51 protein-coding genes are annotated in these 53,195 nt (G+C 71.6%); 30 read left to right on the forward strand and 21 right to left on the reverse strand.

Annotated features, from left to right (window positions below):
* The first annotated feature begins 110 nt into the window (after positions 1–110).
* Complete coding sequence (locus ACWGO0_RS16505) at positions 111–806, forward strand: glycoside hydrolase family 75 protein (RefSeq protein WP_453534437.1); 696 nt, start codon at positions 111–113, stop codon at positions 804–806.
* 16 nt (positions 807–822) lie between these two features.
* Here the strand turns inward: ACWGO0_RS16505 and map are convergent, their stop codons facing one another.
* A complete protein-coding gene (gene map / locus ACWGO0_RS16510; RefSeq protein WP_453534440.1) occupies positions 823–1,590 on the reverse strand; it encodes a type I methionyl aminopeptidase in 768 nt (255 codons plus the stop codon).
* Between the two features lie 41 nt (positions 1,591–1,631).
* On the opposite strand from map, the gene ACWGO0_RS16515 reads away from it, so the two are divergent.
* The 5 genes from ACWGO0_RS16515 to ACWGO0_RS16535 all read left to right on the forward strand — a co-directional run bounded on the left by ACWGO0_RS16515 (position 1,632) and on the right by ACWGO0_RS16535 (position 5,260).
* Positions 1,632–1,913: a helix-turn-helix domain-containing protein gene (locus ACWGO0_RS16515; protein WP_453534443.1), complete on the forward strand. Its 282-nt coding sequence runs from the start codon at positions 1,632–1,634 to the stop codon at positions 1,911–1,913.
* 25 nt (positions 1,914–1,938) lie between these two features.
* Positions 1,939–2,319 (forward strand): PPOX class F420-dependent oxidoreductase, encoded by a 381-nt coding sequence (locus tag ACWGO0_RS16520; protein ID WP_453534446.1) that lies wholly within the window; start codon positions 1,939–1,941, stop codon positions 2,317–2,319.
* Positions 2,320–2,462: 143 nt separating this feature from the next.
* Positions 2,463–3,809, forward strand: a complete 1,347-nt coding sequence (locus ACWGO0_RS16525; protein ID WP_453534448.1) for a hypothetical protein — start codon at positions 2,463–2,465, stop codon at positions 3,807–3,809.
* A gap of 90 nt (positions 3,810–3,899) precedes the next feature.
* Positions 3,900–4,592: a helix-turn-helix domain-containing protein gene (locus ACWGO0_RS16530; RefSeq protein WP_453534765.1), complete on the forward strand. Its 693-nt coding sequence runs from the start codon at positions 3,900–3,902 to the stop codon at positions 4,590–4,592.
* Between the two features lie 113 nt (positions 4,593–4,705).
* Positions 4,706–5,260, forward strand: a complete 555-nt coding sequence (locus ACWGO0_RS16535; protein WP_453534451.1) for a dihydrofolate reductase family protein — start codon at positions 4,706–4,708, stop codon at positions 5,258–5,260.
* 19 nt (positions 5,261–5,279) lie between these two features.
* On the opposite strand, the gene ACWGO0_RS16540 is transcribed toward ACWGO0_RS16535, so the two are convergent.
* A complete protein-coding gene (locus ACWGO0_RS16540) occupies positions 5,280–6,326 on the reverse strand; it encodes an aldo/keto reductase (protein ID WP_453534454.1) in 1,047 nt (348 codons plus the stop codon).
* A 221-nt stretch (positions 6,327–6,547) separates the two neighbouring features.
* Between ACWGO0_RS16540 and ACWGO0_RS16545 the strand changes: the two genes are divergently transcribed.
* The 5 genes from ACWGO0_RS16545 (at position 6,548) to ACWGO0_RS16565 (ending at position 13,096) form a co-directional block, all read left to right on the forward strand.
* A complete protein-coding gene (locus ACWGO0_RS16545) occupies positions 6,548–7,390 on the forward strand; it encodes a nitrilase-related carbon-nitrogen hydrolase (protein ID WP_453534456.1) in 843 nt (280 codons plus the stop codon).
* A complete protein-coding gene (locus ACWGO0_RS16550; protein ID WP_453534459.1) occupies positions 7,387–8,670 on the forward strand; it encodes an aspartate aminotransferase family protein in 1,284 nt (427 codons plus the stop codon). The genes ACWGO0_RS16545 and ACWGO0_RS16550 overlap by 4 nt, the downstream gene beginning before the upstream one ends.
* Before the next feature lie 114 nt (positions 8,671–8,784).
* Entirely contained in the window at positions 8,785–9,243 is a 459-nt protein-coding gene (locus ACWGO0_RS16555; protein ID WP_453534462.1) for a nuclear transport factor 2 family protein, read from the forward strand.
* A gap of 107 nt (positions 9,244–9,350) precedes the next feature.
* The gene (locus ACWGO0_RS16560) at positions 9,351–11,393 is read left to right on the forward strand and encodes a hydantoinase/oxoprolinase family protein (RefSeq protein WP_453534465.1); all 2,043 of its coding nucleotides are present in this window, start codon (positions 9,351–9,353) and stop codon (positions 11,391–11,393) included.
* Positions 11,390–13,096 (forward strand): hydantoinase B/oxoprolinase family protein, encoded by a 1,707-nt coding sequence (locus ACWGO0_RS16565; RefSeq protein ID WP_453534468.1) that lies wholly within the window; start codon positions 11,390–11,392, stop codon positions 13,094–13,096. The genes ACWGO0_RS16560 and ACWGO0_RS16565 overlap by 4 nt, the downstream gene beginning before the upstream one ends.
* Before the next feature lie 61 nt (positions 13,097–13,157).
* Here ACWGO0_RS16565 and ACWGO0_RS16570 read toward each other — a convergent pair whose 3' ends face one another.
* The 4 genes from ACWGO0_RS16570 to ACWGO0_RS16585 all read right to left on the reverse strand — a co-directional run bounded on the left by ACWGO0_RS16570 (position 13,158) and on the right by ACWGO0_RS16585 (position 18,562).
* Complete coding sequence (locus tag ACWGO0_RS16570; protein ID WP_453534470.1) at positions 13,158–14,705, reverse strand: helix-turn-helix domain-containing protein; 1,548 nt, start codon at positions 14,703–14,705, stop codon at positions 13,158–13,160.
* Entirely contained in the window at positions 14,699–15,832 is a 1,134-nt protein-coding gene (locus tag ACWGO0_RS16575; RefSeq protein WP_453534473.1) for a DUF917 domain-containing protein, read from the reverse strand. The genes ACWGO0_RS16570 and ACWGO0_RS16575 overlap by 7 nt, the downstream gene beginning before the upstream one ends.
* The gene (locus tag ACWGO0_RS16580; protein ID WP_453534476.1) at positions 15,829–17,127 is read right to left on the reverse strand and encodes a hydantoinase/oxoprolinase N-terminal domain-containing protein; all 1,299 of its coding nucleotides are present in this window, start codon (positions 17,125–17,127) and stop codon (positions 15,829–15,831) included. The genes ACWGO0_RS16575 and ACWGO0_RS16580 overlap by 4 nt, the downstream gene beginning before the upstream one ends.
* Before the next feature lie 70 nt (positions 17,128–17,197).
* Positions 17,198–18,562: an MFS transporter gene (locus ACWGO0_RS16585; protein WP_453534479.1), complete on the reverse strand. Its 1,365-nt coding sequence runs from the start codon at positions 18,560–18,562 to the stop codon at positions 17,198–17,200.
* 233 nt (positions 18,563–18,795) lie between these two features.
* Here ACWGO0_RS16585 and ACWGO0_RS16590 point away from each other — a divergent pair, with 233 nt between their 5' ends.
* Positions 18,796–19,704, forward strand: a complete 909-nt coding sequence (locus tag ACWGO0_RS16590) for a LysR family transcriptional regulator (protein ID WP_453534482.1) — start codon at positions 18,796–18,798, stop codon at positions 19,702–19,704.
* 20 nt (positions 19,705–19,724) lie between these two features.
* Here ACWGO0_RS16590 and ACWGO0_RS16595 read toward each other — a convergent pair whose 3' ends face one another.
* Positions 19,725–20,672 carry a hypothetical protein gene (locus ACWGO0_RS16595; RefSeq protein WP_453534485.1) on the reverse strand — a complete coding sequence of 316 codons (948 nt, stop codon included), beginning with the start codon at positions 20,670–20,672 and terminating at the stop codon, positions 19,725–19,727.
* Between the two features lie 265 nt (positions 20,673–20,937).
* Between ACWGO0_RS16595 and ACWGO0_RS16600 the strand changes: the two genes are divergently transcribed.
* The 4 genes from ACWGO0_RS16600 to ACWGO0_RS16615 all read left to right on the forward strand — a co-directional run bounded on the left by ACWGO0_RS16600 (position 20,938) and on the right by ACWGO0_RS16615 (position 26,703).
* Complete coding sequence (locus ACWGO0_RS16600; RefSeq protein WP_453534488.1) at positions 20,938–22,641, forward strand: thiamine pyrophosphate-dependent enzyme; 1,704 nt, start codon at positions 20,938–20,940, stop codon at positions 22,639–22,641.
* A 32-nt stretch (positions 22,642–22,673) separates the two neighbouring features.
* Complete coding sequence (locus ACWGO0_RS16605; RefSeq protein ID WP_453534491.1) at positions 22,674–24,047, forward strand: NAD-dependent succinate-semialdehyde dehydrogenase; 1,374 nt, start codon at positions 22,674–22,676, stop codon at positions 24,045–24,047.
* A gap of 239 nt (positions 24,048–24,286) precedes the next feature.
* Positions 24,287–25,687 carry a dihydropyrimidinase gene (gene hydA / locus ACWGO0_RS16610; RefSeq protein ID WP_453534494.1) on the forward strand — a complete coding sequence of 467 codons (1,401 nt, stop codon included), beginning with the start codon at positions 24,287–24,289 and terminating at the stop codon, positions 25,685–25,687.
* Positions 25,688–25,698: 11 nt separating this feature from the next.
* Positions 25,699–26,703, forward strand: a complete 1,005-nt coding sequence (locus tag ACWGO0_RS16615) for a TIGR03842 family LLM class F420-dependent oxidoreductase (protein WP_453534497.1) — start codon at positions 25,699–25,701, stop codon at positions 26,701–26,703.
* A gap of 19 nt (positions 26,704–26,722) precedes the next feature.
* Here ACWGO0_RS16615 and ACWGO0_RS16620 read toward each other — a convergent pair whose 3' ends face one another.
* Entirely contained in the window at positions 26,723–28,621 is a 1,899-nt protein-coding gene (locus tag ACWGO0_RS16620) for an exo-alpha-sialidase (RefSeq protein ID WP_453534500.1), read from the reverse strand.
* Between the two features lie 279 nt (positions 28,622–28,900).
* Between ACWGO0_RS16620 and ACWGO0_RS16625 the strand changes: the two genes are divergently transcribed.
* Complete coding sequence (locus tag ACWGO0_RS16625; RefSeq protein WP_453534503.1) at positions 28,901–31,672, forward strand: family 20 glycosylhydrolase; 2,772 nt, start codon at positions 28,901–28,903, stop codon at positions 31,670–31,672.
* Positions 31,673–31,701: 29 nt separating this feature from the next.
* On the opposite strand, the gene ACWGO0_RS16630 is transcribed toward ACWGO0_RS16625, so the two are convergent.
* Positions 31,702–32,466, reverse strand: coding sequence for a hypothetical protein (locus ACWGO0_RS16630; RefSeq protein ID WP_453534506.1), 765 nt, complete (start codon positions 32,464–32,466; stop codon positions 31,702–31,704).
* A 178-nt stretch (positions 32,467–32,644) separates the two neighbouring features.
* Between ACWGO0_RS16630 and ACWGO0_RS16635 the strand changes: the two genes are divergently transcribed.
* On the forward strand, positions 32,645–33,121 hold the full coding sequence (locus tag ACWGO0_RS16635) for a hemerythrin domain-containing protein (protein ID WP_453534509.1): 477 nt from the start codon (positions 32,645–32,647) through the stop codon (positions 33,119–33,121).
* Positions 33,122–33,251: 130 nt separating this feature from the next.
* Positions 33,252–33,671: a MarR family winged helix-turn-helix transcriptional regulator gene (locus tag ACWGO0_RS16640; RefSeq protein WP_453534768.1), complete on the forward strand. Its 420-nt coding sequence runs from the start codon at positions 33,252–33,254 to the stop codon at positions 33,669–33,671.
* On the opposite strand, the gene cofC is transcribed toward ACWGO0_RS16640, so the two are convergent.
* Both cofC and ACWGO0_RS16650 read right to left on the reverse strand, forming a co-directional pair.
* Positions 33,641–34,306 (reverse strand): 2-phospho-L-lactate guanylyltransferase, encoded by a 666-nt coding sequence (gene cofC, locus ACWGO0_RS16645; protein WP_453534512.1) that lies wholly within the window; start codon positions 34,304–34,306, stop codon positions 33,641–33,643. The two genes, ACWGO0_RS16640 and cofC, sit on opposite strands and share 31 nt — an antisense overlap.
* Before the next feature lie 14 nt (positions 34,307–34,320).
* Positions 34,321–34,779 carry a nuclear transport factor 2 family protein gene (locus tag ACWGO0_RS16650; RefSeq protein WP_453534515.1) on the reverse strand — a complete coding sequence of 153 codons (459 nt, stop codon included), beginning with the start codon at positions 34,777–34,779 and terminating at the stop codon, positions 34,321–34,323.
* A 137-nt stretch (positions 34,780–34,916) separates the two neighbouring features.
* Between ACWGO0_RS16650 and ACWGO0_RS16655 the strand changes: the two genes are divergently transcribed.
* The gene (locus ACWGO0_RS16655; RefSeq protein WP_453534518.1) at positions 34,917–35,171 is read left to right on the forward strand and encodes an acyl carrier protein; all 255 of its coding nucleotides are present in this window, start codon (positions 34,917–34,919) and stop codon (positions 35,169–35,171) included.
* Here the strand turns inward: ACWGO0_RS16655 and ACWGO0_RS16660 are convergent.
* Positions 35,153–36,193 carry an acyltransferase domain-containing protein gene (locus ACWGO0_RS16660; RefSeq protein ID WP_453534521.1) on the reverse strand — a complete coding sequence of 347 codons (1,041 nt, stop codon included), beginning with the start codon at positions 36,191–36,193 and terminating at the stop codon, positions 35,153–35,155. The genes ACWGO0_RS16655 and ACWGO0_RS16660 overlap by 19 nt on opposite strands.
* 174 nt (positions 36,194–36,367) lie before the next feature.
* Here ACWGO0_RS16660 and ACWGO0_RS16665 point away from each other — a divergent pair, with 174 nt between their 5' ends.
* The 7 genes from ACWGO0_RS16665 to ACWGO0_RS16695 all read left to right on the forward strand — a co-directional run bounded on the left by ACWGO0_RS16665 (position 36,368) and on the right by ACWGO0_RS16695 (position 42,753).
* Positions 36,368–37,633, forward strand: a complete 1,266-nt coding sequence (locus tag ACWGO0_RS16665; protein WP_453534524.1) for a beta-ketoacyl-[acyl-carrier-protein] synthase family protein — start codon at positions 36,368–36,370, stop codon at positions 37,631–37,633.
* Complete coding sequence (locus tag ACWGO0_RS16670) at positions 37,630–38,919, forward strand: ketosynthase chain-length factor (protein WP_453534527.1); 1,290 nt, start codon at positions 37,630–37,632, stop codon at positions 38,917–38,919. Before ACWGO0_RS16665 ends, ACWGO0_RS16670 begins: the two co-directional genes overlap by 4 nt.
* A 72-nt stretch (positions 38,920–38,991) precedes the next feature.
* Complete coding sequence (locus ACWGO0_RS16675; protein ID WP_453534530.1) at positions 38,992–39,249, forward strand: acyl carrier protein; 258 nt, start codon at positions 38,992–38,994, stop codon at positions 39,247–39,249.
* Positions 39,250–39,265: 16 nt separating this feature from the next.
* A complete protein-coding gene (locus ACWGO0_RS16680) occupies positions 39,266–40,060 on the forward strand; it encodes an SDR family NAD(P)-dependent oxidoreductase (RefSeq protein WP_453534533.1) in 795 nt (264 codons plus the stop codon).
* A 50-nt stretch (positions 40,061–40,110) separates the two neighbouring features.
* Positions 40,111–41,100, forward strand: coding sequence for an aromatase/cyclase (locus tag ACWGO0_RS16685; RefSeq protein WP_453534536.1), 990 nt, complete (start codon positions 40,111–40,113; stop codon positions 41,098–41,100).
* Complete coding sequence (locus ACWGO0_RS16690) at positions 41,097–42,047, forward strand: MBL fold metallo-hydrolase (RefSeq protein WP_453534539.1); 951 nt, start codon at positions 41,097–41,099, stop codon at positions 42,045–42,047. Before ACWGO0_RS16685 ends, ACWGO0_RS16690 begins: the two co-directional genes overlap by 4 nt.
* Positions 42,040–42,753, forward strand: a complete 714-nt coding sequence (locus tag ACWGO0_RS16695) for a 4'-phosphopantetheinyl transferase family protein (RefSeq protein ID WP_453534542.1) — start codon at positions 42,040–42,042, stop codon at positions 42,751–42,753. The genes ACWGO0_RS16690 and ACWGO0_RS16695 overlap by 8 nt, the downstream gene beginning before the upstream one ends.
* On the opposite strand, the gene ACWGO0_RS16700 is transcribed toward ACWGO0_RS16695, so the two are convergent.
* Positions 42,696–43,844 (reverse strand): hydrolase, encoded by a 1,149-nt coding sequence (locus ACWGO0_RS16700; protein WP_453534545.1) that lies wholly within the window; start codon positions 43,842–43,844, stop codon positions 42,696–42,698. The two genes, ACWGO0_RS16695 and ACWGO0_RS16700, sit on opposite strands and share 58 nt — an antisense overlap.
* Positions 43,845–43,966: 122 nt before the next feature.
* Positions 43,967–44,551 (reverse strand): TetR/AcrR family transcriptional regulator, encoded by a 585-nt coding sequence (locus tag ACWGO0_RS16705; RefSeq protein ID WP_453534548.1) that lies wholly within the window; start codon positions 44,549–44,551, stop codon positions 43,967–43,969.
* Between the two features lie 147 nt (positions 44,552–44,698).
* Here ACWGO0_RS16705 and ACWGO0_RS16710 point away from each other — a divergent pair, with 147 nt between their 5' ends.
* Both ACWGO0_RS16710 and ACWGO0_RS16715 read left to right on the forward strand, forming a co-directional pair.
* Positions 44,699–45,163 (forward strand): nitroreductase family deazaflavin-dependent oxidoreductase, encoded by a 465-nt coding sequence (locus ACWGO0_RS16710; protein ID WP_453534551.1) that lies wholly within the window; start codon positions 44,699–44,701, stop codon positions 45,161–45,163.
* 3 nt (positions 45,164–45,166) lie between these two features.
* Positions 45,167–46,234, forward strand: coding sequence for an aldo/keto reductase (locus ACWGO0_RS16715; protein WP_453534554.1), 1,068 nt, complete (start codon positions 45,167–45,169; stop codon positions 46,232–46,234).
* Between the two features lie 69 nt (positions 46,235–46,303).
* On the opposite strand, the gene ACWGO0_RS16720 is transcribed toward ACWGO0_RS16715, so the two are convergent.
* The 5 genes from ACWGO0_RS16720 to ACWGO0_RS16740 all read right to left on the reverse strand — a co-directional run bounded on the left by ACWGO0_RS16720 (position 46,304) and on the right by ACWGO0_RS16740 (position 49,932).
* Positions 46,304–46,762, reverse strand: a complete 459-nt coding sequence (locus tag ACWGO0_RS16720; RefSeq protein ID WP_453534557.1) for a PPOX class F420-dependent oxidoreductase — start codon at positions 46,760–46,762, stop codon at positions 46,304–46,306.
* 2 nt (positions 46,763–46,764) lie between these two features.
* Positions 46,765–47,181 carry a lipocalin-like domain-containing protein gene (locus ACWGO0_RS16725; protein WP_453534560.1) on the reverse strand — a complete coding sequence of 139 codons (417 nt, stop codon included), beginning with the start codon at positions 47,179–47,181 and terminating at the stop codon, positions 46,765–46,767.
* Entirely contained in the window at positions 47,178–48,257 is a 1,080-nt protein-coding gene (locus tag ACWGO0_RS16730; protein WP_453534563.1) for a DUF6081 family protein, read from the reverse strand. The genes ACWGO0_RS16725 and ACWGO0_RS16730 overlap by 4 nt, the downstream gene beginning before the upstream one ends.
* Before the next feature lie 80 nt (positions 48,258–48,337).
* Positions 48,338–49,015 carry an HAD family hydrolase gene (locus ACWGO0_RS16735; RefSeq protein WP_453534566.1) on the reverse strand — a complete coding sequence of 226 codons (678 nt, stop codon included), beginning with the start codon at positions 49,013–49,015 and terminating at the stop codon, positions 48,338–48,340.
* Entirely contained in the window at positions 49,012–49,932 is a 921-nt protein-coding gene (locus ACWGO0_RS16740; protein ID WP_453534569.1) for a pseudouridine-5'-phosphate glycosidase, read from the reverse strand. Before ACWGO0_RS16740 ends, ACWGO0_RS16735 begins: the two co-directional genes overlap by 4 nt.
* 172 nt (positions 49,933–50,104) lie before the next feature.
* Here ACWGO0_RS16740 and ACWGO0_RS16745 point away from each other — a divergent pair, with 172 nt between their 5' ends.
* The gene (locus ACWGO0_RS16745; protein WP_453534573.1) at positions 50,105–51,169 is read left to right on the forward strand and encodes a DUF6081 family protein; all 1,065 of its coding nucleotides are present in this window, start codon (positions 50,105–50,107) and stop codon (positions 51,167–51,169) included.
* A gap of 83 nt (positions 51,170–51,252) precedes the next feature.
* On the opposite strand, the gene ACWGO0_RS16750 is transcribed toward ACWGO0_RS16745, so the two are convergent.
* Both ACWGO0_RS16750 and ACWGO0_RS16755 read right to left on the reverse strand, forming a co-directional pair.
* Positions 51,253–52,068 (reverse strand): AfsR/SARP family transcriptional regulator, encoded by an 816-nt coding sequence (locus tag ACWGO0_RS16750; protein WP_453534576.1) that lies wholly within the window; start codon positions 52,066–52,068, stop codon positions 51,253–51,255.
* Positions 52,069–52,412: 344 nt separating this feature from the next.
* Positions 52,413–52,979, reverse strand: coding sequence for a hypothetical protein (locus tag ACWGO0_RS16755; protein ID WP_453534579.1), 567 nt, complete (start codon positions 52,977–52,979; stop codon positions 52,413–52,415).
* Between the last annotated feature and the right edge of the window lie 216 nt (positions 52,980–53,195).

Genomic DNA, 53,195 nt, shown 5'->3' on the forward strand with positions numbered 1-53,195 from the left:
GTACGACGCGACGCGTCGTACCGGCCCCCGAGGCCTTGATGCGGGCGTGCCCGCATCCGCAAGGGAGGCTCCGCGAGGGGCCTTCGCATCCAGCGAAAGGCATCCCCACGGTGCGTACACGAATGCTTGCTCTGTCCGCTGCCTCCGGCGCCGCTCTGATCGCCGCGGCGGCGCTCCCCGCCACTGCGGACGGCCGTACGGCCCCCCGCGAGGCCGCGGAGGGCTCGGTGAGCGCGTCCGCGCTCCTGGCCGAGGTGCGGTCCTGCACGCGGATCTCGAAGGGGAAGTACCGGACGGACGCGGGGCGGCCGGCGACGGTGCCGGTCTGCGGGATGAACGGCGCCGTGTTCTGGAAGGCGGACATGGACATCGACTGCGACGGCCGGACCACGAAGGCCTGCAACAAGAAGACCGACGCGTACTTCCTGCCGGAGACGGCGTTCCAGAGCTCCCGCGGGAAGCCCCTGGACTCCGCCGCGCTGCCGTTCGTCGTCGTACCGGGTCCGGGCCCGCTGTGGGACTACCGGAAGTCGGGCATCGAGGGGGGTGGCGTGGTCGCCGTCATCTACCGGAACCAGGTGCAGTACGCGGTGGTCGGCGACACCGGTCCCACCGGGATCATCGGCGAGGCGTCGTACGCCTCCGCCAAGGCCCTCGGCATCGACCCCGACCCGACGAGCGGCGGCGTGGCGTCAGGGGTGACGTACATCCTGTTCAAGAACTCCCGCGTATCGCCGATCGAGAGCCACAGCGAGGCTGTCACCGCCGGGAACGCGCTGGCCAAGAAGTTCGTGAAGAACAACTGACAGCGGCCGGCCGGCGTCAGAGCGCGGTGAGGATCCGCGGGCCCGCGTCGGTGATCGCCACCGTGTGCTCGGCGTGGGCCGCCCGGCTGCCGTCGGTCGTACGGAGCGTCCAGCCGTCCCGGTCCGGTCGGAAGTCGTCGAGCCCGCCACCGATCAGCATCGGCTCGATCGCGAGGACCATTCCGTGCCGCAGGGGCATGCCGCGGCCCGGGCGTCCCTCGTTCGGGACGCCGGGGTCCTCGTGCATCGACCGGCCCACACCGTGGCCGCCGAAGCCCTCCGGGATGCCGTACCCGGCCGATCGGCACACGGTGCCGATCGCGTGCGCGATGTCTCCGATCCGGTTGCCGACGACCGCCGCCGCGATGCCCGCGTCGAGCGCGGCGAACGCCGTGTCGATCAGCCTGGTGTCGGCGGGGCGGGCCCGGCCGACGGTGAAGCTGATGGCCGAGTCGCCGACCCAGCCGTCCAGGGTCGCGCCCGCGTCGATGCTCACCAGGTCGCCGTCGCGGAGCCGCTCCGTCGTGGGGATGCCGTGCACGATCGCGTCGTTGACGGACGTGCAGATCACCGCGGGGAACGGGGTGGGGGCGAAGTGCGGCCGGTAGTTCAGGAACGGCGAGGTGGCTCCCGCCTCGCGCAGCACCTCGCGCGCCACCTCGTCCAGTTCGCGCGGCGAGACGCCGACGGCCGCCGCTTCCCGCGCGGAGGTCAGAATCTGTGCGACGACCCGGCCGGCCTCGCGCATCGCTTCGATGGATGTGTCTGTCTTGAGTTGCACCATGCCAATTACTATACCGGTCGAAGCGGTATTAGAATTACGGCATGGTTCGTACACCCCTGACCCCTGAAGAGCGCGCACGCGGCGAACGCCTCGGCCGGCTGCTGCGCGAGGCGCGCGAGGGCCGCAGCATGATCGCGGTCGCGGCGAGCGCGGGAATCTCCGCCGAGACCCTCCGCAAGATCGAGACGGGCCGGGCCCCCACCCCCGCCTTCTTCACGGTCGCCGCACTCGCCGGAGCCCTCGGCCTCTCGATGGACGAGCTGCTCACCCGGTGCGCGCGCGAAGAGGGGGCTCTGCCCCCACCCCTCCCGCTCACGGCCTGAGCCCCGGGCGCGTAGGGTCGCGCCCGTGACTCTTCAGGACTTCGCGCGCAGTGAGTACGTCAGCCTGACCACGTACCGGAAGGACGGCACCCCCGTCGCCACGCCCGTCTGGGCCGCGGCCGACGGTGAGGTGCTGTACGTCTGGACCCGCTCCGACTCGTGGAAGGTGAAGCGGCTGCGCAACAACAGCCGCGTCACCGTCACGGTCTGCGATCTGCGGGGCCGCATCGCCGAGGGCGCCCCGAGCGCCGAGGGCACAGGCCGGCTGCTGGACGAGGACGGGACCCGGAAGGTCCGCAAGGTCATCGGCCGGAAGTACACCTGGAAGTACTGGCTCCTCGACTGGCCCGCGACGGCCGTGCGGCTCGGCAAGCGCCCCCACACGGGCATCGCGATCACGTTCTGAGCCCGTCGTCCGTGGGGGCGCGCGGCACGGAGGTGCGCGCCGACCGCAGCCTGCGCGAAAAGCCCGCGTAGCCGTCCCGTAACACGCCTGCGATCGAATACTGCGGACTGGAAGGTTCCAGTCAACGGTCGGCGAGGGCGACGATGACGGTGCATCAACCTGCGGTGGAAGTCAGCACGTTCGCACACTATCTACGGGACCTGACGGCCCTGCTCGACCCCGGACGGGGTTGGTACGGGGTCTTCTCCCGGCGCGACCCGGACGGCATGCGATCCTGCCTCGAAGGGGCCGAGGTGCCGCCCTGGGACGTGGTGGAGTCGCTGCTCCAGGACCTGGCCGTGGCGCGCGGCACGGCGTTCGCGGAGCACGAGTCGGTACGGGCGGCGGCGCTGTACTCCGCGTCCGCCACCGCCCACGACCGGCGGCCGGGCGGACGACAGGCCCTCGTCGGGCGGCTGGAACTGATGCTCCGGGAGCAGTCCCATGCCGCGCAGCGCCTGCGCACCGCTGCGGAGACGGCGGGGCCCACCCCGGAGGCGCGGTCGGAGGCGCTGGCCTGGGCCCGGGACGATCACGAACGTGCCTCGGCCCGCTGCACGGAACTGCGCAAACGGCTCTCGGCGGTGTCCGTGCCGAAGGGCTGGTTCCGGGAGGAGAGCGCGTCGGGGGAGGGTTCGGGGGAGACTCCCGCGCGCCGGGGTGCCGCCGAGGACGCCGGCGAGCCACGGGTGAAGCCGACCCCCGCCCCCGCCCCGAAGCGCAGGAAGCCGCGCGGTGCCCGCTTCGCCGGGCTGGACGTCGATGACGAGTCCTGCCTGACCGCCCCACAGGCGGTGCCCGTGCTCCCCGTCCCGCCGACGACCGCCGCGGGCCCGCGCGGCGCCCGCTACGGCGGCACCGCGCCCCGCGAGGACGACCCCGACACCACCGGGTCCACCGCCGTACCCGCACCCGACCCCGCCGCCCGGCGAGCCGCCGAAGAGGCCGTCGAACGGCTCGTCCGGCTGCGCGCGGAGGGCCGCAGCGGCGAGGCGCACGTCGTGCTCTGCGAGGCGGCGGCCTGGCCGGCCGGCCGGCTGCCGGTCCTCGCGCTCGCCCTGCACGGGGCGGGACTGGACGCCGACTGGTCGACCCTGCTGTGGGAGGTGTCCACGCTGCCGCCCGCCGGGCTGGCGGCGGCGGTGGGCGCACTGGCCATCGCCGGACGGACCGACGACTGCGCGCAGCTGCTGCGCCAGGGTGCGTCGCGCCCCGCCGCCGAGATAGCCGACGCCGTGGCCGCCCTCGACCGGGCGGGCCTGGCCCTCCAGGCGCGGGCGCTGCTGGGTGCCTTCGTGCGCGTACGTACGCCCCAGGACGCCGCGATGATCGCGGAGCGCGATCCGCGCCACCTCGTACCGCAACTGCTGGCAGCGGCCCGGGAGGTGTCGGCGGCGCGGGAGTGGGACCTCGTCCACGCACTGCGGGTGGCGGGCATCGCCGGGGCGTAGAAAGGGAGTTACCGTCAGGCCCTGGGGTCGGACCTGCGGGGTCCGGGCAGGGTGTGGCTGTGGCTGTGGGAGGGGACCGCGTTGGGCCTGGTGATCGAGAGCCGGCCGTCGGAGCTGGCGCACGTCGAGCGGGTGTGGCGCAGTCGCAGCGAAGACGTCGGGCAGATGATGTCGGTCGCGACGTCGCACTGGGAGCTGGTGTTCTGGGAGCACCAGGGCCGGACGCAGGCGGCGGTGCTGGGTCCGGAGCCGACGGCGTCCCAGGCCCCCGTCCCTGCGGACGCCGTCTTCTTCGGGATCACTTTCGCGCTCGGCACATCGATGCCGCACATCCCGATCAGCCGGCTGGTGGGCGGCAGCGCGGAGATTCCCGACGTGACGCGGCGCTCGCTGTGGCTGAAGGGGTCCGCCTGGCACGTTCCCGGCTACGACAACGCCGAGGCGTTCGTCCGGCGGATGGTGCGCGAGGGCATCGTCGACCTGGACCCCGTCGTGCCCACCGTGCTCGACGGTGCCTCCCCGGACGTCTCCGACCGCACCCTGCAACGGCGTTTTGTCGCGGCGACCGGCCTGACCCAGGGCGCCGTCCGGCAGATCCACCGTGCCCGCCAGGCGGCGGTGCTGGTCCAGGAAGCGGTGCCGGCCCAGGAGGTCGTGCACCGGCTGGGGTACTTCGACCAGCCGCACCTGGCCCGGTCGTTGAAGCGGTACGTCGGGAAGACCGCCACTCAGCTCAGCGACACGGACGCGGCGGAGCCGCTGTCGCTTCTGTACAAGACCTGAGCCCGGCCCCCGCCTAGTGTTCATGACGTAGCCGACCGGGGCCCGCCGCCCCAGCCAGAAGCACCGTCAGGGCTGGGGCAGGGAAAGGACTCCGGACTCATCTTGGAGGAATCATGCGCAAGGTCGTTTCCGGTCTGTTCGTCTCCCTCGACGGTGTCGCGCAGTCGCCGGACCAGTGGCAGTTCGCGTTCGACGAGGAGATGGGTGCGGCGCTGGCCGGCACCCTGGAGTCGGCCGACACGATCCTGCTGGGCCGGGTGACGTTCACCGAGTGGGCCGGATACTGGCCGACGGTGACCAGCGGCGAGGACGCAGGTTTCGCGAAGTGGATCAACGAATCGCCCAAGTACGTCGTCTCGTCGACGCTCGACAGTGTCGACGACTGGGCGAAAAGCACCCTGGTCAAGGGCGATCTGGCGACTGCGGTCACCGAGCTCAAGGCGGGCGAGGGCAAGGACATCACCGTCGCGGGCAGCCCGTCGCTGGTGCGTTCGCTCCTGGCGCAGGACCTGCTGGACGAACTGGTGCTGCTGATCCACCCGGTGGTGGCCGGCGAGGGGCGGAGCAAGCTTTTCGCCGACGACGCCGCGCTGAAGAAGCTGGAGCTGGTGAGCGCGAAGCCGACCAGCAGCGGGGTGATCATCGCAACGTACCGCCCGGTGCGCTGAACCGGTCATCGGAGAGCGATCAGGCTCCGTCCGTCGTACGGCGGTATGTGGAGCGCCGGTCGTCGATGTCGGCCCACCGGTCCCCGTACACCGTCTCCACGACGCCCGGCACGCGCAGGAAGTCGTGCGGAAAGCCCAGCGGTACGGCGCTCACTTGGTCGAGGCGTGCCACGGAGGCGGGGTCGAGCTGGACCTCCAGGCAGGACAGGTTGTCCGCGAGCTGGCTCTCGGTGGAAGCACCGATGATCGGGACGATGTTGCCGGGCCTCCCGCGCAGCCAGGCCAGTGCCACCTGAGCCGGGGTCCAGCCGCCCTGCCGGGCGATCTCCACGACAGCGGTGATGGTCGCGTGCTCCCGGCGCCGCGTCTCGTCCCACCCGCTGTCCGGTGCTTCCGGCCCGGTGGGCAGGTCCTTGCCGGTGAGCCGGCCGCGGGCGAGCGGGCTCCACGCGAAGACCGTCTGGTCGAAGGCGCGTGCCTGCGGGAGCAGTTCGCGTTCGGGGGTCCGCTCCAGCAGGCTGTAGCGCAGCTGCGAGCCGGTGAAGGAGGTCCAGCCGCGCAGTTCGGCCAGGGTCGACGCCTGGGCGATCTCCCACGCGGGCCAGTCCGAGACGCCTACGTAGAGCACCTTCCCGGCCCTCACCAGGTCGTCGAGAGCCCGCATGACCTCCTCGACCGGGGTGAAGTTGTCGCGGGCGTGCACCCACAGGACGTCGAGCCGGTCGGTGTCCAGCCGGCCGAGGCTCGACTCCACCGACCGTACGAGGTTCCTGCGGTGGTTGCCCGCCGCGTTCACATCGCCCTTGCTGGTCGCGCACGTGTACTTGCTGGCGAGTACGAGGCTGTCACGGCGGCGGCCGAGCACCTCGCCGAGGACCACCTCGGAGCTGCCGTAGATATCGGCCGTGTCGACGAAGTTTCCACCGGCCTCCACATACGCGTCGATGATGCGCCCGGTCGTCGCCGCGACGGCCCGGGGGTCCGTCTCGTGGCTGCCCAGGGTCATGGCGCCCAGCGCGAGCTCGCTCACGCGCAGGCCGGTCCTGCCGAACAGTGTGTAACGCACGAAGGCTCCTTTCGGTCGGTCGTGTCACGGAGGGTACGAGCTGGAGTGCACTTCAACGCAAGGAGTGGACCGCTCGGGTGCGAAACATGATCGACTCTGCCGGTTCACGGCGATGGTCTTGCCCCGCTGTGGGACGGGGCTTACGTTCTCCCGTACGCACTGTGTCTACGGGCGTAGAAACCACGTAGAGGCTCTCTGACGCCGCGTCGAAGGAGCAGCTCATGTCCCACGTCGTACGCGCCGCACTCGTCCAGGCGACCTGGACAGGCGACACCGAATCCATGATCGCCAAGCACGAGGAACACGCGCGCGAGGCCGCCCGGCAGGGCGCGAAGATCATCGGCTTCCAGGAGGTGTTCAACGCCCCCTACTTCTGCCAGGTGCAGGAACCCGAGCACTACCGCTGGGCCGAGGCCGTCCCGGACGGGCCCACCGTCCGGCGGATGCGGGACCTGGCCCGCGAGACCGGCATGGTGATCGTCGTGCCGGTCTTCGAGATCGAGCAGTCCGGCTTCTACTACAACACCGCGGCGGTGATCGACGCCGACGGCAGCTACCTCGGCAAGTACCGCAAGCACCACATCCCGCAGGTCAAGGGCTTCTGGGAGAAGTACTACTTCAAGCCCGGGAACGCCGGCTGGCCGGTGTTCGACACCGCCGTCGGCAAGGTCGGCGTCTACATCTGCTACGACCGCCACTTCCCCGAGGGCTGGCGCCAACTCGGCCTGAACGGCGCCCAGCTGGTCTACAACCCGTCAGCGACCTCGCGCGGCCTCTCCAGTCATCTCTGGCAGCTGGAACAGCCCGCGTCCGCCGTCGCCAACGAGTACTTCGTCGCCGCGATCAACCGGGTCGGCCAGGAGGAGTACGGCGACAACGACTTCTACGGCACCAGCTACTTCGTCGATCCGCGCGGCCAGTTCGTCGGCGAGGTCGCCAGCGACAAGGTGGAGGAACTCCTCGTCCGCGACCTCGACTTCGGGATGATCGAGGAGGTCCGGCAGCAGTGGGCGTTCTTCCGGGACCGCCGCCCCGACGCGTACGAGGGACTGGTCGAGCCGTGAGCGGACTGCACGAGCGCCATCTCGCGGTCAGCCCCGACTGGCTGGCGCTCTACTACCGCCGCCCCCTCGAACTCACCCACGGCGAGGGCCGCCACGTCTGGGACGCCGACGGCAACCGCTACCTCGACTTCTTCGGCGGCATCCTCACCACGATGACCGCACACGCCCTGCCCGAGGTGACCAAGGCCGTCGCCGAGCAGGCCGGGCGCATCATCCACTCCTCGACGCTCTACCTCAACCGCCCGATGGTGGAACTCGCCGAGCGCGTCGCCACCCTCTCCGGCATCCCCGACGCCCGGGTCTTCTTCACCACATCGGGCACCGAGGCCAACGACACGGCGCTGCTCCTGGCGACCGCGTACCGCAGGTCCAACCAGATCCTCGCGATGCGCAACAGCTACCACGGCCGGTCGTTCTCGGCGGTCTCGATCACCGGCAACCAGGCCTGGTCGCCCACGAGTCTGTCGCCGCTCCAGACCCTGTACGTGCACGGCGGTGTCCGCACCCGCGGACCGTACGCGGAGCTGAGCGACGACCGGTTCGTCAAGGCGTGCGTCGCCGATCTGGAGGACCTGCTCGGGCACACCCGCGAGGCCGCCGCGCTGATCGCCGAACCCATCCAGGGGGTCGGCGGTTTCACCTCACCTCCCGACGGTCTCTACGCGGCGTTCCGCCAGGTCCTCGACCGGCACGGCATCCTGTGGATCTCGGACGAGGTGCAGACCGGCTGGGGCCGGACGGGTGACCACTTCTGGGGCTGGCAGGCGCACGCCGAGCACGGGCCGCCGGACATACTCACGTTCGCCAAGGGCATCGGCAACGGCATGTCGGTCGGCGGTGTCGTCGCCCGTGCCGAGGTCATGAACTGCCTGGACGCCAACTCCATCTCGACGTTCGGCGGTTCCCCGGTCACCATGGCGGCCGGGCTCGCCAACCTCTCGTACCTCCTGGAACACGACCTCCAGGGCAACGCGCGACGCGTCGGCGGGCTGCTCATCGAGCGGCTGCGGGCGGTCTCCGCGGGCTCGGCGTGCGTACGCGAAGTGCGGGGCCGCGGCCTCATGCTCGGCATCGAACTGGTGAAGCCCGGCACCGACGAGGCGAACCCGGAGGCCGCGGCGGCGGTCCTCGAAGCGGCCCGCGAGCGCGGACTGCTCATCGGCAAGGGCGGCGGACACAGCACCAGCGTCCTGCGGATCGCCCCGCCGCTGTCGCTGACCGTCGCGGAGGCGGAAGAGGGCGCGAAGATCCTCGGCGAGGCGCTGCGCACGGTGAAGTGAGCAAGGCTCCGCGCACGGCGGAGTGAGCGGGAGGGGGTGTGCGCCGCGGCCGGCCGCCGCATGTGTAGCTTGGCCGCCGTCACACCCCCGAACCGCCTGCTCAGGAGCTCCGTCGTGCCCGAGAACCCCTTCCCCTCCCTCGCCAGGCCCGGTGCGTCGGCCGCCGACGCCGACGCCGTCTGGGCCGTCGTCACCGGGATGTACGCGGCCTACGACGCGGGCGACCGGGACCGGATCGACGCGGCCCTGGACCCCGCCGCGACCGTCTGGGACTCGGCCGCCGACCCGCTGCTCCTCGGCAAGCCCGACCTCGACCGGATCCGCGACGCCCGCCCCGCCGATGGCGAGGGACCGGCCGAGACCGGCCTCACCGCGTACGACAGGACCGTGGATGTCTTCGGCGATGTGGCGGTCCTGCGCTACTGGCTGCGCGTCGACTTCGCACCCGCCACCGACGCGACGCCGAGCCGCCCCGAACTGATCCGCAACACCGTGATCCTGCACCGCAGCGGGGAATCCTGGCGGATCGTGCACCTGCACGAGGACGTACGGCAGCCGGGTCCCACGGCCTGACCCGGGCGCTGTGCACGGCCCGCCCCCGCATGCCGTGCACAGCGCACAGCCGCCCGCCGGGGCCCGCGGATAGCGTCACGCCATTCCTGAGAAAGCCGGGAGGCGGCATGACATACCGGGTGGCCATGGACATCGGTGGCACGTTCACCGACGTCGTCGCGTACGACGAGACGCGCGGCACCTTCGAAGCGGCGAAGACCCCCACCACGCCGGGAGACCTCGCCGAAGGCGTCTTCTCCTCGCTGGGCCGGGCGGTCGACGACCCCGCGGACATCTCCTTCTTCGTCCACGGCACGACGCAGGGCCTCAACGCCCTCCTGGAGCGCAAGGGCGCACGTGTCCTGCTGCTCGCCTCGGCCGGCCTCCGCGACGTCTACCAGCTCGCCCGCGGAAACCGCGACCGCATGTTCGACCTGCACTACCGCAAGCCCGTCCCGCTGGTGGACCGGTTCGCGACGGTGGAGGCGGGCGGCCGGTTCGACTCCCGGGGCACCGAGCTCGCCCCTCTCGACGAGGACGCCGTACGGGCGGCGGCCCGCCGGGCCCGTGACGAGGGCTTCGACGCCGTGGCTGTCGCGCTGCTCTTCTCGTACGTCGATCCCGCCCACGAACTGCGGGCCGGTGAGATCCTCGCCGAGGAACTCGGCGACGACGTGATGATCGTGCTCTCGCACCAGGTGGCGCGCGAATGGCGTGAGTACGAGCGGACCTCCTCCGCCGTCCTGGAGGCCTACACCGGGCCTGTCGTACGCCGCTACCTCGGCCGGATCGAGGACCGCTTCGCCGAGCACGGCCTCACCGTGCCCGTCCAGGTCATGCAGTCGTCCGGCGGCGTCGTGAACGCCTCGTTCGCCCGTCGCCACCCCCTCCAGACCCTGTTGTCCGGACCGGTCGGCGGCACCATGGGCGGCGTCGCGGCCTCCGCGCTGCTGGGCCGGCCGAACGCGATCTGCGTCGACATGGGAGGCACCTCCTTCGACGTGTCGCTCGTCCTCGACGGCCGCCCCAACGTGTCCAACGAGGGCACGGCCGACGGCTTCCCCGTCCTCATGCCGCTCGTCGACCTGCACACCATCGGTGCGGGCGGCGGTTCCCTCGCCTACGCCGAGGCGGGCGGCCTGCGGGTCGGCCCCGAGTCCGCGGGCGCCGTCCCCGGGCCCGCCTGTTACGGACGCGGGGGCACCCGGGCCACCGTCACCGACGCCAACACGGTCCTGGGCCGGGTCGACCCCGACTGGTTCGCGGGCGGCCACATGAAACTCGACACCGAGGCCGCCCACCGCGCGGTGGGAGATCTCGCCGGGACGCTGGGGCTCGACCCGGTGGAGCTGGCCGGCGGCATCTGCGACGTCGCCAACGCCAAGATGGCACAGGCGATCCGTACCCTCACCGTCGAACACGGCCTGGAACCCCGCGAGTTCGTGCTGCTGGCATTCGGTGGCGCCGGACCGATGCACGCCGTCGAGATCGCCCGCGAACTCGGCATCGAGCAGGTCGTCGTGCCCCGCTTCCCCGGCGCGTTCTCCGCCTGGGGCATGCTCGGCACCGAGGTCCGCCGTGACCTCACGCGCCAGTTCTTCACCCCCGGCGACGACCTCGACGGCGCGGCCATGACCGCCGCACTCGCCGCTCTGGAGACCGAGGGCTTCGAAGCCCTCGCCGACCAGGGAGTCCCCACCGAACGACAGCGCGTCGAGCACGCCGTCGACATGCGCTACGAAGGCCAGGACTACACCCTGACCGTGGCACTCGCAGGACCGGACGAACCCGCGGCCGACGGCTTCCTCGCCTCCGTCGCCGCACGCTTCGCCGCACTCCACGAACGGCGCTACGGCCACGCGACCCCCGAAGCACCCGTCGAGTTCGTGACGCTGCGCACCACCGCGCTCGGCGGACTCCCCGACCTGGCCACCCTCCCGTACGCACCGGCGGTGGGCGAGGCGCCGAAGACCCCGGTCAAGCCGGTCGTCTTCGACGGCGCCGCCCACGACACACCCGTTCTGCGCCGCGAACACCTCGCTCCCGGACAGCACATCCCCGGCCCCGCGGTCATCGTCGAGGCCACCTCCACCACCGTCGTCCCGCCCGACGCGACCGTCACCGTGGACGACAACGGATTCCTCGTCATCAAGCTCGGAGGCGTCGCATGACCACCCACACCGATGTCACCGCCACTGATGCCATCGCCACTGATGTCACCGTCGACCCGATCACCACGGAGATCATCCGCTGCGCGCTGCTCCAGGCCGCGGAGGACATGAACACCACCCTGATCCGGTCCTCGTACACCCCGACCATCTACGAGGCCAAGGACTGCGCCGTCGCACTCCTCGACCGCGACCACAACGTCCTCGGCCAGTCCTCCGGACTGCCGATCTTCCTCGGCAACCTGGAGGAGTGCACCAGGGCCACGGAGCGGATGTACGGCAGCGACGTCTGGCGGCCCGGCGACGTCTGGGTCCTCAACGACTCGTACATCGGCGGCACCCACCTCAACGACGTCACCGTCTACGCCCCGATCTTCGTCGGGGACGAGCTCGCCGGCTTCGCCGCCTCCCGTGCCCACTGGATCGACATGGGGTCCAAGGACCCCGGTGGCTCCATGGACTCCACGACGATCTATCAGGAGGGCCTGCGCATGGGCCCGTTGAAGATCTACGAGAACGGCGAACCGTGCGAACTCGTCCATGACCTGATCGCCCGCCAGGTCCGCTTCCCGTACCCCACCCTCGGGGACATGCGCGCCCAGGTCGCCTGCGCCCGCACCGGTGCGCGCCGCCTCGCGGAGATCGTGGAGCGGTGGGGGCTGAGTACCGTGCTCGCCGCCCGGGACGCGATCTTCGCCCAGACCGAACGGCTGGAGCGGCAGGAGATCGCCGCGATCCCCGACGGGGTGTACGAGGCCACGGGCCACCTCGACAACGACGGCATCGACCTCGGCACCACCCTGCACGTCACCGTCCGGGTCACCATCGACGGGGACCGGATGACGATGGACGTCACCGACTGCGCCGACCAGGCCACCGGACCGGTCAACTGCGGCGCCGCACAGACCGTCGCGGCCTGCCGGGTCGGCTACAAGCTCCTCATCAGCGGCGAAGTGCCCCTGAACGGCGGCTCGTTCAAGCCGCTCGACGTGCTGACCCGGCCCGGCACGATGCTCGCCGCGATCGAACCGGCGGCCTGCCAGTACTACTACTCGCACCTCGGTCTCGTCATCGACCTGGTCGTCAAGGCACTCGCCCCCGCCGTTCCGGACCGGGCGGCGGCGGCGAGCTACGGCGACTCGATGATCGTCCAGTTCACCGGCGCCGACCCCCGCAGCGGAAAGCTGTTCGTCTCCCAGGAGGCGACGGTCGGCGGCTGGGGTGCGTGGGAGACGTCCGACGGCGAGTCCTGCCTGATCAACAACGTCAACGGCTCCCTGCGCGACATGCCGGTCGAGGTGCTGGAAACCCTCTTCCCCGTACGCGTCGAGGAGTACGCGGTCCGTCCGGACTCTGCCGGAGCGGGGCGCACGCGCGGCGGCAACGGAGTCGTCCGCCAGTACCGCTTCGCCGCCGACCAGAGTCTCTCCCTGTGGTGGGAGCGGTCCGTCACCCCGGCCTGGGGCATCTTCGGCGGAACGGCGGGAGCGGCACCGCGTGTGACCCTCAACCCGGGCCGTGACGACGAGCGTTCGCTGCTGAAGGCCAACGCGCTGGCCGTCCGTGAGGGCGATGTGCTGCGCTGCGAGAGCGGTGGCGGCGGCGGGTTCGGACCGGCGGGGGGGCGTGCAGCCGAGGCCGTGCGCGAGGACGTACGGCAGGGCCTGCTGACCCCCGGACGCGCGACGGAGATCTACGGCGTCTGACGCTACGGATGCCTTGAGGCGGGAGGTCCCTCCGACAGGGGGCCTCCCGCCTCCGGCGTTTTCAGGCTCCCCGGTCCGTGTCCCGCAGCAGCACCCGGCACGCCAGGTGCAGGGCGAGACGCTGTGACGGATCGTCAGGATCGAAGCCCAGGGCCCGGATTCGCTCGAGCCGGGACGCCACCGTATTGCGGTGCACCCCCAGTACCTCGGCCGCCGCGGTCGGCGCCGCACCCGCGTCCAGGACCACCGCGAGCGTACGCAGCAGGGAACCGTCCCGGTCCGCGGCGAGCAGCGGGCCGAGGACCACCTCCGCCGGGCCGCGCAACAGATCGGCCGGCACGGCGGAGAGCAGCTGCGCCGCACCCATCCGGTCCCCGCGCACCACCGTCCCCGGAGCCGCGGTCGCCGCCACACCCGCTGCGGCGCAGGCGTCGGCGAGCGCGGGGCCCAGCGTGCCGAGGCCGGTGGCCGTACCCGCCACGCCGCCCGCGACCGGCACATACGCGGCGAGCGCCGCCAGGGTCCGGGACAGGGCGTCCGCCGCACGGTCCAGCGGGTCGGCGCCGTTCAGCGGGTCCGCGCCGGCTTCCTCCGGTGCCACCGACTGCCAGGCCACCCAGCAGCCCTTGTACGCCACCAGTGGCCCACCGGGTCCCGACGCCGCCCACACCGCGCGCAGCGCGGGACCGGGGTCGGGGCCTTCCCGTCCCGGGACGGGCCGCAGCGCGTACACGACCAGAGGCCCGGCGGCCTGCCACCCCAGCGCCGCCGCCTCCGCCCGCTCCTCCTCACCCGGCGCGTCGAGCAGCCGGTGCAGCAGCAACGCCGCGCGGCTGCCCGTCCGTTCGTCTTCCAGGCGGCGCACCGCACACCAGGCGGTGAGCGGCGCGACCGCCAGGCTCAGCACGTCCTGGACCGTCTCGCTCCACCCGGCCACCCGTGAACCCGACCGGGCCAGCAGCGTGCCGAGTGCGCCGCCGTCACTGTCGGGCACCTCCACCCGCACGCTCAGCGCCCCGCCCTCCGCAGTCAGCGCCGCCCGTCTGCCCGCCAGTACCTCACCGGCCGGCCCGGTCAGCGCCACGGCCGTGGACGGCAGCACCGTGTGCAGCGCTGACAGGACACGTCCGGCGTGCGGCCCGGTACCGGCGAGTGCGCGAGCGGCCTGTGCCAGCAGTGCGGTGCGCCCCGCGTCCGGCCGGGCGACGGCGGATGCGATGCGCACCGCCGCGTCGAGGGCGTCCTCGTCGATCACCAGCAGCGGGACGCCGAGCCGGTCGGCGAGCGCGCCGACCGAGCCGGGGCGGCCAGCGGATTCGGTGACCACGACACAGGCTGCCGCGTGCTCCCATGCCTTGCGCAGCGCCATCTCCACCGTCCAGCCGGCCGCGGCGACCCGGCCGGTCAGCACCACCGCGGTGTGCGGTTCGAGGGTGTCGAGGGCCGCCGTACGGTCGACGATGCGCACCGAGCGGACCTCGGCGTCCCGGCCGCTCGCTCCGGACATCCGGACCCCGGCCAGCCGTCCCTGCTGGACGAGCTCGGCCACGGTCAGCGCGTCCTCGCGGGGCGCGCGCCCCGCGGGCCGGGCCTGTGGTCGGTTCACCACGCGTCCTCCTCCGTGTCCTGCTCCGTTTCGTGCGGGTCGACGGCGCCCGCGTGGGCCAGCCGACGCCCTTCCGGTGTGTGCCAGGCGGGCGCGGCGGGGATCACCACCACCTCGACCTCCACCCCCGGCACCGCTCGCTCCACATCCAGGACGCGCCGGTCGGCGGCGGCGGACAGGATCAGGATCTGGTCGGGTGCGGCGGCGACCGGCGCGCCGTCCGCCAGGGCGAGCAGCACCTCGTTGTGCGCCTCCAGGCGGAAGTGACGGCCCAGCCCCTCGGTCTCCGCGATCAGGACGCTCGTCGGATGGGACGGCAGTGCGGGCCAGGGGGAGGCACCGGCGGTCTCGTACGGTTCCGGGCGCCCGTAGCCGTAGGCGTCCCCGTACGAGTCCGCCGGATGCTCGACCGCCGTGATCCGCCCCCGGCAGAGCCGCCGCGGCGACCACGGTGCGAACAGCCGTCCGGGCGCCGCCGCACCCGCCCGGATCGCCCGGCTCACGGTGCCGGGCACGACAGCGCCCGCCAGGGTCTCCCCGGGCATCGCGTAACAGACGGCCACCGCCCAGCCGCCCGCCGCCGGGACCAGCGGGCGCACCAGGTCCTCGACCCGACCGCCCGCGGACTCCACGACCACCACATCGCCCGACGGCGTGGCCAGCGCCAGCGGAGCCACGCGGACCCCGGCCAGGGTGAACGTCGACTGTTCGAGCAGCGGCAGCACCCGCCCGCAGCCGTCGCCGTCCACCAGCGGCAGCCCGCAGTCCGCCGCGGCGGCCACCGACAGAAGCGCGTTCTCGGCGGCCGTGTTCAGGGCGACCACCGCGTCCGCCGACGCCCCCAGCAGCCGTTCGAGGGCGCGCACCGCCCGTACCGTCTCCTGCCCCGTCGGCAGCTGCTCGGCGAGCGCCGCCGACGAGCCGACGAGGGTGACCGTCACACAGAGCCGCAGCCCCGGCAGTTCGTCAGGGGCCAGCAGCCGTACGGCCCCGTGGGCGCCGACCGAGGCGCGCGCCCAGTCCAGCGCCACCCGGAACGCCGACTCGGCCGCCCCTGCCGCGAGGACGAGCGACCCGGTCGCCAGCTGCTCCAGGACCGCCGCGTCGATGTGCTCCGGCGTGCCGCTCACGGGGTCGCCCCCGAGGGTGCGCCGACCGCCCGCACCCTGATCCGGTGCACACCGCCGGGCAGGTACGAGACAGGGGTGTGGACGACCCGGGCGATACGTGCTCCGCCGGGCGCGGCGCCCGCCGAGACGACCCGGGCCAGCGCCTGGTCGCGGGCCAGCCCCAGCAGCCGGTCCAGTTCGGCGCGGCCCGGTGCGACCACCACCTGTTCCAGCTCCACCCGGATGTCGGCGTGCGCGGCACCATGGGCCGCGGCGAAGACCCCGTCCGGGGCGCCGCCGAAGTGGGTGGCCGCGCCGCCCGCGTACAGCACGGTGCTTCCCGGCGCACGCTCCAGTACCCCTGCCACCAGTGCGTCGACGCGCTGGCGGGCGTCGCCGGGCAGATCGTCGCCGCCGAACGGCAGGGTGTCGAGCCGTGGCCGGCCGACGTCCATCCACAGCCCACCGGGCCCCGGCCCCGCGTCGCCGGCCTCCAGTTCGCCGTCGGTGACGGCCGCGCAGCGTACCGAGTCCGCGGAGGCGTCCACGACGACCGCCCGCCCGGCGCCCGCCAGCAGTGCCGCGCCCCGCAGGGCGCAGGCGGCGGCCGAGACGGTGGCGATCACCGGGTAGCGGCGGACGTAGTCGGCCGAGACCATCCCGGCGTCGTCCCGGGCGAAGTGGAGCGGGGCCGTGACGCCACGGGCCCGCAGTACCTGCCCGGCCGTGGCCGTGAGCTGTTCGGCCCAGTCGCCCAGGGCGGCGTTGGCGGCAGCCGCGTTCTCGCGTTCGCGCAGACCGGGGGAGCCGATCTCGTACGAGAGGGTGATGCGCGCCCCGGGCAGTCGCCGGGCGATCACGGAGGCCGCGGCCAGCTCCGGTTCGGGGCGGGCGGGTGAACCCGCCGCGCAGACGGCGAAGGAGGAGATCGAGGCGTCCGCGGCTTCCTGGGCGAACGCCTCGATCCCGGCCCGGTCCAGCGGGGCCAGCGGCCGTCCGGTGAGGGAGGAGCCGCCGTCCACCACCCTCGTGAGCCCGTGGTGGTGCGCCGTGGGGCCGAGGGCGGGGTGGCTGGGCGGGGAGATGCGCAGGACGGCGACGGGGGAGGGGGTGTACGGCGCACGGCCGAGGTCGGTCGTCAGGCATACGACCCGGCAGGTCCGGTAGGGCGAGCCGTCGAGGGCGTCGAGCACGGCATGCAGTGAGTGGTCCAGGGAGGGCGCCGAGGCGACCACCGCACGTGCCGCGGTCGCACCGTCGGGGCCGACCAGAACCGCGGCCGTCGTCGTGCGCCCCACATCGATACCCAGTCTCACCTGCGTCATCCTGTCATCAGCCCCGGCGGGCCGCCCCTCCGCGCACGGAGGGGCGGCCCTTCGTGGCCCGCTATTCGAGGTCCTTGCCCTCGGTCTCCGGCAGCGGAGCTGCGAAGATCAGCGCCACCACCAGGAACGCCGTGATGAACAGGATCGTGGACGAGAATCCGGTCGCCCGGGCGAGCAGGAAGCCGACCACCGAGGGCGCGAGCGACGTGGCGACCAGCTGCGACGCCGTCGCCCACGAGTACCCCGTGCCGCGCAGCGCGGTCGGGTAGAACTCGCCGTTCCAGGTGTTCCAGACGCCCCAGGCGCCCAGGCTGAAGAACGAGAGCGCGAAGTTCGCCACGTACAGCTGGGTCATCGAATCGGAGTACGCGAAGAAGAACCCGCTGACCGCGGCCAGCGCCACGTAGGGCAGGAAGACCTTCCGGCGGCCGAAACGGCCGGTGAGCAGCGATGCCGACAGATAGCCGGGGATCATGAACAGGGCGCTCAGGGCGACGAAGCCGAGGCTCGCCGACATGCTGAGCCCCTTGTCCTGGAGCAGGGTGGGCAGCCAGGTCTGCAGGCCCCAGTAACCCCAGTTGAAGGTGAAGTTCACGACGAGCATCAGCAGCGTGATCCGCAGCAGCGGGCCGCGCAGCAGCTCGGACGGACGCCCGGCCCGCTCGGGGGCCACGACCTCGAACCGGGTGCCCTCGGGCACCTCGGCGCCCAGCCGGCGCAGTACGGCCGCGGCATCCTCGTGCCGGTCCTGCGCGGCGAGCCAGTACGGCGACTCCGGCACCCAGGCCCGGATGGCGAACACCCAGAGCCCGGCCAGGGCGGAGGCGATGGTCACCACGTGCCAGCCGAGACCGCCCAGCAGCTGGGTCACACCGACCGCGGCCAGTACACCGATCGGCCAGCCGATCGACAGACAGACGGCGGCCCGGCCGCGCAGCCGGGACGGCAGGAGCTCCAGGAAGTAGGGGAACGTCACCGTGTAGATACCGGCGAGTGCGAGGCCCGACAGCACCCGGGTGAGGAGGAGGACCGTGAAGTTCGGCGAGAAGGCGCTGGCCAGCGCGATCACCCCGTACGCGGACAGGCTCCACAGACGGACCGCGCGGCGGCCGATCCGGTCCGAGACGGGGCCCCAGACCAGTGCGCCCGGGATCATGCCGAGGGCCACGGCGGACAGGGCCCAGCCGATCCGGCCCGCGTCGATGGAGAAGGCGTCGCCGAGATCACCGGAGACGTAGACGAGTGCGAGCTGCTCCCACGACTCGATGACGAAGGCCATGAACAGGGCCAGCGCCGCCAGGACATGGGCGCGGCCGAACGGCATGGCTTCGAAATAGGACCCGACGGGGCGCAGACCGGTGGTCTTGACCTCGCCCGGCTCCAGGGGTTCTCCGGTTGCACCGGAACGTGCTGCTATCGCGCTCACCGGCTGTCCTCCAGGCTTGTGTACCGACCGACTCACCACTCAGCGGGTGGGGATGGCGGCACAGTAGACAGGCCCGGGAACGGGAACCTGTGCGCCGCGCACAGTGGCGCGCGGGGCTGCTGTGCTGTGTGCCTCGGCGGCCCGTGAGAGGGCCGCACCGGCGGGAACGACCACGGTACCCGGCCCGCCCGCGGACCGGTCGTCGCCGATTCCGGGATCGCTATCATCGGCCGATGAACTACCGGCGTCTGCTCTACTTCCTCGCCGTCGTCGAGGCCGGAACCGTGACCTCCGCAGCCGCCGCCCTCCACGTCGCCCAGCCGGGACTGAGCCGTCAGCTCAAGACGCTGGAGCGCGAGATCCGGATGACGCTCTTCGAGCCGCACGGCAACCGGCTCGCCCTGACGCCCGCCGGACGCGCCTTCGTGCCGCTCGCCCGGCGGCTCATCGCCGAGACCCGGACGACGGAGGAGGCGGTGGAGGGCCTGCGCGCCGGCCGGGTCGCGCAGCTGAACGTCGCCGCCACTGCGGCCACGATCCGTGGTGTCCTCGCCCCGTTCATCGCGACGGCAGGGCCCGGCGTGCCGCCGCTGATCACCCGGCAGGCGGGCCACTTCGTGCTGAACGACGCACTGCTCGACGAGGCGGACCTCATCGTGTCCCCGGCGCCCCGCGCCGACGGATTCGACACCGTCGACCTGGGCGGCTCCCCGCTCAAGGCCCATGTCGCCCCCGCCCACGCCTGGGCCAGCGAAGGACGTACCGAGGTGGCCCTCGCCGAACTCTGCGACGCGCGGCTCTTCGTGCACTCGCGCGCCAGCGTGAGCCGCGCCGTACTCGACAACGCCCTGGGCGCCGCCCGTCTCGTACCGAGGCGGCTCACCGAGTGCGACGACGGGCCGACGGTGGAGGCGCTCGCGGTGGCCGGGCACGGCATCGGGGTGAGCACCGACCTGCCGCGGTACGGGGCGTACGCGCTGCGCGTCACGGCGGGGGAGCCCGGTGGCGACGTGCTCCAGGTGCCACTGCACGTGGCCTGGCTGCCGGGGCACTTCGCCGCCGACACGATCCGTGCGACGGCGCTGCGGCTTCGGGACTTCCTGGTCGGCCAGGGGGACGCGGTGATACCGGCGTCCCCCTGACCTCGTGGACAGGTCAGGTCCTAGCGGTTCACACGGTCGAAGACCACCGAACCGCCCTTGTTCTCGTCGTCCGTGCCCCAGAGCGCATGCCGGTCAGGCAGGATCGCGATGGCCTCGATCTTGCGGTCGCGCTGTTTCGTGTAGTGGCGCAGCGGCCGGAGATCCGGGGTCTTCGTCAGCTTCAGTGCGGCCCGGTTGATGCTGTTCACGGTGAGCTCTCCCGCGACGTACACCGCGGAACTGAACGGGCCGTCGTCCACATTGGGGTCCGAGGCCGCCGAGACCATGATCGTGCCGTTCTCCAGGACCTTCAGGTCGCTGATGTGGCGCACCTCGTCCTTGTTCGGATACGGCACGGCGAACTCCTGCCGCGAGCTGACCTGGCCGAACGCCATCCGGTACGCGCCGACGTGCAGCGCCGCTGCCCGCACCACCGACTTCTCGGCCCCGCTGCCCCGGGTCGCCCACACGGCGAAGACCTCGCCCGAGGGGTGACGGTGCACCGCGAAGCTCTCGTAGTTGTCGTCAGTGTGCCCGCCCGGCAGCGTGACGGGATCGCCCTGCACGGTCGCCCGGCCGTGCGCCACGATGACGTGGTACGCGTCCCCCTTGCTCGCCACGGCGATGTAGTGGCCGGGGCGCCCCGGGACCGCGTCGAGCGCTTCCAGGTCGGAGGGCACCGGGCCCTGCCAGGGGAGCTCCTGGGTCACGGGCGCCAGGCCGGGCCGCAAGCGCACGGTGGCCACCCGGCTCTGGCCCTCCGCCTTGTTGTCCCGCACCACGACCACATCGGCCCTGTCGCGGCCCACGGGAGCGCCGTCCACCAGCGCCATACCGCTCACACCGCCCTGGATGCCGCTTCCGACCCGCTGCCATCCGTCGCCGGGGCCCGCGGCCTGGGTGCCCGGAGCCGAGGCGGCGATCGAGGCGCAGGCCACGGCGGACACGATGAACGCATTTTTGATCATGGACCGAAAGCTAGGCCGCACCGTCCGTCCGGAGCGTGAACCGGCCCGTGCCGCCCGCCGTGTTCCCCCGCCCGGCGGCCCCGGTCCAGGTGCCCCGCGCGGACGCCGCCGACCATGCTCGAACGGCATGAACCTCCTGCCTTTTCTGTATTGGACGGCATGCTCGGGCTTTCGGATACTGGCCTGACCCGCACGGCTGCCGCACCCCGTCCCCGCCTTTCTCCCCGCCCGAAACTTGTTCCCCCCGTTCCCGAAGGACCCCTCCGTGACCCTCACGTCACCCGCCCCCGCACGCCCCGCCCCGGCCCCCTCCCGCTCAGCCGGGCACGCGATCGTCGAGTCGCTGGCCCTGCACGGCGTGCGGCGCGTCTTCGCCGTCCCCGGCGAGAGCTATCTCGACGTCCTCGACGGCCTGCACGACTCCGGCATCACCACCGTGGTCTGCCGCCACGAGGGCGGCGCCGCCTATATGGCCGAGGCGCACGGCAAGTTCACCGGCGAGCCGGGCGTCGCCATGGTCACCCGCGGACCGGGCGCCGCCAACGCGTACGTCGCCGTCCACGCCGCCTGGCAGGACGCCACCCCGCTCGTCCTCTTCGTCGGCCTCGTCCCCAGCGACCACCGCGACCGCGAGGCGTTCCAGGACTTCGACCCGCGCGCCTGGTTCGGTACGCAGGTCAAGCGCGTCCTCGTACTCGACCAGCCGGACCGGGCGTCCGAGCTCGTCGCCGAAGCCTTCTTCGCCGCACGTTCGGGCCGCCCGGGACCCGTCGTCGTCGGCCTGCCCGAGGACGTCATCACCCGGCCCGCCGCGGCCCCCCTCCACCCCGTGCTCCCCGTCACCGACGGCGGCGTGGCCCCCGCCGAACTGGCCGCGCTCGCCGGACTGTTCCGGAGCGCGGAACGCCCGCTGATCGTGGCCGGCGGCCCCCGCTGGACCCCGGCCGCCGCCGCCCGCCTCACCGCCTTCGCCGAACGCCACGCCATACCCGTGGCCCAGGACTGGCGCGCCTCCGACCGGGTGCCGTTCGACTCGCCGTCGTACATCGGACAGCTCGGCTACGGGCGTCAGGAAAGCCTCGCGCGCCGGGTCGAGACGGCGGACCTGCTCCTGTGCGTCGGCGGCGTCCTGACCGACGTACCGAGCGACGGCTACACCCTCCGGCAGACCGCGAAACCGGGCGCCACCACCGTCGTCGTGTCCATCGACGCCTCACTCCGCGGCCGTGGCGGCCAACTCACCCGTCACATCCTGGCCGCGCCGGAGACATTCACCGAAGCCCTCGCGGAACTCGACCTCAGCGGGCACCCCGACTGGTCGGCCTGGACCGCCGAAGGGCGCGGGGAACAGGCCGCCCACAGCGCCTTCCCGCCCGGCGCCCGGACGGGCGATGACCTGCCGCCCACCGCCCGCGGAACCGTCCATATGACCACGGTGATGGCCGAGCTGACGGCGCGTCTGCCGCACGACGCCGCGTACACGTTCGGCGCGGGCAACCACTGCATCTGGGCCCAGCGCTATCTGCCCACCCGCGTCTTCCCCAGCCAGCTCAGCATGCGCAACGGCTCGATGGGGTACAGCGTCCCGGCCGCACTCGCCGCCTCTCTGGAGAGCCCGCAACGGCTGGTCGTCGCCGTCGCAGGGGACGGCGAGTTCCTGATGAACGGTCAGGAGATCGCCACCGCAGTACAGCACGGAGCCGCGTTCCTGGTGATCGTCATGGACAACCGTCAGTACGGCACCATCCGCGACCACCAGGAACGCCACTACCCCGGCCGGATCAGCGGAACCCAGCTCGCCAACCCGGATTTCGCGGCCTACGCACGGGCCTTCGGCGCGCATGGTGAGACGGTGACCAGTGACGCCGACGCGGCCGGAGCCGTGGAGCGCGCCCTGAAGGCCGTACAGCAGGAGCGCCGCCCCGCGATCGTCCACGTAGTCGTCGACCAGGCCATCCCGCTCCCGTAAGAGACCGGGACACCGCAGTGAGGAGCACGTACATGACCGCCTACAAGATCGTCGACCCGGCCACCGGAGAGACCGTCCGCGAGTACCCGGAGGCCACCGCCGCGCAGATCCAGGACGCCCTGGCCGCCTCCGCCGACGCGTACACCGCCTGGCGCTCCACCGCTCCCGACGACCGCGTCGCCCTGCTGAACCGCGTCGCCGACCTCTACACCGAGCGCAAGGACGAACTGGCCGCGCTCATCACGCGCGAGATGGGCAAGCCCGTCGTCCAGGCGCGCGGCGAGATCGACATCGTCGTGTCGATCTACCGCTACTACGCCGAGAACGGCCCGGCGTTCCTCGCCGACGAGGAACTGACCGTCGTCGCCGGGGGATCCGCCCTGATCCGCAAGGAAGGCGTCGGCCCGCTCCTCGGGATCATGCCGTGGAACTTCCCGTACTACCAGGTCGCCCGGTTCGCCGCGCCCAACCTGATGCTGGGCAACACCATCCTGCTCAAGCACGCCCCGCAGTGCCCCGAGTCCGCCCTCGCGATGGAGCGGCTCTTCCGCGACGCCGGGCTGCCCGAGGGGGCGTACGTCAACCTCTTCGCCACCAACGACCAGGTCGCCGACATCATCGCGGACCCGCGGGTGCAGGGTGTCTCGCTCACCGGGTCCGAGCGGGCCGGCGCCGCCGTCGCCGAGATCGCCGGACGGAATCTGAAGAAGGTCGTCCTGGAGCTCGGCGGCTCCGACCCCTTCCTGGTGCTGGGCCGGGCGGACATCGAGCGCGCCGTGCGGCAGGCGTTCTTCGGGCGCTTCGGCAACGCGGGACAGGCGTGCAACGCCGCCAAGCGGATCATCGTCGTCGACGAGCACTACGACCTGTTCGTCGAGCGGTTCACCGAAGCCGTACGCGCGCTGGAGCCCGGCGACCCGTCCGACGAGAAGACCTTCCTCGGCCCGCTCTCCTCCACCGCGGCGGCCGACGGACTCGCCGCCCAGGTCGAGGACGCCGTCGCGCTCGGTGCCAAGGTGCACACCGGCGGCCGGCGCATCGTCAGGCCCGGTGCCTGGTTCGAACCGACGGTCCTCACCGGCGTCACCGAGCAGATGCGCGCGTACCGCGAGGAGCTCTTCGGACCGGTGGCCGTCATCCACCGCGTCGCCGACGAGGACGAGGCGGTGGAGCTCGCCAACAACAGCCCGTACGGCCTCGGAGCCGTCGTCCAGTGCGACGACGAGGAGCACGCACTGCGCGTCGCCGACCGCCTCGAAGCCGGGATGGTGTACGTGAACGACGCGCCCGGCAGCGCCGCGGAACTCCCCTTCGGCGGCGTCAAGCGCTCCGGCATCGGCCGCGAGCTCGGGAAGTACGGCATGGAGGAGTTCGCCAACAAGAAGCTGATCCGCGTCAAGCGCTGACGCGGCGGGCGGCCCGCGCCCGGACGTATACGACGCGGCGCGCCACCGTTCCCCGTCACGGGGGGCGGTGCCGCGCCGCGTCGTGCGTTGGGCCGGTGGGGTGCGGCGCACGGGAAACGGAAACGTCTTCATCGGTTAGCAGCAGCGGTATTGCCACAGTGGGTAACCCACTTCTACGTTCTTCACCACGCACCTTGTCTACGTGCGTAGACCCATTCCGCCACCGCGAGGAGGGGTACATGAGCCGCACCGTCATTCACGGCGGTCTCGTCATCACCGCGTCCGACGAAATCCACGCCGACGTACTCATCGAGGGCGGGCGCATCGCCGCCCTCGCCGCCCACGGCACCGACGCCGCCGAGAGCTGGACCGCGGACCGCACCATCGACGCCACCGGGAAGTACGTCATCCCGGGCGGGGTCGACGCGCACACGCACATGGAGCTGCCGTTCGGCGGCACCGCCGCCTCGGACACCTTCGAGACCGGCACCAGGGCCGCCGCCTGGGGCGGCACCACCACCATCATCGACTTCGCCGTGCAGAGCATGGGCGGCAGCCTGCGCGGCGGACTCGACGCCTGGTACGCCAAGGCCGACGGCAACTGCGCCATCGACTACGCCTTCCATATGATCCTCGCCGACGTGAACGAGTCCTCGCTCAAGGAGATGGACCTTCTCGTCGCGGAAGGCATCACCTCGTTCAAGCTGTTCATGGCCTACCCGGGCGTCTTCTACAGCGACGACGGCCAGATCCTGCGCGCCATGCAACGGGCCGAGAACAACGGCGGCCTGATCATGATGCACGCCGAGAACGGCATCGCGATCGACGTCCTGGTCGAACAGGCGCTGGCCGCGGGACACACCGACCCGCGCTACCACGGAGACGTACGCAAGGTCGCGCTGGAGGCCGAGGCCACCCACCGCGCCATCCAGCTCGCCCGGGTCGCCGGTTCTCCGCTGTACGTCGTCCACGTCTCCGCCGACGAGGCCGTCGCCGAGATCGCCGCCGCCCGCCACAAGGGACTTCCGGTCTTCGGGGAGACCTGCCCCCAGTACCTCTTCCTCTCCACCGACAACCTCGCAGAACCCGGTTTCGAGGGCGCCAAGTACGTCTGCTCGACCCCGCTGCGGCCCAAGGAGCACCAGGAAGCGCTCTGGCGGGGGCTCAGGAACAACGAACTCCAGGTCGTCTCCACCGACCACTGCCCATTCTGCTTCTCCGGCCAGAAGGAACTGGGCCGCGGCGACTTCTCGAAGATCCCCAATGGCATGCCCGGCGTGGAGAACCGGATGGACCTCCTTCACCAGGCCGTGGTGGACGGCCACCTCACCCGCCGCCGCTGGATCGAGATCGCCTGCGCCTCCCCGGCCCGGATGTTCGGCCTCTACCCGAAGAAGGGCACCATCGCCCCGGGAGCCGACGCGGACGTCGTCATCTACGACCCGCACGCCACCCAGACCATCTCCGCCGAGACCCACCACATGAACGTCGACTACTCGGCGTACGAGGGCAAGCAGCTCACCGGACGGGTCGAGACCGTGCTCTCGCGCGGTGAACCCGTCATCGAGGAACGGAAGTTCACCGGCCGTGCCGGGCACGGCATGTACACCCCCCGCGCCACGTGTCAGTACCTGGACTAGGAGCACCTGTCATGGACTTCGGACTCGTCCTCCAGACCGACCCGCCCGCATCGACCGTCGTCGGACTCATGCGCCGCGCCGAACGCAACGGCTTCCGCTACGGCTGGACCTTCGACTCGGCGGTGCTCTGGCAGGAGCCCTTCGTCATCTACAGCCGCATCCTGGAGCACACCGAACGGCTGATCGTCGGCCCGATGGTCACCAACCCCGGCACCCGCACCTGGGAGGTCACGGCCTCCACCTTCGCCACCCTCAACGAGATGTACGGCAACCGGACGGTGTGCGGCATCGGGCGCGGCGACTCGGCGATGCGGGTCGCGGGCCGCAAGCCCAACACCCTGGCCCGGCTCGGGGAGGCGATCGGTGTCATCCGCGACCTCGCCGAGGGGCGCGAGGCCACCGTCGACGGGCAGAGCATCCGGATCCCCTGGGTGAAGGACGGGAAGCTGCCGGTCTGGATGGGGGCGTACGGTCCCAAGGCGCTCGCCCTCGCCGGTCAGAAGGCCGACGGGTTCATCCTCCAGCTCGCCGACCCGTACCTCACCGAGTGGATGGTCAAGGCCGTACGGCAGGCGGCGGCCGACGCGGGCCGCGACCCGGACTCCGTCACCATCTGCGTCGCCGCCCCCGCCTATGTGAGCGACGACCTGGACCACGCACGGGAGCAGTGCCGGTGGTTCGGCGGCATGGTCGGCAACCACGTCGCCGACCTCGTCTCCCGCTACGGCGAACACTCGGGACTCGTACCCGAAGCGCTCACCGCGTACATCGCGGGGCGCTCCGGGTACGACTACAGCCACCACGGCCGCACCGGGAACCCGGACACGGCCTTCGTGCCCGACGAGATCGTCGACCGGTTCTGTCTGCTGGGCCCGGCCGAGGCGCACATCGAGAAGCTGCGGGCCCTGCGCGACCTGGGCGTCGACCAGTTCGCCGTCTACAACATGCACGACGCGCGCGAAGCGACCATCGACGCCTACGGATCCGAGATCATCCCCGCCCTGTCCGCTGACTGACCCGCCCCGTGCGGCAGGCTCAGCCGAGGTCGACGCGCGGGCCGGTGTGCTCGACCGCGGTGACGGTGTCGCCCGAGGTGGAGGTCCAGGTCGAGCGCGGGGTGAAGTGGCCCGCGGTCAGGTCGTCCTGGGTGACGAGGTGGTACGGGGAGGTGCAGGTGTACGAGGCGTCCGCGGCCAGGTTGCGCCAGCGGCAGTTGCGGGCGGCGGTACTCGGGTCGAAGTCCGCGAAGTTCCCGCTCGGCGCGACCGTGGTGACGGCGTCCGAGAGGTTGGTGACGGTGTAGGTGAAGGCCAGCCTGTCGCCGGCCTGGTAGCCGTCCGTCTGCGGGTTGGTCATCCTGCCGCCCGTGACGAGGATGCGGCCCGGCGTGAGCTCGTCCGCGGTCTTCGGCACCGTGACTGTGAGGGTGCTCTTCGAGGTGCGCCCCTTCGCGTCCGTCAGCGTCGCGGTCACGGGGTACGCGGCGCCTCGCGCGCCCGCCGGGACGGTGAGGCCGGTCTGCACGGTCGCGGAGGCGCCGGGCAGGATCCGGCCCGGCGCGGTCAGGTCGTACGACCAGCCCTCCGGCACTGTGAGGGCGAGGTCCTCGACATGGAGCACGGCACCGGTCTGGTTGGTCACCGTGAGCTCGAACGACTGCGTGGTGCCGCGCTCGACGGAGACGCCGGAGGCCGCGACCGGCGCGGCCACACCGTTCAGCCAGGCGAGGTTGAACTGCGCGAACCGGATGCCGGCGTTGCCCCCGCCGGGCTCGTAGAGCAGACCCATGTTGCCGTTCGGCAGGGTCGCCAGGGTCGAGTAGGCCATGCCGCCCGGCTGGAAGACGCGGCTGACCGGCCAGGTCTCACCGTCGTCGAAGCTCATCCGGATCGTGCCGTTGGCGCGCTGGCTGGTGGAACCGGCGTTGGAGAACAGCAGCACCTTGGCCCGGTCGGAGCCCATGGGTGCGTTGGGGTAGGCGCGGACGATGGAGGCGTTGTTCGTCGGATCCGGCAGCTCGCGGTCGATCGTCACCTCGCCGTAGGTGACACCGCCGTCCTCGGAGACGGTGACCTTGCGGTAGCCGGAGCGCTGGGAGTCACGCGAGTTGAGCATGACGCGGCCGTCGGAGAGCTCCACGGTCTTGTTCTCGTCCATGCCGACACCGACCGGCTTTCCGGCCTTCCAGCTCTTGCCGTGGTCGTCGGAGTAGACGGACAGGGCCTGGAAGGCGCCGGCGCCGTTGATGATCGTGAACTGCTGGATCAGGCGCCCCGCGTGCTCGCCGTACTTCAGCTGGATGCCCTGACCGGCAGCCGCGAACCGGGACCGCCAGCCGAGGTCGGTGGTGATGTCCGCGGTGATGACCTCGTGCTCCCAGGTCCGGCCGTCGTCGCGGGAGACGCTGACCTCGGCGTGCAGCACATTGCGGTCGTCGGGGTCGACGCCTGTCTCCGAGCCGCCGAAGCCCTTGTCGAAGGACTTCACATGGAAGTTGAAGATGTCGCCTGTGTGACGGTTGATGATGTAGCTCGGGTCGGAGTAGCCCTCGACGGGCGTTTCGGCCCTGCCCTTGTGGACGAAGGTCTGCTCGCCCCATGTCAGGCCGCCGTCGGTGGAGCGGCGCTGCACGACGGAGTTGGGGCCGGGCGCGTCCATCGCGGAAGGCCGGCCGTCGTACGCGGCGAGGACGTCGCCGCCGTTGGTGACCGTCAGTGCCGGGATGCGGTAGTTCGGGAATCCGCCCTCGCCGTTGGTCGCGAGCTGCTGCTCCGTGTAGAAGGGCTCGCCCGCCTGCGGAGGCGTGGCGTCGAAGTCCGGTGCCGGCCCGGCGGCCGTGGCCGTGGCCGCGGGCGTGACGCCGGTCAGGACCACGGCGGCGGAGAGCCCGGCCAGCCCTGCTTGCCAGAGAACTCTTCGACTGAATCGGGACATGGCTGCCCTTTCGTCTGAAGCGGCGAGTGTTCGCGCTTCCAGTTTCGCCGCATCATAAGACGTCTGATGTCCTCAAGTGAAGGCCTCCCGCGGTGCCGGCTGGTCACCCCGGGTGAAGGGACTAGACCACTTCATGCACATGTCGCTATGGTGCTCGAAATTGCAAGAAGGCACCACGGTCCATGCACATAGATGCATTTCTGGTCACCCATCAAGGGAGTCCCCGTGCGATTGTGGAAGAAGAGAAGCTCTGCCCCACTACGGCGTCGTAAGCCGTTCTTGCTGTTCGCGGCGGTTCTGACGACCCTGGCCGGCCTTGCGGGCGCGCCGTCGGCCGGTGCGGAGCCGGCCCCGTCGACAGCGGTGGGCGGCATCGCGCTCATCCCGCGCCCTGTCGTGGTGCAACAGGACGACGACAAGAAGCCGTTCGTCCTGCGTCCCTCCCTCGTGGTCGTCGCGCATGGCGAGGCGGCCCGCGTCGGTGAGCAGCTCGCGGCCCAACTGCGCCGCGCGACCGGGTTCCCCGTGCCGGTACGTCCGAACGGCGGCGACGACAGCATCCGCGTAACCGTGGACCCGGCGGCCGCGTATACCGTCAAGGGCGCGGCGCCCACCCCGGAGTCGTACGTCCTGGATGTGAACCGCGGCAGCGTCACGATCACCGCGCGCACCGCGCACGGCGCGTTCAACGGGGTTCAGACTCTGCGTCAACTCCTGCCCGCATGGGCCGACTCGGCGACCCCGGTCGTCACGGACTGGCACGTCCCCGCCACGCACATCGAAGACACGCCGCGCTTCTCCTATCGCGGTGTGATGCTCGACGTCGCCCGCTCGTTCCAGGAGGTCGACGAGGTCAAGAACTACATCGACACCCTCTCCCGGATGAAGATGAGCGTCCTGCACCTGCATCTCGCCGACGACCAGGGCTGGCGGATCCAGATCACCAACGACGGCAAGGCTCCGGGCGACCCGATCGACTACACCGCGCTGCACCGTGAGTCCGGCGCGACCGCGATGAACCAGCGGGGATACCGGGGCGAGTTGGGCCGCACCGGCTACTACACGCAGCAGCAGTACCGTGACATCGTCGCCTACGCGAAGGAGCGGTTCGTCACCGTCGTCCCCGAGGTCGACGTTCCCAGTCACACCAACGCCGCCCTGCACGCGATCCCGCAGCTCAACACCGCCCGTTCCCTGCCCGCGCCGGACCCCGAGACGGGTGTCGTCGACTGGAACGGGACCGGCAATGTGGGGTATTCCGCCCTCGATGAGCGTCACGACCCCACCTACACGTTCGTCAAGCACGTCTTCCGTCAGCTGGCCGAGATGACCGGCGGCCCGTACGTGCACATCGGCGGCGACGAGTCCCACGCGATGGGGCACGAGCGCTACGTCGACTTCGTCTCCCGCGCGGTGCCCGAGGTCAAGGCCGCTACGGGTGCCGGGATCATGGGCTGGTCGGAGTACGCCGAGGCGGGCCTGGACCAGAAGCCGGGTTTCTGGGACGGCTCGGTCGTGCAGTACTGGGTCGGTTCCGGTGACTGGGTGCGCGACTTCATCGACAAGGGCGGCAAGGCCGTGGTGTCGGCGGCGGGCGGCTCCTACCTGGACCAGAAGTACACCGCGGCCACCCCGATCGGTCTGACGTGGGCCTGTGGCGGCACGTGCGACTTCCAGCGCTACTACGAATGGGATCCGACGACGACGGTCTCCGGCGGCATCCCCGAGGCGGGCGTGCTCGGAGTCGAGGGCCCGCTGTGGTCGGAGACCGTGCGCGGCGGCGACCAGGCGGACTTCCTCACACTGCCGCGCGCGGCCGCGATCCTGGAGACCGGCTGGACGCCCAGGGAACAGAAGAACGTCGCCGACTTCGGTGCCCGGCTGGCCCAGTTGGGCCCGCACCTCACCGTGGCCGACGCCAACTTCTATGAGAGCCCGGGAGCACGGTGGGCCGCCTCCGTCGCGGGCACCGACGCGATCGCCCCCCGCGCAGTCGCTTCCCGGATCGAACTGGGTCTTGTCGCCGCCCCCGGTACCAAGGTCTCCGATGACGGCAATCAGATCGTGCCGGACACCGTGTCGACCGACGGCGACCCCGCCTCGGCCAGCGCGCTGACCGAGCCGTTGACCGCGACGGCGGCATGCGGGGAGCGCGTGCTGCCGGTGACGTTCACGCAGAGCCGGGCACGTGACTCCCTTCACGCCGCCGGTCTGTACACCGCAGGCGTGGAGGCCGCGTTCACCCGGACCACGACCTGCGTGCTGACACCCTCGGTGGGCGACCCGGTGCCCGTCCGCGTCCGGCCGGCCGACACGTCCGCCAAGGACGGCGCCACATCCGCTCCGGCCGCTCCGGAGCTTTCGGTACCGGACGAGGTGAAGGCGGGAACGTGGGTTCCGCTGAAGCTGACCGGTTTCGCGCCCGGTTACGTCGACATCCGCGTCGACGGCAGGACCATCTACACCGTGCGCGCCGACGAGGCCGGCCGATTCACCCGCCACGCCGTCATCCCGGCCGCGACCTACAACGGCACACGTACCATCAGCGCCGTCCAGGACGACCGCTCGGCACACGAAACCGTCTCGGTCGAGTCCGGGTTGCGCCCGCTGCCGAATCTCATCGACCAGTCCACGCTTCGCGTGCAGGACGTCGACAGCGAGGAGACCGTCGGCGAGAACGGCGCGGCCGCGAACGCCATCGACGGCGACCCGAACACGTTCTGGCACACCCAGTGGGCAGGCGCCACCCCCGCCTTCCCCCATCACGTCAACCTGGACCTGGGGAAGCGGCACGATGTCATCGGCCTGCAGTACACGCAGCGGCAGAACGCCCGCAACGGCCGGATCAAGGACTACCGGATCGAGGTGTCCGACGACGGCGCCACCTGGACACAGGTGGCCACGGGCTCGTTCACCGAGGCGCTGACACCGCAGAACGTCGAGTTCGACGCGGTCCGCGGCCGGTACGTACGCCTGACGGGCCTCGACTCCCCGGCGGGCAACGCGTTCGCCGGCGCGGCTGAACTCAATGTCGGAGGCCGCCCCGTGTAACAGGGGGCGGCGGAAGGGACGTGTGCTCGTCAGACCGGAGCGGGCGTCCGGCCCAGCAGGGCCGTGACGTCGACCGTCTCGTCCTCGGGCGGCGTGGCCGTGGGTACCGGCTTGTCGAAGTCGGAGAGCCCCACGACCGCGTCCGCCGACGGACCCTGCACGGTCAGGCGCACCGGATAGTGCTTGCCCTCAGTGGCCACGTACAGAGTGACCTTCTCCTTGCCCTCGGTCAGGGTCAGCGGGATGACGGACGTGGCGCCGACCGTCGTCTTCTCGCCCTTGGTGAGCGTCCCGCCGGCCGCCTTGTCCGCGTTGTCGATGAGCAGCTCACGGAAAGTGTCCAGGTCGCAGGCTTCCGTGACGGTCTGCAGTCGCGGGTCGTCGGCCTCGCCCCTCATGTACCGGCCGTCGAGAATCGCTTCGAAGGTGGTTCCGCCGATCGGCACCTGGTTCTTCCAGAAGGCCGAATCCGGCTTCAGCCACACCGCGTTGCCGCGCTTGACGATCTCGACCGAGCCCTCGTCCTTGCCGAGATCCACACTGCCCCGGCAGTTCCCGTCCCGGTCCAGGACGAGGTCCACGGTCATCGGTGACCTGCCCTCGCCGAGGTCGCCGTCGGAGGTCAGCCGCAGGGAGTCGGCGCTCAGCAGGGCGTCACGGGAACGGTCGGCTATCTGCTGGGCCGGAAGCGACTCGATGTCGTCGTCCGCGCCGGCCACGGCGCCGCTCGTGACTGTGAGGGCGACGGCTGCCGCGCCTGCCGCCAGCCGGGCCGCCATACGCTGTCCGGTCACGTCGCCTCCTTCGAAGTGCCCTGTTCAGGGCCGTGTTCGGGCGTGCGATCCGTGTTTCCGAGGGTACGCCCGGCCGGTTCCTGTCGCGCGGCAGACGATTGACGGGGGCTCGCGGGCTTCGGTAACCTCAAGGTCCATTTGCTTTGGAAGCAAACCGACTGTTGCCGGAGGCAGCCCCATGCCCGTTCCTCAGGACATCGACAGCCAGGCCGCGGGACGGCAGCTGCTCATCGGGCACCGGGAACTGCGTGCCCAGCTCGCGGAGCTGCGGGCCGCCCTCGACGAGACGAACGGACCCGCGGCCCTCCGCGACGCCGGAGTCGACGCCACGCTCGTCGAGCAGCTGCGCGCCCGCTGCCTGGAGTACTGCCTGGGGCTGCACCACCACCACACCATGGAGGACGGCGCGTTTCCCGTCTTCGAAGAGCGCTACCCCGAGATCGCCCCCGTCATCGAGCGGCTCCGGGAGGAGCACCGGCAGGTGGCCGCAGGGCTCGAACGCCTCGCCGAGCTCGTGTCGTCCGACGAAGGCGAGGACGTCACCTGGCTGACGGAGGAGCTGGAGAAGACCGTGGCCGGTCTGGAGGAGCACTTCCGCTACGAGGAGACGTATCTGCTTCCCGCCCTGGGCGTGATCGTGCCGCCCGCGACCTGACAGCCGGAGGGCGCGGGCGGTCGGGTAGCGTGTCCGACCTGGACTGGAGGTGACCGTGGCAGAGGTCGAAGAGGTGTCGAAGGAACCGGACGCGGACGGCCGTCTCACCACGGACGACGCGGTCCGCGCGATGCTGCTCACCATGCCGCGGCTCATCTCGCGCGCCAAGCGGACACCGGTGCCGGAACAGCTCCGTTCGCTGCGGCTGGCGCCCAGGCATCTGTCGCTGCTGTCCTGCCTGCTCTTCGACGGGCCTACGCCCGTCAAGGACCTGGCCGCCCGCCTCGAAGTCGCACCGACCACCGTCAGCCTGATGGTCAGCGACCTCCAGCGCCAGGGCGTCGTCGAGCGCCGCTCGGACCCCGCCGACCGCAGGCGCAGCATCGTCTCGATCAGCGAGGACCCCGCCACGCGCGGGGCCGTCGACGACTGGCTGGCCAGCAGTGCCAAGGCCTGGCACCAGGTCCTCGACGGCCTCAGCCCCCAGGAGCGCGCCATGGTGGTGCGTGTCATCCATGGTTACGAGGAAGCGCTCGCCGGAAATCCCTGAACCGGCCGGGCCGCGGGATCCAGCGCCTCGCGCAGCCGCAGGACCGCCGTCGTGAACGGTCCCACCCCGCGCTGTGTCACGAGAGCCAGGTCCTCGGGCGTATCGACGTCGAGCCGGATCCCGCTGTCCGTCGCCGGACCGATCGAGAAGGCCCCGCTCGCGGCGTGCGACTGAGCGGAGCCCGTACCGAAGTCCGGGGCGAGCGCGGCCGGCACGAGTGACGTGAGGACGGTTGTCCCCGTGCCTGTGTGGTCGGGCACGAACGCCCGCCGGTGCCGCAGGGCCTGGGCCAGCACCTCCGTCAACTCCTGCGGGCGCAGCCCCGGCAGGTCGGCGGTGAGCACCGCGACCGGCCCCCGGGGGTTCAGCGCCGCGGACCGGGCGGCGCCCGCGCGCACCGCCGCGTTCAGACCGTGACCCGGGGTGTCGTGGTCGACCACCGCGCCCAGGGTGCGGGCCTGTGTGGCGGCGAGCGGATCGGACGTCACGACCACGACCGTGCGGATCCCGGGCGTCGCCCGGACCGCCCGCAGCGTGTCCAGGAAGAAGGCGTGCGCCAGTTCCCGGCGCCATGGGGCCAGCCCTGCCCCGAGTCTGCTCTTGCCCGTGCTGAACGGCTTGACCGGCAGCACCACCGACCACACCGGGATCAGCCCTCTGCTCGGGCGCGAGCCACCAGATCGTCGCGCTCGATGACCCGGGACCGGGCGAGCAGCGTGCCGGCCACGCGCACGAGGGTGTCGCGGACGAAGCAGGTCGGTTCCACCAGCACGGAACTGTCCGGGGACGCGACGGTCACCGTCGCGTAGTAGCTGGTGAAGACCGTGCCGTCGTCCGCCTCCTCGACCGTCATCATGTCGAACCAGTGCCGCGGCTGCGCGACGCCGAACCTGCCCGCAGCGCCCCGGGCAGCCGCCTCGATGGCCTGGGGGCCGCGCAGTTCGCCGCCGCCCGCGGGAGCGAACAGCGAGTCCTGGGAGAAGGACGCGGCGAATCCGCCGAAGTCGCCCCCGTCCATGCGGTGCATCTGGCGGGCGTAGAACTGGGTCACCTCGACGTACAGTTCGGGCGAGGGGAGCTTGGATCCGGGCGTCTCGTCAGTGGTCATGGCCCGATGCTCGGTGCTCCGTCTCGAGGCGGGATCGAGGGGCGGCGGAGCCGCCGCTGTCCGGCCGGTGTCGAGGTCCGGCCGGTGTCGAGCCGGTCTCCAGCCCTCGTCGAGTCCCGGCGCACACTGTGTCCCGCATGGCCGACTTCACCATCACAGAGTTCCGCGACGTCGTGAGCGCCTGCTTCGGCGGAGCAACCAGCGAGGAGATCAAGGACTCCACGCTGGACACCGAATTCACCGACCTGGGGTTCGACTCGCTGACCGTGTACGAGATCGTCCTTCGCATCCAGGACGACTTCGGCGTCACCATCCCCGACGAGGAGCTCGACGAGCTCAAGACCCCCTCCGCCCTCATCCAGCACGTCCGCGGTCAGCTCACCGCCGTCTGATCCCCGGACGTCTGGTCTCCTGACTCCGTAAGACCGGCCGGCACAAGCCGGTTCAGCGCCTCGGCGAAGACCCGCTCGTCCTCGGGACCACCACAGTCCCGGCCCCGGGCCAACAGAGGGACGACCTCGCTGGCACCCTCCCGCACCGCGGGATGGTGCCGGGCGGGGGCGCCCAGGCTCCCGTCCGCGGAACCGTCGAGCAACAGCAGTCCCGGCCGTCGGCCCCAGGTGTCCAGCAGATGCCGCAGGGCGGACCAGTACAGCACTGGCGCGGCCAGTTGCCCACCCCAGAAGTGCGGGTCCCGGGCCTGCCCCGCGGTCACCGCCACTCCGGTGCGGGACGAGACCACCGTGACTCCCGCCCGGGGAGCCCGCGGTCCGAAGGCCGCCAGCGCCTCACCGAAGCGCAGGGCGGTGCTCTCCATGGCCGGACTGTGGAAGGCATGGCCGGAGCGCAGTGCGCGCACGATCCGCCCGCTCCCGCGCAACCGCCGTTCCGTGTCCGCCAGTGCGTTCGCGGGACCCGCCAGCACGGTCTGGCGCGGACCGTTGACGGCGGCTACCGCCACCCCGGGCCCGAGGTGCGGGGACAGTTCCTCCGGGGTGCCCGACACCGCGAGCATCCCGCCGTGACCCCCGTCCGTCAGCACCCGGGACCTGGCCGCCGCGAGCGCTCCGACATCATCCGCGTCGAAGACCCCCGCGAGGCAGGCCGCCGCGAGCTCACCCACGCTGTGTCCGAGCAGCAGGTCGAGCCCACCGCCCGACGCGCTCACCGCGCGTCCCAGCGCGTGCCCCACAGCCAGCAGCAGCGGCTGCGCGACGGCGGCGTCGTCCATGGCCGGGTTCGGGGCCGGCCGCAGCCACTCCGCCCGCAGCCACGCCCCCCGCTCGCCGAGCCGGTCGAAGAACTCGTCCATGGGCGCGGTGAACTCCTCACGCCCGCCGTGGAGTCCGGCGGCCATGCGCTCGCGCTGCGCCCCCTGGCCCGGCAGCAGCAGCACACGTCGGCGTAGTTCCACGGAACCTCCTCGTCCGTCCGCCGGCCACTCCGGCAGGCGTGCCGAGCCTTGCTGCGCCGTCTCGACCTGGGGTGGACCGGCAGTGGACCCGTAGGCCGGGGGCGCCAGCCGTATTCGAGCGGTGGTCGAGGAGCGCCACCGACAGTCGGAAGCAGCCGAACGAGGGGCAGGACAGTGAACCGAAGTGTCGCAATCACCGGAATCGGCGTCATCGCGCCGGGTGGGGTGGGGAAGAAGGCGTTCTGGGACCTCCTGGTCTCCGGCCGCACCGCCACCCGTACGATCTCCTTCTTCGACCCCTCCCGCTTCCGCTCCCAGGTCGCCGCCGAAGTCGACTTCGATCCCCAGCGGTACGGGCTCAGCCCGCGGGAGGCCCGGCGGCTCGACCGGGCGGCGCAGTTCGCCGTCGTCAGCGCCCGGGAGTGCCTGGCCGACAGCGGCCTGGAATTCGTGAAACTCGACCCGCACCGCACGGGCGTCAGCATCGGCAGCGCGGTCGGAGGCACCACCAGCCTGGAACGCGAGTACCTCGTCCTCAGCGACAGCGGCCGGCTGTGGGAGGTGGACAGCGACTACGTGTCGCCGCACCTGTTCGACGCCTTCGTGCCCAGCTCCCTGGCCGCGGAGGTCGCGTGGACGGTGGGCGCCGAAGGGCCCGCCACGGTGGTCTCCACCGGGTGCACCTCCGGACTCGACTCCGTGGGCTACGCCCGGGACCTGATCGCCGAAGGCACCGTGGACGTCATGATCGCCGGCGGCGCCGACACCCCGATCTCCCCGATCGCCGTCGCCTGCTTCGACGCGATCAAGGCCACCACCCCGCGCAACGACGATCCCGAGCACGCCTCGCGGCCGTTCGACCGCACCCGCAACGGATTCGTCCTGGCCGAAGGGGCCGCGATGTTCGTGCTGGAGGAGCTGGAGCACGCCCGCGCCAGGGGAGCCCACATCTACGGCCTGATCGGCGGTTACGCGACGCGCTGCAACGCGTACCACATGACCGGACTGCGCCCCGACGGCACCGAGATGGCCGACGCCATCCGGCACTCGCTGGACCAGGCCCGGCTCGCACCCGACCGGGTCGACTACGTCAACGCGCACGGCTCCGGCACCAAGCAGAACGACCGGCACGAGACCGCCGCGTTCAAGGAGACCCTGGGGGACCACGCGTACCGGGTCCCGGTCAGCTCCATCAAGTCCATGGTCGGGCACTCGCTGGGAGCCATCGGCTCGATCGAGATCGCCGCCTGCGCACTGGCCATGGAGAACAGCGCGGTGCCGCCCACCGCCAACCTCCACGAACCCGACCCCGAGTGCGACCTGGACTACGTACCCAACGAGGCCCGCGAGCACCGCGTGGACAACGTCCTCAGCGTCGGCAGCGGCTTCGGCGGATTCCAGTCCGCCATGGTCATCACCCGAGAGGAGACCGCGCGATGAAAGCGACGGCCACATCGCCCGCCCCCGGGACGGCCGGAGACACCGCGCGGCCGAGCGCCGTCGTCACCGGCATCGGCGTCGCCGCCCCCAACGGCCTGGGTACCGAGGCGTGGTGGCAGGCGACCCTGCGTGGCGAGAGCGGCATCGGACCGGTCACCGACTACGACGCCTCCCGCTACCCCTCCCGGCTGATCGGCGGCATCGACGGATTCGACGCGGCCGAGCACATCCCGGGACGGCTGCTCCCGCAGACCGACCGGGTGACCCGCCTGGCCCTGGTCGCCGGAGCCGAGGCGCTGGCCGACGCCGGAGCCGACCCGGCCGAACTCGCGGGCCAAGAAGGGTACGGCGACTACTCCCTCGGCGTGGTGACCTCCAACGCCACCGGCGGCTTCGGCTTCACCCACCGGGAGATCCGCAAACTGTGGACCGAGGGCCCCCAGAAGGTCAGTGTCTACGAGTCGTTCGCCTGGTTCTACGCGGTCAACACCGGACAGCTGTCCATCCGCCACAAGCTGCGCGGACCGAGCGGGGTCCTCGTCTCCGAACAGGCGGGCGGCCTCGACGCCATCGGCCAGTCCCGCCGCACGCTGCGGCAGGGCGTGAAGCTGTCGCTGACCGGCGGGATGGATTCCTCCCTCGACCCCTGGGGCCTGACCTCCCACATCGCGAGCGGCCGGCTCTCCCGCGGCACCGACCCGGCCACCGCCTACCTGCCCTTCGACGCCCGCGCGGCCGGGCACGTGCCCGGTGAGGGCGGCGCGATCCTCGTACTGGAGGACGCGACGGCGGCCCGGGAGCGGGGCGCACGGGTGTACGGCGAGATCGCCGGATACGCCGCCACCTTCTCCCCGAAGCCCGGATCCGGCCGCCCGCCCGGCCTCGAACGCGCCGCACGGCTCGCCCTCGCCGACAGCGGGCTGACCCCCGAATCGGTGGACGTGGTCTTCGCCGACGCCGCGGGCATGCCCGCCGCCGACGAGGAGGAGGCCACCGCACTGCGCGCCCTCTTCGGGCCGTACGGCGTGCCGGTCACCGCCCCCAAGACGCTCACCGGCCGGCTGTACGGCGGAGGCGCCCCGCTCGACGTCGCCGCAGCCCTGCTCGCCCTGCGCGACGGCGTCGTACCGCCCACCGCGGGCATCGCGAGCCCGGTCGCAGGCCACCGGCTCGACCTGGTGCGCGACACACCCCGTGAATTGCCGCTGCGCACCGCCCTGGTGCTGGCCCGCGGCCAGGGCGGCTTCAACGCCGCCGTGGTCGTGCGCGCCGTCGGCGCTTCCTGAGACCCCGTTCGTTCCCGACACCCGGCCGCGCCTCCCGGCGCCGGCCGGACACCACACACGAGGAGTTGTCCCATGGCCGTCATCACCCTCCACGACCTGGCAGGTGTGCTCACCGAGTGCGCCGGCGCCGACGAGGACGTCGTACTGACCTCCGAGAGCCTGGACCTAACCTTCACCGACCTCGGCTACGACTCGCTCGCCCTGCTCGAAACGGCGGCCACGGTGCAGCAGCGCTACGGCGTCGCCCTCTCCGACGAGGAGGTCACCGGGATCACCACCCCCCGGGAGTTCCTCGACCTCGTCAACCAGTCCGCCGTCCAGGCCGCCTGAGGGGACGGGCCGACACATGGAGCAGGAACAGCAGACCACCCGGGGCACCGCCCTCGTCACCGGGGCGACCCGGGGCATCGGACGGTCCGTCGCCGAGTCCCTGGGCGCCCTCGGGCACCCGCTCTACCTCTGCGCCCGTGACGCGGAAGCACTCGCCCAGACCGTCAAGGAACTGCGCGAGAGCGGCCTGACCGTGGACGGGCAGGCGTGCGACGTCACCTCCGCGGACAGCGTGCGGCAGTTCGTGCAGTCCGCGGTCGACCGGTTCGGTCCGGTGGAGGTACTGGTCAACAACGCCGGGCGCAGCGGGGGCGGCGTCACCGCCGAAGTCCCCGACGAGCTCTGGTACGACGTCATCGACACCAACCTCAACAGCGTCTTCCTGGTCACCAAGCAGGTGCTGACGACCGGCCGGATGCGGGAGCTGAAGCGCGCCAGGATCATCAGCATCGCCTCGACGGGCGGCAAGCAGGGAGTGGTCTTCGGCGCACCCTACTCGGCGTCCAAGCACGGTGTGGTCGGGTTCACCAAGGCGCTCGGCCTGGAGCTCGCCAAGAGCGGCATCACCGTCAACGCCGTGTGCCCCGGCTACGTGGAGACGCCCATGGCGGGCAACGTGCGCGCGCACTACGCCAAGATCTGGGACACCACCGAGGACGAGGTCCTCGAGAAGTTCAACGCCAAGATCCCTCTCGGCCGGTACACGGACCCCGAGGAGGTCGCCGGGATGGTCGCCTACCTGGTCTCGGACGCGGCAGCGGCCGTCACGGCACAGGCGATCAACGTCTGCGGCGGCCTCGGCAACTACTGAGCAACCAGCCCCCGTACCCCGGCCACACCCGGACTGAGGAGAAGCACCGCGTGGACACAAAGACGCAACTCAAGACCGCGGACAGCCCCACCGGCTCCGCCGAGCACGTCACGGAGCTGGCCGCACCGGCCGGCCGGGCCTACGCGCTCATCGAGGACGTCGGGCGCTGGCCGTTGCTCTTCACGCCCTGCATCTGGTCCCAGCAGCTGGAACGCACCGACGGCATCCAGCGCATCAGGCTCTGGGCGGTCGTCGGCCTGGAGGTGCGCAGCTGGACCTCACGCCGGGTGCTCGACCCGGTGGGCCTGCGCATCGACTTCGCCCAGGAGAACCCGGCAGCACCCCTGACGGAGATGACCGGGCACTGGCGATTCGAGGACGGCTCGCCGGGCCGTCTGGAGCTCGGCCACCGCTGGAGCACGACCGGCGAACCGCACGCCGCCGACCGGATCGCCGCGGCGCTGGACGCCAACAGCAACGCGGAGATCGCGGCACTGCGCGCCTGGGCCGAACGCCCCGAGGCGCCGGACTCGCTGATCCTGGCCTTCAGCGACGAGGAGACGGTCGACGCCCCGGCGGCCGAGGTCTACGACTTCCTGTACCGCGCCGATCTGTGGCCCGAGCGTCTGCCGCACGTCGCAGGGCTCGACCTGGAGACGGTCCCCGCCGACGACACGACGGCCGGCGCCGAGGTACAGACGATGGACATGCAGACCTCGGCCGCGGACGGCAGCGTCCACTCCACCCAGTCGGTGCGGCTGTGCTTCGGGAACGAGCGGATCGTCTACAAGCAGACGACGCCGCCGCGCGGTCTCCTGGCCCACTCGGGCGAGTGGGTGGTGACCGAGGGCCCTGAGGGTACGAGGGTCACGTCCCGGCACACCGTGGCGATCGACCCCGAGGCCGTCGAAGCCGTCTTCGGGGCGGGCACCACCACCGCCGAGGCGCTGCGGCGGGCCCGCGACATCATCGGCGCCAACAGCAGGGGCACCCTGCGCGCGCTGCGCGAGCGGCTCGACGGCACGGGTGGTGGCCGGTGACCGGTCGCACCACGGCCGGGGCACCGCCCACGGCACTCGGCCGGCTGGAGGAGGTGGCCGACGCGACGTACGCCTACATCCAGCCGGACGGCGGCTGGTGCGTCAGCAACGCCGGAATCCTGCTGGAGCCCGGCCGGGGCGGCCGGCCCGTCCTCGTCGACACGGCGGCCACCCTAGCCAGGGCCCGGGCCCTGCGCACAGCCCTGCACGGCCTCACCCCCGAACGGCCCCGGCTGATCGTCAACACCCATTTCCACGGGGACCACACCTTCGGCAACGCGGAACTCGCGGGCCCGGACACCGTCGTCGTCGCCCACGAGGGCACCCGTGCGGAGATGGCCGCGGCCGGTCTCGGTCTGACCGGCCTGTGGCCGGCCGTCGACTGGGGTGACATCGAGCTGCTGCTGCCGGAACTGACGTACCGTCAAGGGCTTACTCTGCACCAGGGCGAGCGCCGGATCGAGCTGGTCCACCCGGGCCCCGCACACACCACCAACGACACGCTGGTCTGGCTGCCGGAGGAGCGCGTGCTGTTCGCGGGCGACGTCGTGCTGCCCGGCTGCACTCCGTTCGTGCTGATGGGTTCCGTCGCAGGCAGCCTCGCCACGTTGCGCATGCTGCGCGAACTGGAGCCGCTGACCGTCGTGGGCGGCCACGGGCCGGTCAGCGGGCCCGAGGCGCTGGCCCACACCGAGGCGTACTTCCGGTGGCTCCAGGAGGTCGCCGCCGAGGGCCGCGCCGCCGGGCTCACGCCGCTCCAGCTCGCCCGGGAGGCCGGACCGGGGGAGTTCGCCGGGCTGCTCGACCCCGAGCGGCTGGTGGCCAACCTGCACCGCGCCTACTCCGAACTGGCCGGTGAACCCCTCGGCCAAGAACTGGACGTGATCGCCGTCTTCGGCGAGATGGTCGAGTACAACGGCGGTGTCCTGCCCCGCTCCCATGCATGACGGATCCCCGGGGCTGTTCGACGGGCTGCTCCCGGACCGGGCGCACGCGGCGGACTGCCTCGGCGACCCGGCCGGGCTGCGCCCGCACCCGGTGGAGGAGGCACAGCTCGGCGGGGCGGTGGTGGACCGGCGGCGCCGGGAGTTCGCCACCGCCAGGTGGTGCGCCCGCAGGGCGCTCGCCGCGGCGGGCGCACCCGACCCGGCGGCTCCGCTGTTGCGCGGGCGGCGGGGCGAGCCGCTGTGGCCGGCCGGTTTCACGGGCAGCATCACGCACCGCGCCGGATACCGGGCGGCCGTCGCCGCCCCGGCCCGCCGGGACGCTGTCCTCGGCATCGACGCGGAGCGCGCCGTGCCGCTGCGGCCCCCCGTGCTGGCCGCGATCGCATCGGATCCGGAACTGGCGCACCTGGCGGCGCTGCCGACAGTGGATGCGCTGCCCTGGGAGACGCTGCTGTTCAGCGTCAAGGAGGCGGTCTACAAGGCGTGGTACCCGCTGGCAGCCGCCCCGCTGACCTTCCGTTCGGTCCGGGTCGAGTTCCGGCCCCGTACGAACACCGCTTCGTGCGAGGGGAGTACGGGCTTCCTGACCGCCGAGCCGGCGGGCCCCGCCCGTGGGGCCGCGCCCGCCCTGCCCGTGCTGTCAGGCCGCTACCGCGCCGCCTGCGGGCTGCTGGTCTGCGTGGTCCACAGCACGCCCTCCGCGTAGGCCAGCGCCGCCGCGTCGAACTGCAGCGCGATGTGTGTCACCGACGCGTTGACGTCCCGCCAGTAGCGCTGCAACGGCTTGCCCTCGCCGAACCCCGTCGTCCCGCCGTTCGCCACCAGCCGGTTGACGGCCGAGGCCAGCATCCGTACCGACAGAGCCGTGTCGCGCAGATTGCGCCGGATCTGCCCGGGCGTCACGTCCGCGCCGAGGTCGGCGACGCGCGCACACCGTTCCAGCAGCAGCCGGGCGGCATCCGTCTCCCCGGCCGCGTGCGCGAGCACCCCGGCCAGCGCCTCACGGCTGGGTCCCGGCGCTTTCGGGTTCATCGTCGCGGACCGTGCCTTGACCTGTGCGTACGCCGTCCAGTGGGCGAGCGCCCCGTCGGTCGCGCCCAGCAGCGGCGCCGCGAAGGAGAGGCCGTTGGCCGCTTCGAGCGGCACCGTGTGGCAGCCGGCCGTTGCGGAGACGGGACTTCCGGTCAGCAGACCGGCGCGGGCGAAGCTGCGTCGGCCGGGCACGAACACGTCCGTGGCGACCACGGTGTGACTGCCGGTGGCCCGCATCCCGGCGCTGTCCCAGGTCTCCACCACGTCCACCGCGCCGCGTGGCACCGCGAAGACCCGGGGCTCGGCCCCGTCGGGCAGCGTGGCGCACAGCAGCAGCCAGTCCGCGTAGGCCACCGCGCTGACGTACGGCCAGCGGCCGGACACGGTGTGCCCGCCGGCCGCGGGGGCGGCCTTGCCGAACGGGGAGAGCGAACCGGCGACCAGCGGATCGGGGCCCTGCTCCCAGACCTCCCGCTGTCCGTCGGCGGGCAGATAGGCCGCCATCCGGGCCAGGTTGGCGGCCAGTGAGGCACACCAGGCGGTGGCGGGGCAGGCCGCGCCGACCCGGGCCACGGCGTCCGTGAGCTCCGCGAAGGTGCCCTCGGTGCCGCCGTGGGCGCGGGGCACGAAGTGGCGGGCGAATCCGGCGTTCAGCAGCAGTTTGACCACATCGGGGTCGAGCGTGCGGGCTTCCTCGGCCGTCCTCGCGGATGCGGCGGCCTGTCGGGCCAGTTCCTCGGTGTCCAGCATCGTTGTGCCTCCCATGGACCGCGTCGTGCGCGGTCTGCGTTCGCGCACCCGTCGCCCCCACGCTTCCGTCCGGCGCTGGAAGGCGGCTGGACCCCGGCTCGACAGACGGCCCGCGCCTGCCGGGCACCGGAAACCGGTCAGTGGTCGCCCGGCGGCAGCAGCCCGCGCAGCAACTGGTCGAGCCCGTCCTTGATCCGCTCCGGGGAGAATCCGCCCGAGCGCACCTGGTGGTCGATCAGGCTGGGCGTGAAGGGGGCGAGCAGGGCATCCGCCAGGTACGCCGCGTCGGCGTCCGGGCGCAGCTCGGTCACCAGGCCGCACGCGTGCGCGTGCTGGAAGGCGTACGAGGCATTGCGGTAGCGGGCGGAGGGTGAACTGGACTCGGCGAGCAGCAGCAGGTGCCGCTGCTCGACGGAGAGGTCGACGAGCGCGTGGAGGAAGGCGCGGAGCCGCTCTCCCGGTCCTGCCTGCGGCCCCAGCGGCGGCGGACCGGCCGCGATCCGGGCCCGGAACAGCCCGTCCTGCTCCTCCAGCAGGGCGAAGACCAGCCCCGCGCGGTCCCCGAAGCGTCGGTAGACCGTACCCACGCCCACGTCGGCCGCCCTGGCGACCTCGTCCAGTGCCAGGCGTTCCACGCCTCCTGCCGCCACCATGCGGGCCGCGGCGGTCAGGATCCGGTGGCGGTTGCGCGCCGCGTCGGCGCGTTCGGGAGCTGCGGACATGGCCGTGAGCTTAGACCGACCGGTTCTGGTCCGGCCGCTCGAGCGGCTCGCGAGGCAGTTCCTTGCGAAGTGGAAGATTTTCCGTTTAGGCTCGACGTGGACCACGCCGAACAGTTCCCCGTACGCCCCGAGGAAGAGGAAGTCCCCATGACTTCAGTGCAGTTCGACCCCGCGCCCACCGCTCCCGCCGAGGGCGACCCGGGTGCCTACAACCTTCAGGTCATCCAGCAGTTCAGGGAGAACGGAGGCAAGGTCGGGGGCCCCTTCGAGGGCGCGGCGCTGATCCTGCTCACCACCAGCGGCGCCAAGTCCGGCCTCGCCCGCACGGTGCCCACGCTCTACTTCGGGCAGTCCGACGGAAGCCTGCTCGTCTTCGGCAGCAACGGCGGCGCGGACACCCACCCCGCCTGGTACCACAACATCAAGGTGAACCCGCGGGTCACCGTCGAGGCCGGCGACGAGACCTACTCGGCCGTCGCACGCGAGGTGCCGTCCGGTGAGGAGCGCGACCGCCTCTTCGCCGAGGCGTCCGCCGAGGTGCAGGCGTTCGCCGACTACCAGGCCGGGACCGAGCGGCAGATCCCGTTGGTCGTCCTGAGCCGGAAGGACTGAGCCGTGCGCTACACACTGCTCGGCAGGACCGGAGTCCGGATATCCCGGCTGGCGCTGGGCACCATGACGTTCGGCGACAACTGGAAGCTGCCCGGATCCGTCCACGAGAGGATCCTCGGGCAGTACGCGGACGCCGGCGGCAACTTCATCGACACCGCCAACGAGTACGGTGACGGGTCGGCGGAGACGACGCTCGGCAAGCTGCTGGCCGGGCGCCGCGACCGGTTCGTCCTGAGCACCAAGTACACGATGCAGACGCACCCCGGCGACCCGAACTCCGCGGGCAACCACCGCAAGAACCTCGTACGTTCCCTGGAGGCGAGCCTTCGCCGCCTCGGCACCGATCACCTCGACGTGCTCTGGGTGCACGCCCGGGACACCCTGACACCGGTGCCCGAGGTGATGCGCGCTCTCGACGACCAGGTGCGCGCGGGCAAGGTGCTCTACGTCGGCGTGTCCGACTGGCCGGCCTGGGAGGTGGCGCAGGCCAACACCCTGGCCGAGCTGCGCGACTGGTCGCCGTTCGCCGGACTCCAGATCAGGTACAACCTGCTGGAGCGCACCGTCGAGCGCGAACTCCTGCCCATGGCCCACGCCTTCGACCTCCCGGTGTTCGCCTGGGGGCCGCTGGCCGACGGCCGGCTCACCGGCAAGTACCTGCGGTCCGAGGGCGGCAGGCTGGATCACGTGGCCTGGGGCCAGGGCGGCAGGGGTCCCGGCGACGACGTCGTCGAGGAGACCGTGCGCGTCGCCGAGGCGGCCGGCCTCAGCCCCGCCCAGGTGGCGCTCGCCTGGCTGCTGTCCCGGCCGGGCAACGTGGTGCCCATCCTCGGCGCCACCAAGGAGGAGCAGCTCGCCGACAACCTGGCGGCCGTCGAGGCGGTCCTGGAGGACGAGTGGCTGGCGCGCCTGGACAAGGTCAGCCGGGTGGAACCGGGCTTCCCGCACGACTTCCTCCGCTTCCCCGCGATGCGGGACGCGATCTACGGCGACGGCTGGCAGCAGGTCGAGGACCTGCGCTCCACCGTGCGGCGGGTACCGGCCGACGACCGGTACACGACGGCGCACTGAAGCCGGCAGCACGCCGAGGCGGCGGAGGGGAAGTTGCCCCTCCGCCGCCTCGCCGTGCCACCACCTGCGTCAGGGCTTCTTCACATTCACCGTCTCCGACAGATTCACCTTGGCCACGAGGTGCTCCACCTTCACCCGGACGACGACGCCGTTCGGGATCGTGAACCGGTCGGAGAACTCCTCCTCGCGCGCCCGGCCGTGGTACCTGCCGCCTATCCGGGCGGTCCACGTCCGCAGCTCGTCCAGGTCCTCGCTGAGCGTCGCCCGGCCCCGTACCAGCACGAAGGAGAACGGGGGCCGTTCGTCGTCCCACAGCATGGCGATCCGGCCGTCCCGCTGGAGGGAGCGGCCCTTCACGCTGTCCTTCTGGCAGGTGTAGATGATGTCGTCGCCGTCCATGATGACGCCGACCGGGACGACATGCGGACTGCCGTCCTTACGGACCACCGATGCCTTCGCGGTCCTCGGCGGGTCCGCCATGATGAATTCCCGCCACCAGCCATCGGGGGCGTCCACGTACTCGGGCACGTCTACTCCTTCTCCTGCTGTGTCGGGTTCTCGTAATCGGCGCGCCGCCAGGTCAGGACGCGTTCGGGCGCTCGGCCGCCCACCGGGTTCACGGCCGTACCGCGCAGCGACAGTGCCGCGCCGTCGAGCGCTGCGCGGCGCACCTGTTCGGTGCCCGCCATTCGCGGATGCGCGCTGACGACGACGGTGTGCGTCATCTCGTCGCCGGTCAGCCGCCACCGCCCGGAGTAGCCCATGTACGTCTCCAGGGCCGGGCCTTCACCGGTCTTCATCATGCTCACCGAGACATGACCGTCCGCGGTGTAGATCAGCAGCCCCGCCGGTGCGTCGCCCAGCGGTCCTGCCACTGTCTTCCCGTTCTCGTCCACCTCGGTGTACGAGTCGAGCCGCCACACCCCGACGACGTCGTCCGGGGTCATCGCACGCGCCGGCTGGAGACCCGGTACGGGCCGAGCCGGAACGACGCGCCCTGCCCGAACAGCCGTCCGGCGTCGGTGCTCGCCTCGTCGGCGAAGGCCAGCTCTGTGGGTGCGCCGACCGAGGGCCGGTAGTACGTCGTATGGGCGCGCGACGAGAGCCGGACGAGCCCCTTGTCGGTGGGCCAGGAGGCGTCCAGGAGGGACAGCAGCCCCATGCCGGCGTTGAGCTGCCGCGGCCTGATCAGCGTCTCATCGCCGCCCTCGTCGAGGGTCGCGGTCGAGCGGTCGAGCCGGAAACCGATGCGGTCGACCCGGAAGACCTCACGGCCGTCGAGCAGCCAGCGGACGACGCCGGCGGCGCGGTCGTAGGCGATACCGAAGCTGTGGGTGTCGTCGGGACGGCGATCGGCGAGCGGCACCGTGTGGGCGAACGAGGCGTAGTCGCCCAGCTCGCCGCGGGCGAAGGTGGGCCGGCCGTACCACGCGTAGATCCGCTTGTTGGTGACGACGAAGTCGAAGGAGACGGAGGTCTCCGGATCGGTCGTCAGCATCATCGCGGAGGCGAGGCGCAGATCGTCGTCGGGGTCGCTCACCGCGTCGCCGAAGGGGTGTCCTGCGGTGCCGTAGGTCCGGCCGGTGAGCCGCGTCTCGAAGAGCAGCTCGTAGCCGTCATCGGCGTCGAAGCCGGGGTGGCCGCTCGTCGCGGTGTGACTGGTGTAGGCGATGAACTTGGCGTGGTCGCCCGAGCCGGGCATACCGATCGGGTTGTCGGCGGGGATGGTCTGGGTGAACGCCGGTTCGCCGGTCACCGGGTGGCTGCCGCGTGCCCGCACGGACAGTTCGCCCTTGCGGGTGGTGACGACGCCGTCGTCGGCCCGGTACGGACCACCGGCCACGTGGAACCAGCGGGCGTCGTCGCCTTCGGCGCGGAAGCCGTCCGCGAAGTCGTCCCAGACCATGCGGTAGTCGCGGCTGCCCCGGCGTGCGGTCGCCGTCCCGGGCGTCGCCATGACGGTGCCCAGCGCGGCGGCGGCCAGCAACAGGACGTGCCGGGAGACGAATGTTCTGCGCGGCATCGGAGCCGCCCCTTTCCTCGTCGGATCTTGTTCCGCGGCCGGATCGGCCGACTGCTCGGCGCCGGGTGCGCCGGACGCGGTCACCGGTGGTCCGCCAGGACGGCGGAGACCGCCGCGGCGAAGGAGTCCACGACCGTGCCGGCCCCGGCCCGCTTCAGCTCGTCCGGTGCGGACACCCCGTACGAGACGCCGATCACGGCCATCCCAGCGGCCCGCCCCATCTCGGCGTCGGGCACCCCGTCGCCGATGACGACACACCGCCCGGCAGGCAGACCGAGCTCTCCGGCGACGTGCAGGGCCATGTCCGGATTCGGTTTGCCGCGCGCCACGGTGTCGTCACCCGCGATGACGTCCAGCCAGGCGTCCAGACCGGTGATCTGCGCGATCGCGTGCGCGGCCTTCTCCACCTTCGAGGTGGCCAGGGCAAGGCCGAATCCGGCCCGGGACAGGGCCTCCAGACCGTCGAGTACGCCCGGGTAGAGCAGTGCGGGACCCGCCTCCCGCACATGGGCGCCGAACCGCCGCCCGTACTCCTCGGTCGCCGCGGTGACCCGCGGGTCGTCGACGGGAAGGTTCATCAGACCGGCGAGCGAAGCGGGCAGAGGACGCCCGACCGTGGCCAGGATCGCCTGACGGGACACCTCGGTGCCCGCCGCCGCCAGGACGTCGGCGGTGATGGTGGCGATCGCCGCGGGGGTGTCGGCGAGCGTCCCGTCCAGATCGAGGATCACCCCGCGGGTCGCCGCGGGGGCGGTCACCGCTCGGCCTGCACGGAGCTCAGGGCGACGGAGAACTCACCGGCGACCCGGGCCGTGCTCAGCAGCAGCGACCGTCCGGCCTTCGGCATCATGCCGTCGGACGCCTTGGCGAGCGCCTTCATCAGATACGGGCTGACCGCGTTGCCCACGATCCCGTCCCGGTCGCACTGGGCGAGGGCCTCGGCGATGGCGGCCTCCACCACGTCGTTGTCCACCGCGTCCTGCTCGTCGATCGGGCTGGTGAGCAGGACCGTTCCCGGTCCGTTGACCTCCCAGTGCGCCTCGGCGGCACGAGCGGCGGTGTGCAGATCGTCCATCCGCTGCACACGCACGTCGGCCTCGCGCACCACGAACGCCGGCAGCTTGTCGGTGCGGTACCCGAACACGGGGATCCCCGCGGTCTCCAGGTACTCGGCGGTCAGCCGGTGGTCGAGGATGCTCTTGGCACCACCGGAGACCACGGTCATTTTCGTACGGCGGAACTGGAGCAGGTCGGGGGAGATGTCGAGGGTGTCCTGCCCCCGCCGGTGCACCCCGCCGATACCCGCCGTGGTGAAGACCTGGATGCCCGCCCGCTCGGCGATCACGATGGTGCCCGCCACCGTCGTCGCCCCGAGACCGCCGCCCGCCAGCGCGGCACCGATGTCCCGGGCGCTGATCTTCGGGATGCCCTTGGTGGCCGAGAAGCGCTCGATGAGGGCGTCGGTCAGGCCGACGACCAGCTTCCCGCCGGCGATCCCGATGGTGGCCGGAACCGCACCCGCGTCCCGTACCGCCTTCTCGATCAGGGAGGCGGTCTCGGACGAGGGGTCGGTGGTGATGAGCGACGACTCCAGTGCCACCACCGGACGGCGCTCCGCCAGGGCGGTGGCGATCTCCTCGCTGACCTCGAGCAGCGGATCGGGCTGTCGTTCCATGTCCGGGGTGTCCTTCCTCATGGGTGAGAACTGGTCCGGCCACCATCAGGTCCCCCGCTGGAGCGCCGGTCGAGCAGCCGTCGAAGCCATCACCGCAGCGGTACTCCAGAGAGAATCCGGTGACGCACGCCACGGTGGGAGGACCTGAAGGACGTCGAAACAGGGGGCAGTTGTGGCAAGGCGAACGGCAAGACGCAAGCTGGCGTACGCACTGGTGGCCGGAGCGGCGGTGACGGCGCTGCTGCCGGCCACCGCACAGTCGGTTCCGAAGGCGGCGGGCTCCGGCACGGCCCTGTTCAAGGACGGGTTCGGCTCCGGGTTCAGCACCGGCGAGAACGGCAACTGGCTGGTCCTCGGCGACGCCGAATGGCCGGAAGGGGACGCGGTCATCTCCACCTCGGGCGGTGTGCTCGACGTGAAGCCGACCGGCGTGAACCCGAAGACCGGTCACCCGGCCTACGCGCGGAGCGTGGGACAGGAAGGCGTCGAGGGCGGGGACGACCACATCAAGTGGATCGCCTTCCCCAACCGCTACACCGCCGACGGCACCCCGGGCTTCGAGGTCCCGGACACCGGTTCCATCAGCTGTGAGCACCGGGTGGCGAGCCGGACCTTCGGCACCGAGAACCCGTTCGGCCGCACGGTCACGGATCCGGCCTCCGACATCCGGCTGGCCTCCATCGCGCTGATCACCGCCGACTTCGAGTCGCGGGCGATCGCCGACTTCTCGGTGACCAACGACACCGTGTACGCCATCTACGAGCGGCTGCCGAGCGAGACCGGTGAGGACTACGCCGCGTACGGATACGCGATACCCGTCGCCAGGACCACCCCGGGACGGATGCACGACCTGGAGGTGCGCATCGACCAAGGGGGCAAGCGTGTCTCCTGGTTCGTGGACGGCGTGCTGAAACTGCGTACCGACAAGATCGGCACACGCGCCTTCGACCGCAAGTACATGACGCTGGACCACGGTGGCACCGAGGAACAGCTGACACTCAATCAGATCTCCTGCGGGATGGCGCTGGGCAGCCTCCTGGACGGCGCGAAGCCGGGTGCGTCCGACGGCACGGCGCTGGTCCGGCTCAAGGACAGGCCGGACTTCTACTTCGCTCCCCGGCGCGGTGAACCCGTGGAGCAGAAGTTCCTCGACCCCGAGAGCCGTGTCGAGAACCGGCTCTTCGGCCAGGGAGCACAGTTCCGGCTCGACGCGACCCAGGTGGTCGTCAGGCCCTGACCGGGCAGCGGGACGGTACGGACGATGGAGCGGGACCCCCATCAGGGGCGGTCCCGCTCCATCGCCATGTGCCGGTCGTGTTCTCAGCCCGCCCTGAGCAGGAGTTCGGGCTCGGGCGACGAGTCGCGCAGCCGGTCCTGGTCCCCGCTCAGCACCTGCTGGTGCAACCGCTGGATCCGGCCGGAGGGTTCGACCCCCAGCTCGCCGACGAGCGTGGCGCGCAGCTGCTGGTAGACCTCCAGCGCCCGCCAGTTGTGCCCGGACCGGCACAGCGCGATCATCAGCTGGGCGTGGAAGCTCTCGTGCAGTGGGTGCCGGGCGACCAGCATGCGCAGCTCGCCGATGAGTTCGGCGTGCCGGCCGAGCCGCAGGTCGGCCTCCACACGCAGTTCGAGTGCCCTTGCCCTGCCCTCCTCGATGCCCAGGATCTCGGTGTCGAGGAGGGGGCCCGTCGGTACGTCGACGAGCGCCGCGCCCTGCCACAACCCGAGCGCCCGGCCCAGCAGTTCGGCCGCACGGCCGGCCTCTCCCTGCTCCAGCGCCGTGCTTCCCTCCGCGGTCAGCCGCTGGAAGTCGACGACGTCGCTGCTGAGCACCGGCTCGCTGAGCTGGTATCCGCCGAACCGCGTGGTCAGTACGTCCTTGGCCGTCGGCCGCCGGGCGTCCGGCCGTGCGGCGCTGATTCTGCGGCGGAGCTGGAGGATGTAGGTCTGGAGCGTCGTCTGTGCGCTGCGGGGTATTCGGTCCCCCCAGATCTCCTCCATCAGGACGGGGACGGGGACGATGCGTCCTGCCCGCAGCGCGAGGAGCGCCAGTATCTGGCGGGGTTTGCCGGCGCTCGGAACGACTGATGTGCCGTCGAGGCGTACGTCGAGCGGTCCCAATACTTTGATTTCCACAACCAGGCCCCCTGTTCGGAAATTTCAACGGGAGCTTTGCAGAGGAATTCGAATCCTCACAGTGAATCCGTCACGAAAGCACCCATGAATTCTTCACATGTGACGGACGGTGGGTTCCGGAGGGGTCGAATCAAGCCATGTTCAGAATTAACGAATCCGATGCGGCGATGTAATTCGAGGCTCGAATGTGAATTGTGGCACAGTCCGGGAGGGGTGACCAGCTTTATGTAACGTGAATTTCTCGCTGCCTGGAACCGGACGTAACGAAAACCCCGCCCCGAATCCGGGGCGGGGCTTTCGAGGTGTCCTGAGCGGGTCAGGAACGTGAACCCTGCCTGCTGTGATCAGTTGCGCCGGCAGTCCACGTGGCTGATCGCCTTCCACTCCTGACCCGGGAATCGGATGTACGCGTCGTCGGTGAACCGGTTGCTGTCGACGATACGGAACTCGTCGGCGCTGTCGGCATGTCCGGCAGGAGTGACGTACGGACCTTGGAAGCGCAGCATGCCGTTCTTCCAGCCACGGGAGTCAGCGGTTCCTGTATTGCCCCAGGTGTCCCAGTAGAACGTGGTGAACTCGTTGTCGATCGCGTTCCTGCCGAACACCCAGCGCCCCTCGAAAGGAGGCGTACCGCCGGTCAGACGCATCTCGTAGAACGCGCCTCCCAGGGTCTTCTCCGTCTTCCAGTCGACGTTGACCGTGACCGGTTCGGCGAGAGTGAGATCGGTGTACGCGCAACTGAAGTCGCCGAGCAGGAAGTCCAGTTCGGTGATGGGGCCGGCTCCCGTCCGTCTGTCGGGAGCGGCCTGCTGTCCCCAGGCGGTCATGGAGCCGGTGGAGACGAGTACGAGCGCGCCTGCCAGACCTGCGAGTGCGCGACGCCGGAACCGGCTGGAAGGTGTGGTGGACATGGGGCACGTTCCTCTCGTGGAAGGGGATGTGCCGCTCAGCGTTGCCGGTCGGGCTCGAGAGGGGGTCGAGGAGGAGTGGCGGACGGACGGACCGTTGCCCCCCCCCGCGCGGGGGCGGCGGGGGCACCGCGGGGAGGGGCGTCCGCGGTCTGTTATAAAAAAAAACCAGCCCACCAGACCCCCACACAAATCGGATTCCGGCGTGGGCGTGTAAAA

Source organism: Streptomyces sp. NPDC055749 (assembly GCF_053617235.1).

What these genes read in the sequence shown, in the direction of transcription:
- map (WP_453534440.1), bottom strand. Translation starts at nt 1,590, where the DNA reads ATGGTGCAACTCAAGACAGACACATCCATCGAAGCGATGCGCGAGGCC.
- ACWGO0_RS16515 (WP_453534443.1), top strand. Translation starts at nt 1,632, where the DNA reads ATGGTTCGTACACCCCTGACCCCTGAAGAGCGCGCACGCGGCGAACGC.
- ACWGO0_RS16525 (WP_453534448.1), top strand. Translation starts at nt 2,463, where the DNA reads ATGACGGTGCATCAACCTGCGGTGGAAGTCAGCACGTTCGCACACTAT.
- ACWGO0_RS16535 (WP_453534451.1), top strand. Translation starts at nt 4,706, where the DNA reads ATGCGCAAGGTCGTTTCCGGTCTGTTCGTCTCCCTCGACGGTGTCGCG.
- ACWGO0_RS16545 (WP_453534456.1), top strand. Translation starts at nt 6,548, where the DNA reads ATGTCCCACGTCGTACGCGCCGCACTCGTCCAGGCGACCTGGACAGGC.
- ACWGO0_RS16560 (WP_453534465.1), top strand. Translation starts at nt 9,351, where the DNA reads ATGACATACCGGGTGGCCATGGACATCGGTGGCACGTTCACCGACGTC.
- ACWGO0_RS16565 (WP_453534468.1), top strand. Translation starts at nt 11,390, where the DNA reads ATGACCACCCACACCGATGTCACCGCCACTGATGCCATCGCCACTGAT.
- ACWGO0_RS16590 (WP_453534482.1), top strand. Translation starts at nt 18,796, where the DNA reads ATGAACTACCGGCGTCTGCTCTACTTCCTCGCCGTCGTCGAGGCCGGA.
- ACWGO0_RS16595 (WP_453534485.1), bottom strand. Translation starts at nt 20,672, where the DNA reads ATGATCAAAAATGCGTTCATCGTGTCCGCCGTGGCCTGCGCCTCGATC.
- ACWGO0_RS16605 (WP_453534491.1), top strand. Translation starts at nt 22,674, where the DNA reads ATGACCGCCTACAAGATCGTCGACCCGGCCACCGGAGAGACCGTCCGC.
- hydA (WP_453534494.1), top strand. Translation starts at nt 24,287, where the DNA reads ATGAGCCGCACCGTCATTCACGGCGGTCTCGTCATCACCGCGTCCGAC.
- ACWGO0_RS16615 (WP_453534497.1), top strand. Translation starts at nt 25,699, where the DNA reads ATGGACTTCGGACTCGTCCTCCAGACCGACCCGCCCGCATCGACCGTC.
- ACWGO0_RS16620 (WP_453534500.1), bottom strand. Translation starts at nt 28,621, where the DNA reads ATGTCCCGATTCAGTCGAAGAGTTCTCTGGCAAGCAGGGCTGGCCGGG.
- ACWGO0_RS16635 (WP_453534509.1), top strand. Translation starts at nt 32,645, where the DNA reads ATGCCCGTTCCTCAGGACATCGACAGCCAGGCCGCGGGACGGCAGCTG.
- ACWGO0_RS16640 (WP_453534768.1), top strand. Translation starts at nt 33,252, where the DNA reads ATGCTGCTCACCATGCCGCGGCTCATCTCGCGCGCCAAGCGGACACCG.
- ACWGO0_RS16650 (WP_453534515.1), bottom strand. Translation starts at nt 34,779, where the DNA reads ATGACCACTGACGAGACGCCCGGATCCAAGCTCCCCTCGCCCGAACTG.
- ACWGO0_RS16655 (WP_453534518.1), top strand. Translation starts at nt 34,917, where the DNA reads ATGGCCGACTTCACCATCACAGAGTTCCGCGACGTCGTGAGCGCCTGC.
- ACWGO0_RS16670 (WP_453534527.1), top strand. Translation starts at nt 37,630, where the DNA reads ATGAAAGCGACGGCCACATCGCCCGCCCCCGGGACGGCCGGAGACACC.
- ACWGO0_RS16675 (WP_453534530.1), top strand. Translation starts at nt 38,992, where the DNA reads ATGGCCGTCATCACCCTCCACGACCTGGCAGGTGTGCTCACCGAGTGC.
- ACWGO0_RS16680 (WP_453534533.1), top strand. Translation starts at nt 39,266, where the DNA reads ATGGAGCAGGAACAGCAGACCACCCGGGGCACCGCCCTCGTCACCGGG.
- ACWGO0_RS16695 (WP_453534542.1), top strand. Translation starts at nt 42,040, where the DNA reads ATGCATGACGGATCCCCGGGGCTGTTCGACGGGCTGCTCCCGGACCGG.
- ACWGO0_RS16700 (WP_453534545.1), bottom strand. Translation starts at nt 43,844, where the DNA reads ATGGGAGGCACAACGATGCTGGACACCGAGGAACTGGCCCGACAGGCC.
- ACWGO0_RS16705 (WP_453534548.1), bottom strand. Translation starts at nt 44,551, where the DNA reads ATGTCCGCAGCTCCCGAACGCGCCGACGCGGCGCGCAACCGCCACCGG.
- ACWGO0_RS16710 (WP_453534551.1), top strand. Translation starts at nt 44,699, where the DNA reads ATGACTTCAGTGCAGTTCGACCCCGCGCCCACCGCTCCCGCCGAGGGC.
- ACWGO0_RS16725 (WP_453534560.1), bottom strand. Translation starts at nt 47,181, where the DNA reads ATGACCCCGGACGACGTCGTCGGGGTGTGGCGGCTCGACTCGTACACC.
- ACWGO0_RS16730 (WP_453534563.1), bottom strand. Translation starts at nt 48,257, where the DNA reads ATGCCGCGCAGAACATTCGTCTCCCGGCACGTCCTGTTGCTGGCCGCC.
- ACWGO0_RS16740 (WP_453534569.1), bottom strand. Translation starts at nt 49,932, where the DNA reads ATGGAACGACAGCCCGATCCGCTGCTCGAGGTCAGCGAGGAGATCGCC.
- ACWGO0_RS16755 (WP_453534579.1), bottom strand. Translation starts at nt 52,979, where the DNA reads ATGTCCACCACACCTTCCAGCCGGTTCCGGCGTCGCGCACTCGCAGGT.